Source organism: uncultured Eudoraea sp., assembly GCF_947258525.1.
Lineage (GTDB): Bacteria > Bacteroidota > Bacteroidia > Flavobacteriales > Flavobacteriaceae > Eudoraea.
In genome coordinates this window covers 1-57671 of record NZ_CAMYIP010000018.1, presented here as the reverse complement: position 1 = coordinate 57671, position 57671 = coordinate 1, and the positions used below count along the sequence as shown (strand labels likewise).

50 protein-coding genes and 2 pseudogenes (1 of these 52 running past the window's edge) are annotated in these 57671 nt (G+C 36.3%); 11 read left to right on the top strand and 41 right to left on the bottom strand.

The features are described 5' to 3' along the window. The 4 genes in view from Q0X89_RS01605 to Q0X89_RS01590 are tightly spaced (at most 38 nt apart) and all read right to left on the bottom strand, a layout consistent with a single transcriptional unit that may run on beyond the window. Positions 1-671 carry the start of a T9SS type B sorting domain-containing protein gene (locus Q0X89_RS01605; RefSeq protein WP_297690863.1) on the bottom strand. 781 nt of this gene lie to the left of the window's left edge, so only the first 671 of its 1452 coding nucleotides appear in the window; its start codon is at positions 669-671; its stop codon lies off the left edge, out of view. 38 nt (positions 672-709) lie between these two features. Then, positions 710-2539: a T9SS type B sorting domain-containing protein gene (locus tag Q0X89_RS01600; protein ID WP_297690862.1), complete on the bottom strand. Its 1830-nt coding sequence runs from the start codon at positions 2537-2539 to the stop codon at positions 710-712. A 26-nt stretch (positions 2540-2565) separates the two neighbouring features. Then, entirely contained in the window at positions 2566-3399 is an 834-nt protein-coding gene (locus Q0X89_RS01595; RefSeq protein ID WP_297690861.1) for an ABC transporter permease subunit, read from the bottom strand. A gap of 19 nt (positions 3400-3418) precedes the next feature. Further along, positions 3419-4321 (bottom strand): ABC transporter ATP-binding protein, encoded by a 903-nt coding sequence (locus Q0X89_RS01590; RefSeq protein ID WP_297690860.1) that lies wholly within the window; start codon positions 4319-4321, stop codon positions 3419-3421. 85 nt (positions 4322-4406) lie between these two features. Between Q0X89_RS01590 and Q0X89_RS01585 the strand changes: the two are divergent. Then, positions 4407-5240 (top strand): annotated as a pseudogene (locus Q0X89_RS01585) (hypothetical protein); the annotation flags it as partial. A gap of 6 nt (positions 5241-5246) precedes the next feature. Here the strand turns inward: Q0X89_RS01585 and Q0X89_RS01580 are convergent. The 9 genes and pseudogenes from Q0X89_RS01580 to Q0X89_RS01540 all read right to left on the bottom strand — a co-directional run bounded on the left by Q0X89_RS01580 (position 5247) and on the right by Q0X89_RS01540 (position 14944). Next, positions 5247-6305 carry a nucleoid-associated protein gene (locus tag Q0X89_RS01580; protein ID WP_297690859.1) on the bottom strand — a complete coding sequence of 353 codons (1059 nt, stop codon included), beginning with the start codon at positions 6303-6305 and terminating at the stop codon, positions 5247-5249. 108 nt (positions 6306-6413) lie between these two features. Then, positions 6414-6908, bottom strand: coding sequence for a hypothetical protein (locus Q0X89_RS01575; protein WP_297690858.1), 495 nt, complete (start codon positions 6906-6908; stop codon positions 6414-6416). Positions 6909-6936: 28 nt separating this feature from the next. Then, positions 6937-7916: pseudogene (locus Q0X89_RS01570) on the bottom strand (heme A synthase). Between the two features lie 156 nt (positions 7917-8072). Further along, entirely contained in the window at positions 8073-9497 is a 1425-nt protein-coding gene (locus Q0X89_RS01565; RefSeq protein WP_297690857.1) for an HD domain-containing protein, read from the bottom strand. 76 nt (positions 9498-9573) lie between these two features. Then, a complete protein-coding gene (locus Q0X89_RS01560; RefSeq protein ID WP_297690856.1) occupies positions 9574-10137 on the bottom strand; it encodes an L-threonylcarbamoyladenylate synthase in 564 nt (187 codons plus the stop codon). A 14-nt stretch (positions 10138-10151) separates the two neighbouring features. Beyond that, the gene (locus Q0X89_RS01555) at positions 10152-11090 is read right to left on the bottom strand and encodes a glycosyltransferase family 2 protein (protein ID WP_297690855.1); all 939 of its coding nucleotides are present in this window, start codon (positions 11088-11090) and stop codon (positions 10152-10154) included. Continuing rightward, positions 11077-12927: a glycosyltransferase gene (locus Q0X89_RS01550; RefSeq protein WP_297690854.1), complete on the bottom strand. Its 1851-nt coding sequence runs from the start codon at positions 12925-12927 to the stop codon at positions 11077-11079. Before Q0X89_RS01550 ends, Q0X89_RS01555 begins: the two co-directional genes overlap by 14 nt. Positions 12928-13234: 307 nt before the next feature. Then, entirely contained in the window at positions 13235-14032 is a 798-nt protein-coding gene (locus tag Q0X89_RS01545) for a glycosyltransferase family 2 protein (RefSeq protein WP_297690853.1), read from the bottom strand. A 96-nt stretch (positions 14033-14128) separates the two neighbouring features. Then, positions 14129-14944: a 2,3,4,5-tetrahydropyridine-2,6-dicarboxylate N-succinyltransferase gene (locus tag Q0X89_RS01540; protein ID WP_297690852.1), complete on the bottom strand. Its 816-nt coding sequence runs from the start codon at positions 14942-14944 to the stop codon at positions 14129-14131. Between the two features lie 101 nt (positions 14945-15045). Between Q0X89_RS01540 and ruvX the strand changes: the two genes are divergently transcribed. The 3 genes from ruvX to Q0X89_RS01525 are packed head-to-tail and all read left to right on the top strand — an operon-like array spanning position 15046 to position 16531. Next, positions 15046-15459: a Holliday junction resolvase RuvX gene (gene ruvX / locus Q0X89_RS01535; protein ID WP_297690851.1), complete on the top strand. Its 414-nt coding sequence runs from the start codon at positions 15046-15048 to the stop codon at positions 15457-15459. Position 15460: 1 nt separating this feature from the next. Continuing rightward, positions 15461-16051, top strand: a complete 591-nt coding sequence (gene def / locus Q0X89_RS01530) for a peptide deformylase (RefSeq protein ID WP_297690850.1) — start codon at positions 15461-15463, stop codon at positions 16049-16051. A 51-nt stretch (positions 16052-16102) separates the two neighbouring features. Further along, positions 16103-16531 carry a DUF5606 domain-containing protein gene (locus tag Q0X89_RS01525; protein WP_297690849.1) on the top strand — a complete coding sequence of 143 codons (429 nt, stop codon included), beginning with the start codon at positions 16103-16105 and terminating at the stop codon, positions 16529-16531. 14 nt (positions 16532-16545) lie between these two features. On the opposite strand, the gene Q0X89_RS01520 is transcribed toward Q0X89_RS01525, so the two are convergent. The 5 genes from Q0X89_RS01520 to Q0X89_RS01500 are packed head-to-tail and all read right to left on the bottom strand — an operon-like array spanning position 16546 to position 21514. After that, the gene (locus tag Q0X89_RS01520) at positions 16546-18162 is read right to left on the bottom strand and encodes a family 20 glycosylhydrolase (protein ID WP_297690848.1); all 1617 of its coding nucleotides are present in this window, start codon (positions 18160-18162) and stop codon (positions 16546-16548) included. Positions 18163-18173: 11 nt separating this feature from the next. After that, on the bottom strand, positions 18174-18821 hold the full coding sequence (locus Q0X89_RS01515) for a GDSL-type esterase/lipase family protein (RefSeq protein ID WP_297690847.1): 648 nt from the start codon (positions 18819-18821) through the stop codon (positions 18174-18176). A gap of 24 nt (positions 18822-18845) precedes the next feature. Then, positions 18846-19346 carry a hypothetical protein gene (locus tag Q0X89_RS01510; protein WP_297690846.1) on the bottom strand — a complete coding sequence of 167 codons (501 nt, stop codon included), beginning with the start codon at positions 19344-19346 and terminating at the stop codon, positions 18846-18848. Between the two features lie 22 nt (positions 19347-19368). After that, positions 19369-20244 carry an alpha/beta hydrolase gene (locus Q0X89_RS01505; protein WP_297690845.1) on the bottom strand — a complete coding sequence of 292 codons (876 nt, stop codon included), beginning with the start codon at positions 20242-20244 and terminating at the stop codon, positions 19369-19371. A gap of 31 nt (positions 20245-20275) precedes the next feature. After that, positions 20276-21514, bottom strand: a complete 1239-nt coding sequence (locus Q0X89_RS01500; protein WP_297690844.1) for a serine hydrolase — start codon at positions 21512-21514, stop codon at positions 20276-20278. Positions 21515-21684: 170 nt separating this feature from the next. On the opposite strand from Q0X89_RS01500, the gene Q0X89_RS01495 reads away from it, so the two are divergent. Together Q0X89_RS01495 and Q0X89_RS01490 are read left to right on the top strand one after the other, a co-directional pair. Beyond that, entirely contained in the window at positions 21685-23895 is a 2211-nt protein-coding gene (locus Q0X89_RS01495) for a DUF5916 domain-containing protein (RefSeq protein WP_297690843.1), read from the top strand. Between the two features lie 140 nt (positions 23896-24035). Beyond that, positions 24036-24617, top strand: a complete 582-nt coding sequence (locus Q0X89_RS01490) for a DUF1080 domain-containing protein (RefSeq protein WP_297690842.1) — start codon at positions 24036-24038, stop codon at positions 24615-24617. A gap of 110 nt (positions 24618-24727) precedes the next feature. Here Q0X89_RS01490 and Q0X89_RS01485 read toward each other — a convergent pair whose 3' ends face one another. The 17 genes from Q0X89_RS01485 to Q0X89_RS01405 all read right to left on the bottom strand — a co-directional run bounded on the left by Q0X89_RS01485 (position 24728) and on the right by Q0X89_RS01405 (position 48847). Then, positions 24728-26734: a DUF349 domain-containing protein gene (locus Q0X89_RS01485; RefSeq protein WP_297690841.1), complete on the bottom strand. Its 2007-nt coding sequence runs from the start codon at positions 26732-26734 to the stop codon at positions 24728-24730. A gap of 151 nt (positions 26735-26885) precedes the next feature. Next, a complete protein-coding gene (locus Q0X89_RS01480) occupies positions 26886-27638 on the bottom strand; it encodes a shikimate dehydrogenase (protein ID WP_297690840.1) in 753 nt (250 codons plus the stop codon). Next, positions 27616-28632, bottom strand: a complete 1017-nt coding sequence (locus tag Q0X89_RS01475; protein ID WP_297690839.1) for a DUF368 domain-containing protein — start codon at positions 28630-28632, stop codon at positions 27616-27618. The genes Q0X89_RS01480 and Q0X89_RS01475 overlap by 23 nt, the downstream gene beginning before the upstream one ends. A gap of 5 nt (positions 28633-28637) precedes the next feature. Continuing rightward, positions 28638-29561 carry a DUF368 domain-containing protein gene (locus Q0X89_RS01470; RefSeq protein ID WP_297690838.1) on the bottom strand — a complete coding sequence of 308 codons (924 nt, stop codon included), beginning with the start codon at positions 29559-29561 and terminating at the stop codon, positions 28638-28640. A 30-nt stretch (positions 29562-29591) separates the two neighbouring features. Then, positions 29592-30992 carry a hypothetical protein gene (locus Q0X89_RS01465; protein WP_297690837.1) on the bottom strand — a complete coding sequence of 467 codons (1401 nt, stop codon included), beginning with the start codon at positions 30990-30992 and terminating at the stop codon, positions 29592-29594. Between the two features lie 99 nt (positions 30993-31091). Further along, positions 31092-32273: an aspartate aminotransferase family protein gene (locus tag Q0X89_RS01460; RefSeq protein ID WP_297690836.1), complete on the bottom strand. Its 1182-nt coding sequence runs from the start codon at positions 32271-32273 to the stop codon at positions 31092-31094. Between the two features lie 5 nt (positions 32274-32278). Further along, on the bottom strand, positions 32279-33994 hold the full coding sequence (locus tag Q0X89_RS01455) for an OstA-like protein (protein ID WP_297690835.1): 1716 nt from the start codon (positions 33992-33994) through the stop codon (positions 32279-32281). Positions 33995-34064: 70 nt separating this feature from the next. Continuing rightward, on the bottom strand, positions 34065-35441 hold the full coding sequence (locus Q0X89_RS01450) for a DUF2231 domain-containing protein (protein WP_297690834.1): 1377 nt from the start codon (positions 35439-35441) through the stop codon (positions 34065-34067). A 26-nt stretch (positions 35442-35467) separates the two neighbouring features. Beyond that, positions 35468-36532, bottom strand: coding sequence for a twin-arginine translocation signal domain-containing protein (locus tag Q0X89_RS01445; RefSeq protein ID WP_297690833.1), 1065 nt, complete (start codon positions 36530-36532; stop codon positions 35468-35470). Between the two features lie 18 nt (positions 36533-36550). Next, positions 36551-37951: a DUF1501 domain-containing protein gene (locus tag Q0X89_RS01440; protein ID WP_367176836.1), complete on the bottom strand. Its 1401-nt coding sequence runs from the start codon at positions 37949-37951 to the stop codon at positions 36551-36553. Positions 37952-38026: 75 nt separating this feature from the next. Continuing rightward, positions 38027-41161 carry a DUF1553 domain-containing protein gene (locus Q0X89_RS01435; RefSeq protein ID WP_297690831.1) on the bottom strand — a complete coding sequence of 1045 codons (3135 nt, stop codon included), beginning with the start codon at positions 41159-41161 and terminating at the stop codon, positions 38027-38029. A 270-nt stretch (positions 41162-41431) separates the two neighbouring features. Next, the gene (locus Q0X89_RS01430) at positions 41432-42703 is read right to left on the bottom strand and encodes an adenylosuccinate synthase (protein WP_297690830.1); all 1272 of its coding nucleotides are present in this window, start codon (positions 42701-42703) and stop codon (positions 41432-41434) included. A 15-nt stretch (positions 42704-42718) separates the two neighbouring features. Continuing rightward, the gene (locus Q0X89_RS01425) at positions 42719-43174 is read right to left on the bottom strand and encodes a Fur family transcriptional regulator (RefSeq protein WP_297690829.1); all 456 of its coding nucleotides are present in this window, start codon (positions 43172-43174) and stop codon (positions 42719-42721) included. Between the two features lie 97 nt (positions 43175-43271). Continuing rightward, positions 43272-45479: a RelA/SpoT family protein gene (locus Q0X89_RS01420; RefSeq protein WP_297690828.1), complete on the bottom strand. Its 2208-nt coding sequence runs from the start codon at positions 45477-45479 to the stop codon at positions 43272-43274. A 41-nt stretch (positions 45480-45520) separates the two neighbouring features. Next, positions 45521-46753 (bottom strand): M48 family metallopeptidase, encoded by a 1233-nt coding sequence (locus Q0X89_RS01415; protein ID WP_297690827.1) that lies wholly within the window; start codon positions 46751-46753, stop codon positions 45521-45523. Between the two features lie 101 nt (positions 46754-46854). After that, positions 46855-47667, bottom strand: coding sequence for an RNA methyltransferase (locus Q0X89_RS01410; RefSeq protein WP_297690826.1), 813 nt, complete (start codon positions 47665-47667; stop codon positions 46855-46857). A gap of 109 nt (positions 47668-47776) precedes the next feature. Next, entirely contained in the window at positions 47777-48847 is a 1071-nt protein-coding gene (locus Q0X89_RS01405; protein ID WP_297690825.1) for a DUF3810 domain-containing protein, read from the bottom strand. A 71-nt stretch (positions 48848-48918) separates the two neighbouring features. Here Q0X89_RS01405 and Q0X89_RS01400 point away from each other — a divergent pair, with 71 nt between their 5' ends. Continuing rightward, a complete protein-coding gene (locus Q0X89_RS01400) occupies positions 48919-50373 on the top strand; it encodes an aminoacyl-histidine dipeptidase (protein ID WP_297690824.1) in 1455 nt (484 codons plus the stop codon). A gap of 38 nt (positions 50374-50411) precedes the next feature. On the opposite strand, the gene Q0X89_RS01395 is transcribed toward Q0X89_RS01400, so the two are convergent. From Q0X89_RS01395 to Q0X89_RS01385, 3 genes are read right to left on the bottom strand one after another with little or no spacing between them, the layout of a single operon-like run. After that, positions 50412-51533 carry a peptidylprolyl isomerase gene (locus Q0X89_RS01395; RefSeq protein WP_297690823.1) on the bottom strand — a complete coding sequence of 374 codons (1122 nt, stop codon included), beginning with the start codon at positions 51531-51533 and terminating at the stop codon, positions 50412-50414. A 10-nt stretch (positions 51534-51543) separates the two neighbouring features. Then, positions 51544-52095 carry a gliding motility-associated peptidyl-prolyl isomerase GldI gene (gldI, locus tag Q0X89_RS01390; RefSeq protein ID WP_297690822.1) on the bottom strand — a complete coding sequence of 184 codons (552 nt, stop codon included), beginning with the start codon at positions 52093-52095 and terminating at the stop codon, positions 51544-51546. Continuing rightward, the gene (locus Q0X89_RS01385; protein WP_297690821.1) at positions 52092-53108 is read right to left on the bottom strand and encodes a bifunctional oligoribonuclease/PAP phosphatase NrnA; all 1017 of its coding nucleotides are present in this window, start codon (positions 53106-53108) and stop codon (positions 52092-52094) included. The genes gldI and Q0X89_RS01385 overlap by 4 nt, the downstream gene beginning before the upstream one ends. Positions 53109-53277: 169 nt before the next feature. Between Q0X89_RS01385 and Q0X89_RS01380 the strand changes: the two genes are divergently transcribed. Beyond that, positions 53278-54306, top strand: a complete 1029-nt coding sequence (locus Q0X89_RS01380; RefSeq protein WP_297690820.1) for an alkaline phosphatase D family protein — start codon at positions 53278-53280, stop codon at positions 54304-54306. A 48-nt stretch (positions 54307-54354) separates the two neighbouring features. Further along, a complete protein-coding gene (locus tag Q0X89_RS01375) occupies positions 54355-54774 on the top strand; it encodes a nucleoside-diphosphate kinase (protein ID WP_297690819.1) in 420 nt (139 codons plus the stop codon). A gap of 40 nt (positions 54775-54814) precedes the next feature. On the opposite strand, the gene Q0X89_RS01370 is transcribed toward Q0X89_RS01375, so the two are convergent. Genes Q0X89_RS01370 through Q0X89_RS01360 form a run of 3 tightly spaced genes read right to left on the bottom strand, consistent with a single transcriptional unit; the run spans position 54815 to position 56608 of the window. After that, positions 54815-55108 carry a DUF721 domain-containing protein gene (locus Q0X89_RS01370; RefSeq protein ID WP_297690818.1) on the bottom strand — a complete coding sequence of 98 codons (294 nt, stop codon included), beginning with the start codon at positions 55106-55108 and terminating at the stop codon, positions 54815-54817. Continuing rightward, entirely contained in the window at positions 55108-55527 is a 420-nt protein-coding gene (locus tag Q0X89_RS01365) for a hypothetical protein (protein ID WP_297690817.1), read from the bottom strand. Before Q0X89_RS01365 ends, Q0X89_RS01370 begins: the two co-directional genes overlap by 1 nt. A 1-nt stretch (position 55528) precedes the next feature. Continuing rightward, positions 55529-56608: a DNA replication/repair protein RecF gene (locus Q0X89_RS01360; RefSeq protein ID WP_297690816.1), complete on the bottom strand. Its 1080-nt coding sequence runs from the start codon at positions 56606-56608 to the stop codon at positions 55529-55531. Positions 56609-56723: 115 nt separating this feature from the next. Between Q0X89_RS01360 and Q0X89_RS01355 the strand changes: the two genes are divergently transcribed. Further along, positions 56724-57488 carry a tetratricopeptide repeat protein gene (locus Q0X89_RS01355; RefSeq protein WP_297690815.1) on the top strand — a complete coding sequence of 255 codons (765 nt, stop codon included), beginning with the start codon at positions 56724-56726 and terminating at the stop codon, positions 57486-57488. A gap of 3 nt (positions 57489-57491) precedes the next feature. Further along, positions 57492-57671, top strand: a 180-nt coding sequence (locus Q0X89_RS01350) for a 6,7-dimethyl-8-ribityllumazine synthase (RefSeq protein ID WP_297690814.1), incomplete at its 3' end; no start/stop codon positions are given.

Here is a 57671-nt window from a genome sequence, read left to right as displayed (position 1 = left end):
GGATCAAAATAGGCATTACAATCAACAACGGCATTCCCTGTTGTAAAACTTTCCTCAGCGCAAGATCCGGCATCCCCGTTTTCATTATAAGGGGTAATTGTTACAAAAATGGGACTATCCTGTGGAAAATCACCCACCGGATTATAGGACAATACATTTCCTACATCCAGATTATTTTCTAAATCAGATGCTCCTGCAGATGTACCAATCGATATTGTATAGCCTGTAGCAGTAGGGGCATAGGCCCATATAATTTGGGTCTTAACAGATACATTTCCTTGGTTATCAGCTGGTTCAAGTAATGTGGTACAGGGTGGAGGTGTAGTAACATCCTCAGTAGTAAATGATTCACTCGGACATATTATAAGTTCTCCGTTAGCTAAAAATAATTCTATAGTTACATAAATTGTTGTGTTTTCCGGAAGTCCAACTTCGGGAGTATAGCTATTCCTTAAACCTGCTGAGCGTCTTCCCAGAATTTCTACTCCGCCCGGAGTGGTTCCAAGTGACACCAAATAGCCAATAATACCAGGGACGGGCGGCCATGAAATAGTTGTATTTACTGGGACAGCTAAAGAGCCATTAGCAGGACTGGTTAATTGGGGACAGGCCTGCCCTGTGACCAATGCCACATGACCTATAAATAGAATACTTAGTAGTAACTTTTTCATTTGTTAAAAACTATCACTCGGAACATTATTCATACAAATTATCTTTTTAATGCGAAATGCCCTTGAATTTGACCACTGCTGTCAGAAATTGCCCGGAACCAATAGTCACTGGATGGCAGCGGTATACCATTGAAATTTCCATCCCAACCATTAGAGGTAGGATCTATTTGAGCCAGAAGTCTTCCATATCTGTCAAAAATATGTATAATGTTTATATTTATTTCATCTGTTAATTCGGTCGGGATAAACTGCCAGAAGTCATTGACCCCATCCCCGTTTGGTGTAAAGAATTTTGGAAAACCTTCCAGTGTTAAATCCTGTTCTACTCGTTCTTCTGCAATTCCGCAACCGTTTTTATCCCTTACGTAAACGGTGTATGACCCGGCAGGAACATTATCAAAGACATTACTGTCCTGGTAAGGCCCGTTTATATCGTTTAATGCATATTCATAGTTACCAATGCCACTTGCATCTACTGTAATTCTTATATTATCTCCCTGGTCCGTTATATTTATAGAATTAATCGTTGCTATTTCCGAGGACACTACCTTAAAATGTTGGGATGAAGAACATTCTACAATACCACTTGCCTGTACTATACTATTATAAGCTTCATAGCGGTAGTCACCTGTTTCTTCAAGTGACACCTCTGATGTTTCCGAGATCAGGGTTTCATTTCCGAATTGATCAATTTGAAACCATCTGAATCCTTCAGCTGTATCGGTTGAGGAAACTACAAAAGGAAGTTCATTCTCGCAAAACGAAATAGTATCAGGAAACGATATTTCCGGATTTATAATGATAAGCTCTCCTGTTACCGAATCAAAATAGGGTCCGCACCCAACTATTGTAGAGAAGGATTCCTGTGTGCAACCAATAGCATCTCCGGCATCATTAAAAGGTATAATTGTAATAAAAAATGTACGATTGGGCTCAAAGTCTATTACAAAGGTGGAATTTGTAAAAAAAACCACATTATCAAGGACTTCCGCTGTAAAGGGAGAACTTCCAATTGTTACTTTGTACCCGACAGCTCCTGCCACTGCCGACCATTCTATTAAAGGTGTAAGTGGCACATTTATTTCACCATTTAATGGGTTAATAAGGCTTGTGCATCCGGGAAGAGTTGCCACTGCTCCTGTGGTAAAACTTTGTTCAGGACAAGGTGAAAGATCACCATTCTCATTATATGGGGTAATTTGAACAAATATCTCCGTACTCGGGGGCAAGTCCAGAATAGGATTATAAGAAAGGACATTGCCTACATCCTGATCATTTACAATATTTCCAGCACCGGGAACTGTACTAATGGAAATTCGATAGCCTGTAGCTGTCGCAGCATAATTCCATGAAATATTAGAGGCAATATTTATGTTTACAGCCCCATCTGCAGGGATTGAAACCATTGTACAAGACGGAGGACTGGTGACGTTCTCAGTTCTAAATGTTGAGCTTGGACATACCAAATCGGGGATTGCCGGGTCAAAAAAGAATAGTCTTAACGTAACATATATCTGTGTATTCTCCGGTAAACCTAAGGGTGGCGTATAGGAATCTGTGTTTCCAACATTCGTTTGATTTAAAATTTCCGTCCCACCAGGTGTTGTTCCTAAAGAAATAATATAACCGGGAACCCCTATTATCCGATCCCATGTAATGGTTGAATTGACTGGTATATTAACTGCACCGTTTGCAGGAAACGTCAATACTGGAGAATTACATTCCTGCCCTGATATATAAAACGAAGAGCATAGTAAAACAAGAAAGAAAAAATTCTTTTTAAATAATAAACCGGATGCTTCGCCCTGGCCTGCAGTAGAATAGGGGCAAAGAATCAGAAAGAGCAATAATGTCCCTATCTTTTTCATAGTGTTCTTCCAAACACCACAAGATACTACAAATCCCTCTTTTTTAGTAATGCATACGATAAATAGACAAAAATTGCAGTCCAACCAATGACAATGAGTATCTCATAGAACTGAACATGATAGTCCAGTTTTAATTCTTCACCAATCTGATCGGCTACGGTTTGTACCGCACCCAATCTTGAAAAAGGCTCTTTAATGAGATTAAACATAGAATTTAGTGGAAAAATGCCCATTATAGTATCTGTAGTTTCACCATCAAAGAACTTCCATCGGATTATACCGCGTACAAACCCCTCGAAAACCTGCCATAGAAATAGAAAACCCAGAGCAAATGCAGAACGTTTGACAAGAATTCCGAGGAAAAGGCAAAAAGAAAAGAATCCGACGAGTTTTATAAAAAAGGCCAACAGGAATTCCATATCAGAAAAAATGATGGAAAATTCATTGTAATCTGAATAGATTAGGCCAAGTATCATGGACACAACAAATACGAATACTGTCGAAACTAGTGCAAATGAAATAACCGTAAGAAATTTAGAAAGAATGAATTCCTTTTTGGAAAGCCCATCTATTAAATTCTGCTTGATAGTTTTATTGCTGTATTCATTTGCCATCATTGATACAATGACTATGGCCAAGAAAAGTTTAAAGAAAGCAGTAATAAATGTGTTGAAATGCCAGATATAAGGAAAATTAAAAATCCCCTGCTCCGCTAAATGAAATTTCACAGGTCCTATATCAAATTTAATAGCCGCCACCAAGGCTATCGATGTAAGAAGTAAAAAATAGGCCAGAATAAGTGCCCTGCTCGACTTATTGTTCCAAAGTTTTATAAATTCTATCTGCAATAGCCTTTTCATTGGTATTAGTTTGGAGATTTTAAATGGATTGATTTTCAGTTAGGGTCAGGAATTGTTCTTCCAGGCTTTCCCTTCTTTTGACCAAATGAGAAAGGATAATCCCTTTTTTAAAAAGAATACCGTTCAATTCAGCTGCATTCATTTCATTTTTTAAAAAGGCTGTAATAATTTCGTTTTCCGTTTTAATTTCACCAAAATTTGGATGTTCTTCCAGAAAATCAATCAATACCTCGTTATTATCCGATTTGAGTTCAAAGAATCCAAAACTCGCCAACATACCGTCCACGCTGCCAGAATAAAGCTTTTTACCTTTTCTTAGAATAACAACGTGACTGCAAACTTTTTCAACTTCGTCCAATAAATGAGAAGCTAATAGTATAGTCGTACCTTGTGTAGCTATTTTTTTAATGATTTCCCTAATTTGATGTATTCCCTGAGGATCTAATCCATTGGTCGGTTCATCTAATATGAGAATTTCAGGATCATTTAATAAGGCTGAAGCAATCGCCAAACGTTGCTTCATTCCGAGTGAGTATGTCCTGAACTTACTGTCCTTCCTTTCCCATAGTCCTACAAGTTCCAATTTGTCTTTAATTCTGTCTTCCGGAACTTCCTTAATTTTGCACACCAATTTTAAATTTTGAATGGCGGTCATATAAGGGTAGAAATTCGGCCTCTCTATAATTGCACCCACCTTTTTCAAGGCATCATGGGTTGAGGTATTTCCATCAAACCAGGAAAAACTCCCGTTTGTACTATTGACAACATTTAAAACAATTCCCAGTGTGGTTGATTTTCCACTGCCATTTGGGCCTAAAATCCCATATACGTTGCCTTTTTCAATTGAAAAAGACAAATCCTTTACTGCTGTAAGGTATCCGAATTTCTTAGTGAGATTGCTAACTGTTAGAATCGTTTCCAATTTTGATGGAGTTTTTATGTTGTATCTAGTATACTTGACGAAGAAATCGTTATTTTGTTACAGAAGTACAATAATTTAAATATTCTCTGATGGCAGTGACAGAATATTTCAATATCTAAATATTGATGCTGTAGATTATTGCACGTTTGGTAATTCGAAACCCTTTCGTATCAAAGTAAGGAATATTCTCAATGATAATTTTTTGTACTTCTATGTAAAAAAAACAGATGCATCGCGCATATATGGCCTGGAATTGGAACATATGTTATCGCCCTATAACTTGAATTTCCTTGTGCATAAGGATACTCTGATAGAAGAGCATATTGCAGGTATTCCCGGTGATGTATTTATTAAAGACATGCTGCCTAATTGTTCAGAATCTGAAAAAGCTCAGCTTGCAAAAGAGTTTGTAAAATTTAATGAACGTTGTATGATCAGGCTTTTAGGGGATATGCGATCTTATAATTATGTAATTGTTCCCATGCATGATTTTGATCACGTAGTTTATAAAATAAGGGCTATTGATTTTGACCAACAGAGCTTTGAAGGTAAACTTAAAGTATATCGACCTCAGTTTTTTAAGGAGAACTATGTAATGGTTCAAATGGTGCAAAACAAATTGCAACGCGACTCTGTAGATCAATACAAAATTGAGGAGCGTTCTATTGTAGCTAAAAGGATTATTAGTTCAGGAGATAGAATCAACAGACTGGTAAATATTTGTAAATCGGATAACATATCACTACCCGAAAACATTGAATTATTAAAAAAGCAGATCTATGACCTTACATTAGACATTAACTTTAAGAAATGTAAAACAATGGGACAATTATTGGATCTTGCACTCGATTTTGTTAAACGTAATTACCAGGATGTGAGTATGAATCAAATTATAGACAAGAGAATCAAACTTCCATAGTGATTATTATGACTTCTGTTCCTTATTAAAGTATAAAAGATAATAATACATTTGTCGTTCTTCATCCCATCCCTTTTCCACAAATTTTTCTGCTGATTCAGGGTTGATAAAATCCATTTTAATCTGGACATTAGTATCCAGCTGTATGATGTTTTTTATTTTTTTACGAGTGTCGGATACCGCCTTATTTGCAATATCAAAACTGGAAACATCTTCTATACTATATTTAGGTCCTTTCTCTGTTTTATAGTGTTTAAATTCGGGGATTAATTCCGGATTCTCCATTACTTCATTCAGGAAGTTAGTTTCTTCAAAAGCATCATTTTTTGCAAAATGGTTTACAGCCCTGTTCATAAACATAACTTCTTGCTTTTTGTCTTCTGCAGGCAGTACTACATCTTTTGCAAAGTTTTGACAAAATTTAAGGTAATTTTTGGTGTAAAAATTATCATCTTCCAGTGCATTTAATCCTAGAAAATGCTCTACCCAATATTTAGCATCATACCTGTTGCTATCAACCGATAATACCTTATAACCATCAGACTTATTTACGTTAAATATCAAACAGCCTTTGTCCAGTTTATTGATATTGATTCCTTTTTGAAGGAGCAAATCCAAATTGGCTCCACTTTCTGCAAACTGTAAAAAATCCTGTTTTAGTTCGCTTTTAAAGATACCTATCGCATCTGTTTTTTCATTATCCAACAGTATATCTGTCAGATAAGTAATATAAATCTCACCACTTTTTATATGGGGATGGTTGGATTGATCATATAAATGTTTGGTAAGATTTAAAGATAGTTCATGAGACTTTTCCGGCTTTTCAAACATTTCAGAAACAAGTTTATAAACTTCATTAAATTCCACATCTACCTCATGGGTTAGCCGATAGTAGTTTTCCTCTTTTTCTCGAAAAGGTTTTAAGAAGAATTCCTTTAATAGGCCACTGGTTTCGCCGTCCGGATTAAAATGTTCTTTGGAAAGAAATATTGGTTCTGCTTTACTTTTATTTCCTATACGGTGAAGTGATATACTTTGAATTTGGGTAGCATAAAGATTGATCATAGTAATTGTTTGGGATTAGACTTAAAGTTTGTTAAGTGTTTTTAGGATAGTACTAATTATGCGGAGATCAAAAAAGCGTGTGCTTTGTTTGATTTAAGTATGAATAACTTAATTCCAATTTTCATCAAAATCCATATCATCATAGTTTTCCAAAGGTTCATCAAAATCAAAGGATGGATCTGATTCAAATTTCTTTTCCGGTGGTGAGTCCGGTAATTCACCAAAACTGAATAAAACATTAGGATAGTGTTTGCCATCTTCTTTTTCAACAATATCTGCCAATTCAATGAAGAATGTCCACATACTAAAAAAATCATAAACATAAATTAGCTTGGGTGTTTCTTCAGTAAGGATATCCTTTAATGAAATTTCGTTCATTAAGCGAACACTGGTGCCACTTTCACTGGTGTCAAAAAGAGGAATTTCTTCATCCTGGTTCCACAACTCGTCACAAGTGTAAAAAGAAGCCATCTCATTACCTAAAAAACCAAAGGCCTGAGTTATCGTATTGTGAAAATCTTCGAGCGTGGAATGATGATCTATTTCTATATCCCTAAAGATGTCTTCCTGAGTATCCAGAATTATCCTGATTTTATAAATCATATACCCTAATTTATGAGTGGGGGCAAAGTTACAAAGTTTTCCGACTTAATTTTCCTTTTGTGGCTTCCAAAACTAAATAGAATTGAATGCCAAAAAGAAATGCTGCCAATATTAAATGAAGTGGTTGGCTTGCAAAGGGGAAATGGAAATAATACATAACAATCCCGGTAATTACCTCCGCAAAAAGAAGACCTAAAACCCAATTTATTTTTGAATACCCAAGTTTTTTCTGATAAATAGAATATACCAGGTAGAGATTGATCAATACGACCAAAATTGAAAAAGATCGATGGAAATAAAATTGTAAGGAGGGATTTAGGAGCCAAATATCTTTAGCATTTTGCCCAAGGAAATCTATTTGAAGGTCCACAAACTGTCTTACCTGTGTGCCTAAAATTATTTGAACCAATGTGAGACCTAATGCGAGCCACAAGGTTAGCGATACTTTATTATCAAATTTTCCATTTGCAGAAATGGAATTCGAACTATAAATCAGATAGACCAATAGAGCTACAATAATTAGGGCCATGACCATGTGCATTGTAATTTTCACAGGTTCAAGAACAGAATACACAACTGTTGCGCCCAACCATGCTTGAAAGCCCATTCCAAATACAATTAACCAGGAAATTAAGGTAACTTTTTTATCTTTTCGCCAAAATGAAATCGATGCAATGGCAAGGAAAAGAGTGGCCATACCAGCCAGAGCTCCTAATAACCTATTAATAAATTCAATCCACGTATGAAGGGCATTAAAAACGGCATAGTCATGTTTTTGATACGGCTCCCAATTTCTTCGCGAATAATGACCTGACCACCATTATAATTAAATTCTGGTTGCCATTGTAATTGGGATACATCTGTGGGAGGGATATAATAGCCAAAACACTTTGGCCAATCTGGACAACCCATTCCGCTACCTGTCATGCGAACCACTGCTCCTGCTATGATTACCAGGTAAACCAGCACCAAAGTTAGTTTGGCAGCATTTCTAAAATTCCATTTCATAGCAGCTTAAAATTTAAAGCAAAATTACCATTCTTTTGGTCAACAACCTTAAGAATTGTTTTTGTAAGTAATAATAAATTTTGAGATCGAATCCTCTATAATAAAACAATGGTACTTATTTACAGGCTAATGATTATTGTCAAAATTTTGACTTTTTTACCTTTGCTCCAGGCCTAATTCCCGTCCTTTCTTGATCATAAAGTCAAATGCCTTCTCGTATTCATTTGGAATCTCACCTTCCAGAATGGCCTCTTTTATTGCATCCTTAATAATACCAATTTCTTTAGAGGGTTTAAGATTAAAAGTTTTCATTATTTCCTCGCCACTTATTGGAGGTTGAAAATTCCTTAAATGATCGCGTTCTTCTACCTCAATGATTTTTTGTCTGACAATCTCAAAATTGTTTTTATACTTTTTCTGTTTTCTAGGATTTTTTGTAGTAATATCCGCTTCACAAAGTGTCATAAGATCGTCTACATTTTCTCCGGCATCAAATACTAATCGTCTGACCGCTGAATCTGTTACATTATCCTGTGAAAGAATTATGGGCCTTGAACTCATTCGTACCATTTTCTGTACAAATTTCATTTTGTCGTTTAACGGCATATGCAATCTCTTAAATAAAGTATAGACCATTTTGGAACCTACAAACTCATGAGCGTGAAAGATCCAACCTATTTTTTTATCAAACTTCTTGGTAGGAGCCTTACCTATATCATGCAATAGCGCTGCCCATCGCAGCCATAAATTGTCTGTAGTTTTAGCAATATTGTCAACAACTTCCAGAGTATGCCAAAAATTGTCCTTGTGGCGTTGTCCCTCAAATTCTTCAATACCTTCCAGAGCAGTTAATTCAGGAAGTAAAATAGGTAATAATTCTGTATCATATAAAAGTTTCAGCCCAATCGAAGGCAGATCACATTCTAAAATTTTGTGTAATTCATCAACAATTCGTTCCTGAGATATTATTTTTATTCGATCTTTATTTTCTTTAATAGCCTGAAGCGATTTTAATTCGATATTAAAACCAAGCTGGGTAGCAAAACGAATAGCTCTCATCATTCTTAAAGGATCATCAGAATAAGTAATGGAGGGATCCAATGGGGTCCGAATTAGTTTGTTTTTCAGATCTGTAACCCCATTAAAAGGATCAATTAATTGGCCGAAATCAGTTTCATTGATTGAAATAGCCATTGTATTAATTGTAAAATCACGTCTTTTCTGGTCATCCAAAAGTGTTCCGTCTTCTACAACAGGCTTTCTGCTATCTCTTGTATAACTTTCTGTTCTGGCACCTACAAATTCAATTTCCCAAGAATGATGCTTTATCATAGCTGTTCCAAAATTCTTAAAAACAGATACTTTAGGCTTTCCCTCAAGTTTTGCTGCTACTTTTTTGGCGAGTTCTATTCCACTACCGACAGCAACAATATCTATATCCTTAGATTTGCCTCTTTTCAGCAAAAGATCCCTAACATATCCGCCTATTACAAAACTGTCAATTGAGAGTTCCTTTGCAGAGCCAGCAATAGTTTTAAAAATTGGGTCTTCTAAGCTTTTTTTGTAATTAGTCAGTGTCATATTTTAGATCACTTCTGAGTTGATTTCCCCGGACGGGAGGTAATCTGGAATAATAGCGTTATGATTTATCTACGTGCTACTTTCGGATAATTTTTACAGTACCATCATTACCCAATTTAATTATAGAAGAAGGTGATGTGTTAGTTTTTTTCCGTTCCAAATTTACCACATAGTCAACACCTTTTAAAATCAATTCACTTATTTCTGAAAAATTTCCCGGTGTCGGTTCGCCTGCAATATTTGCAGAAGTTGAAACAATGGGTTTTTTGAATTTTCTAATTAACTGCTGGCAGAACTGATCAGATGCTACTCTTATAGCCAGTGTGTTGTCCTCAGCAATAAGATTAGCAGCAACATCTTTTGGGTTGTCATAAATGATAGTAACAGGCCGTTCAGAAAGGTCTATGATATCATAGGCAGGCTCGGGAACTTTTTCTACATATTGTTCCAGCATAAACTGATTGGCTACCAGACAAATCATAGTCTTTTTATCAGACCTCCTTTTTAATTTAAATATTTTCTCGACAGCATCCCTGTTTGTTGCATCACAGCCAATACCCCAAACCGTATCTGTTGGATAAAGAATAAGGCCACCTTCATTCAGAATTGTTATTGCGTTATCAATTTCTTTTTTGAACATTGAATTTTATTCTATCAGATAATGCGTTGCTCATGTTTTAAAGACTTACCTAATGGAAGCCCAATTAATATGCGATGGAATAATTTAAAATATTTGGGTTTAATTATTGATACCAGGCCATAGCGAAAAATAAAAAACAATCGCAATATTTGATAATGCAGATACCCATAATTCTTTCTTATAACATAAAACATAGACGTTTTAAGCTCAATTTTAGTTTTGATATTCCAGGAAGTATTATCAATGCTAATGCCCTGATAATGAACATAAGATGCCGAGGGAATAAAATAGGTTTTTTTATTTTTCTTCTTTAACCTACAGCATATATCACTTTCTTCAAAATACAGGAAAATATTAGTGTCAAATCCGCCTACTGAATCAAAATCCTTAGCCCTGAAAAACATAAAGCTACCGTTTACATAATCAACTGACAATGGTTCTGTATACTGCTTTCGTCTATTTGGCTTGGTCCCGGGAAAAACAAATTCTAACATTTTTTTTCCAAAAATTTCTCTTCCGAGAGAAGTGAAATGATCAAAACTAACCTCTTTTACCTGATGCTCATTAAAGATCTGTGGTCCGCATAAAGCCGCATCCTCAGTCTTTTCCATAAAATCAAAACATATTTTTATGGGATCGTTTATGAGTAAAGTATCGTTATTTAAAAATAAGTAGTAATTCGCATTGGCAAATTGAACAGCATACATGTTGCCACCGCCAAAACCTGTATTAATCCTGCTTCTGTAAAGCCTCACGTTGGAATAATTCAGTTCCTTAATATAATTCTTTAATGCTACATAATCGTCCCTTTCGGAGGCATTATCTACAATAATGATTTCGTAAGAAATTGTACTTGTTGTATTGTCTAAAACACTTTGAATACACTTTTGTGTAAACTCAAAAGAATTGTAGTTTATAATGACTATCGATAAATCAAGTTTAGTACTTTTCATTCAACGAATTATCTAGGATAGTATTACTGCAGTACTTATTTAGAAAAAGTAATAATTGGTCTTCAAAAAGAATCGGTTTAAAATAATTGTAAAGCGAACCTATTACTTTTTTGATTTTATTCTTGTCCATATTAACAAATAATTCAGGATGATAATCATTTAGATGAATAGCTGTATTCAATCCGGTTGAACTATCATGCCAAGCCGCTTTAACAATGTAGGGACTAAAAATACAAAATGTAGGTATCCTGAGTGCTTTAGCCATGTTGGCCGCACCTCCTTCGTTACCAATAAGGGCATCACACTGAGAAAGTATAAGAATAAATTCCCTTAAAGAAGTTGCGTAAAAATCAAAATTTATTTTTGATTTAGAGACTTCGTTACACTGATCATAAATTGCCTTAGCTTCATCTTTTTGATTTGGTAAATAGTTAAAAAGTAAGATGCCATCTGTATTGGAACAGATTGTATCAACAACTTCAGACATATATTCCGAGGGGTAAGTTTTTAAGGCACTACTACCCAAAATACTTATCATGATTAGTTTTTGGTCGGAATTTCTTTTTAAAGTGCTAACTTTTTGTTTGGCCAGAGCAATTTCTTTCTGGCTGAGGTATAATTTAGGAGAGATAGAATAGTCATCGAATTCAGGTGCTATTGGATTAAGCAATTGCAATCTTATTTTGTTGGCAAGTGAATTCTTGCTATCGGCTTCCTGGCTTTCCACAACTGTATCACTGTATACCCAGGAGGTATACCACCTGTAATGAGCAATTTTGCGCGGTGCTTGTGCAAAAATTGAAATAAGGTTGCTTTCCAATTTACCGTATGCATCTATTACAACATCATAAGAATGTTTTCTAATAGATCTTAAAAATAGATAAAAGGCCCTCTTATTTTCGCTATACTCCTTTTTAAACACAATGATTTGGTCTATATGAGGGTTGTTATATAAAACCGGCAGCGTATTTTCATTAACTACGAAATGCACGGTGCATTCAGGGAACAAATATTTTAGAGTACGGCAAATAATGGTACTTGCCAATACATCCCCTATCATTTTCTGCTGAATAACAAGAAACTTCCTGTTTTCCGAACTCTTCTTACTTACTTCAGTTGTTTGAGAAATTCTTTTATAGTCCAAGTGCACACAGACTGCACTATACCTCAGCTGCCTGAACTTTATTCCATGATTTTGTAAATCTTCTCCGGGCAGATTGCCTTCACCTTCTTTATCTTCCTTAAAACCAACAACTTTAAGGATATCTTTTTTCCACCCCGAAGAATTATATCTGTTCCAACTGTGCTTTGCAGAAGTGAAGGTATTATGAAATTTTGATTTAAATCCTCTTGAATTATGTCTGGTGCCTTTGGACAATTTTTTAATTCCTTTACTCTTAAGCCAGTCGATTTTGAAGCAATTCTGTTCTTCTATATCCTTTTGAGTTAAAGTCTTGGATATATTCAAAGGCAACAAATAAGAGACTCCTGATATAACTGTTTTAGGTTCCTTATTCATGTAATGGACCTGTACTAAATCCTCCCTGGGTATACAGTCACCCTGGGTTAAGATAATATAATCTGATTTGGATGATAAAATGGCCTTACGTAATATTTCCCCTTTCTGAAAACTATTATTTTCTTGCCAAATATGACTTATATTAAAGGGTAAACCAGTCTTTATTTTTTCGACCAATTCTTTAGTTGGTTCTGGTGATCCTTCATCGGCAATAATCAATTCAAAATCCTTGTAAGTCTGGTAATTGAATCCCCAAAGAACCTTTTCCAACATTTCTGTTTGGTCGTGGGTACTGACTATTATACTTACCGTACTCATTTAAGATTATTTGTTTTTACTGGTTTTACAAATGTAGTTTTTTGCTAAGCATATCCTAATATGCATTCCAAAATAATGAAGGGCTAAAACAAAAAAAAAGGTATAAAGTTCAATTTATCAAAGATGCGCGCCAGCTCATAAATAAGTAAATATGGTGTTATAAAATTGAAGGAACTTAAAGGAGAATTTAGCCATAAGGAATAATAAAAATAGCGGCAATTGATAATAATTTAATGCAACAATTGGTTAGTGTTGGAAGCTAACCTACTATATACAATGATGTAAGATAAAATATGATTATAAAGACTTATTCCGGGATAGCCAAATAATAAGCAAGTTGATTTTTTGTCTCCAATCTCTTCAATTCTCTATAACGCTCTAGAACGCCGAGTGCATCGAGGTAACAGATAATAATCCCTTTTTTGCCGTCGAGTATACCTAAGCGAAGGAAATAACGATGTATAAATTTCCAGCTGGGTTTAAGGATCATATAAGCATAATTGAATTTCTTCTCTTTGAAAAATGATTCTTTGGCCTTTAATCTGCCATAACTTATAATTTTATCTCTATATTCCTGGAAATTCTTATAGCAATAATGAATAAGTTTTTCACTCAGAATTCCTGAAGACCCATTAACATCTAAAGTCTCATGAACTAATTTTTCTTCAGAAAATTTAACTTTACTTTTCCTAAACAGGCGATAGTTCTTATCTGTTTGCCAACCACTAAATCGCAAGGATTTATTCTGGAACATAAACTTCCTGTAAAACCAGTATGCAGCATGTTCTGGGCTTGATTTCAGGGTTTCAACAATCTCATTTTTAAGATTTTCGGGTACAACTTCATCTGCATCCAGAAATAGAACCCAATCATTAGAAGCCTGTTTTAAGGCAAATGATTTTTGTAGGGTAAAGTTGTCAAAAGGATGTTGAATTACCTTTACATTTTGCAAATTGACCAAGTATTCGTATGTTCCATCTGTACTAAATGAATCAACCACAATTATTTCATCTGCAAAATCTATAGATTGAATGCACTTTTCTATGTATCCGATTTCATTATAGGTAATAATAACGGCTGATATTTTCTCTTTGGAACTATTCATTTCTTCAATGATATATAAGTAGTCTTCCTAAACAATTAACAAAGTTATAACTATAAATAAGAGAAAATATTATCTCAAACAATATTTTTAGAAAATTTAAACTGCTACATTATATTCCCTTAGAGCATCATTTAGTGAAGTTTTTTTGTTTGTACTTGCTTTGCGAATACCGATGATTAGGGCACAGGGAACCTGAAATTCTCCTGCAGGAAATTTCTTTGTGTAGCTGCCGGGGATTACAACGGATCTTGCAGGTACTATACCTTTTCGTTCTTTTGGCGACTCGCCGGTAACATCAATAATTTTTGTGGAAGCAGTTAATACAACATTCGCTCCTAAAACAGCTTCTTGTTCAACTCTTACACCTTCCACTACTATACAGCGACTACCAATGAAGGCATTGTCTTCAATTATTACAGGAGCGGCCTGCAGAGGTTCTAATACTCCGCCAATACCAACACCACCGCTTAAGTGAACATTTTTTCCAATTTGTGCACAGCTCCCAACAGTAGCCCAGGTATCAACCATAGTTCCTTCATCTACATAGGCACCAATATTTACGTAACTGGGCATTAGGATTGTTCCTTTAGAAATGTATGCGCCATGTCTGGCTACTGCATGAGGAACCACCCGAATACCTTTCTTCTGGTAACCTCTCTTTAGTGGAATCTTATCATGGTATTCAAAAATCCCCGCTTCCAGAGTCTCCATTTTTTGAATTGGGAAGTAAAGTACAACTGCCTTTTTAACCCATTCATTAATTTGCCATTCTCCCTTTACAGGTTCTGCACATCGCAATTTCCCATCATCAATTAACTGAATTACCTCTCTTATAGCATCCTGTGTTTTTGCTTCTTTTAAGAGCTCTCTGTTTTCCCAGGCTTTTTCAATAGTATTTTGGAGTACATTCATAATGTCTGAATAATTTGCGCAAAGATAGGCGGTAACTATTAATAAATCTTTAATTTTTATAGGCGTAACAATTTATCCCTTATTTTTGCAAAAAAATTGATTTGGCGAGAATTATTGCACTGGATTATGGCAAACAACGCACTGGGATAGCGGTTACAGACGAGTTACAGCTAATTGCTTCAGGTTTAGCTACTGTCAAGACCGAAGATCTATTGCAGTTTTTGAAAGATTATATAGCAAAGGAAAATATTGCTCGTATAGTTGTAGGTGAGCCCAAGCAACGTGATAATACGCCATCTGAAATAGAGACATCTATTCAGGTATTTTTGAAAAGTTTAAAAACATCTTTTCCTTTAATTCCTATTGATCGACAGGATGAGCGATTTACATCAAAAGTTGCAGTTCAAACCATGGTCGAAGCAGGGCTTAAGAAAAAGCAGCGTCGGAAGAAGGAATTAATAGATGAAATTAGTGCAACCCTTATTTTACAGTCCTATTTAAACAGAATACAGTAGAATGACATTATCTATATTAGCATATGGGGATCCTGTTTTAAGAAAAATCGGGAAAACAATAAACAAAGACTACCCCCAACTTAAAGAATTAATTGCCAATATGTGGGAAACCATGTATAATGCAAATGGTGTGGGCTTGGCTGCTCCACAAATTGGACTTCCAATTCGATTATTTGTGGTAGATACCGGACCCTTTGCAGATGATGAGGAATTAACTCCCAAAGAGCAAGAAGCCCTTAAAAATTTTAAAAAAGTATTTATCAATGCAAAGATTGAACAGCAATCGGGTAATAATTGGACTTTTAACGAAGGCTGCCTCAGTATTCCCGATATTCGCGAGGATGTAACTCGCATGGATACTATTGAAATTACCTATTTGGATGAAGATTTTAAGCCACATAAAGAAACTTATGATGGTCTTTTAGCGAGGGTTATACAACATGAATATGATCATATTGAGGGTATCCTGTTCACAGATAAACTATCCAGCCTCAAAAAAAGGTTGCTAAAAGGGAAGCTCGCGAATATCTCAAAGGGTAAAATTAATGTGGATTATAAAATGCGTTTCCCTGGATTAAAAAAGGTACGTTAAAAACAACTGATTAACTTCATAGGGTTTATTACTTTATGTTATATAATATTTATGAGTTTAGATAAGATACTATCAATAGGGGGAAGGCCGGGTCTTTACAAATTGCTTACCCAAACCAGAACCGGACTTGTCGCCGAGTCTCTTCTGGATAATAAAAAAGTTACTGTGGGTATGAGTAGTAATGTAAGCGTACTTTCTGAAATCGCTATTTATACTTTAGAGGAAGAACTTCCGCTAAGAGCGGTATTTGAAAAAATTCAAGTCAAGGAAAAGGGTGGCAAAACCTCTGTAAAGCACAAAGATGACAAATTAAGTCTTGAAGAATATTTTTTTGAAGTACTTCCAAATTATGATGAAGATAAGGTCTATGTAAGTGATATAAAGAAAGTTATACAGTGGTATAATATTTTACATGATCATGGAATAACAGATTTCGCTGAACCTGAAGAAGAATCCGGTACAGCAGATGAAAAGGAGTAAATACCCTAAATAGACTAGTCTTTCTCGATCGTCTTATATGTAAATTTACTTTTCTTCCAATCGATTAGTTTGGAAGGATAATACTTTACATTCATTCGGTCTAAATAAGGTGCCTGGTTTGCGAGTCGCACCTTAAAGTCATCCCAGTTTCGGTTTTCTTCAGTGCTCCAACTCAATTCAGAATATCCAATAATCCTTGGAAATGCAAGATATTCCAATTCATTAATATTGCTAATTGTTTCGGACCAGAGGGGTGCTTCAACACCTAAAATACTTTCTCTCGGAATACCTGCGTAACCCTCCGGAGTCCAGACATAAGCCGTATCTACCGGGATATAGGCAGCCCAATGTAGACCATATTCAGAAAGAGTGTCATATTGCATATCTAAATAAGCCTTTGTGGCAGGAGAAAGAATTACTTTCATTCCTTTTTTAACAGCTTCTTCAGCATTTTCCTGGCTGGCCCAAAACTGAGCAATGGAAGTACTATCAAGATCGGCGGTCGCCACTTCGTCCCAGCCTATCATTCGCTTACCATATTTCTGTACAATCTTTTCAACTTTATTGACAAAGTAGATATAATCATTCTTTTTAGTAACATGGCTTTCATCCCCACCAATATGGATATATGGGCCAGGTGTAATCTCCGAAATCTCGCGTATTACATCATCAACAAAAGAATAAACGGTATCCTTTCTGGTATCAAAGGTGCTAAACCCAACAGCTGTACCCTCATACAATTCTGGCGTTTTTCCATTGCCATTTAGAATAGGATAAGAAACCGAAGCCGCATTAGTATGTCCTGGCATATCAATTTCAGGAATTATCATCATGTATCTTTCTTGTGCATAAGCCACAATATCTTTGTAATCTTCCTGCGTAAAAAAACCGCCGGCTTCTCCACCAACTTCTGTGCTACCACCAACTTCAGTTAACTTAGGCCATGATTTGATTTCTATCCGCCAGCCCTGGTCATCTGTAAGATGGAGGTGCAATACATTAATCTTGTAGTATGCAAGAACATCAATATATTTTTTAATATCATCAACACTGAAGAAATGACGTGCAACATCTATCATGGAACCTCGGTACTCAAAACCAGGTTTATCTATGATTTTTCCCGTGGGAATAGGCCATAATGGCATTTCTGTAAGTGTATCATTACTGGTTTCGGGTATAAGCTGTCTAAGTGTCTGTATTCCTCGAAATGCGCCTTCAGATGTTTTTGCATTAACTATTATTGAATCTTTGGAAATATATAATTGGTATGCTTCCGGGCCCTCAATTTCGTCACTATCAGATTGGTTTATAAAGATCATTCTGTTTACCTTCCCGGCATCTGCCGCATTTACTGCCAGCCTTAAATTTGTTTTTGATTTTATTTTATCTGCAAGAAATGAACCTACCTCCTCAAAACTTTTATCGGATTGAGATGTATAAATCGCCGTTGTGTGATCCAATCCAAACGCATTATTAGTAGGAATAATTTTAAGTGGTTTTGGGATTAAATTTTCTGAACTCAGATCTGTTGGAGGAAAATTTATTTCTTTCATTTTATTCTCCTGGCATGCAAAAAAGGAAATCATTAAAAGAAGTAAAACGAACGATTTAAAGAGAGTTGATTTTATCATTATTCTAATTTTTATTGAATATAATTACTTATTATTTGATCCCATAATTCATAACCTTTCGAATTTAGGTGCAGACCATCCTCAATGAAAATATCTTGCCTTAATTTCTTTTTATCGAGCATGATATTCCAAATATTGGCGTAGTCCAGGTACGGCTCTTTTTTACATAATCGATTAAACCTGCGATTAATGCTTTTGTATTTTCTTTTTAGATGCCAGCGTGCCAAACTAGGCTTAGCCGAAATAATTACAATCAGGGTTTCGGGCTTTGCATCTTTAATTTTTGATATAATTTCTTTAAATACGGAAATAACTTCCTTAGGTCTTTTATTATCATTTATATCATTATCACCCTCATATATAAATACTTTCCCTGGATTATATTGCAGTATCAATTCATTTGTATATGCCAGTAAATCAGAGGCCTGAGAGCCGCCAAAACCTGAATTTACTATTTGGTGTTTAGGAAAAGATTCATGAAGATCTTTCCATAATCTAATGCTAGAGCTACCTGTAAAGACAATGGTCTCTTTAGAATTGTCCCACAACGTATCATATTTTTTTTGAATTTCCAAAATTTCTTCCTGAAAACGAGAAGCGTCCTGTCCTGCAGCAGTAATGCTCAGCAGTATAAAGAAAAGGATTAGGAAAAGTTGCATATTGTAAAAAAAAGCAAGATACTTTTAATTAGGGGAAAGTTCAACAATTTTCGAATAATAGAAAGTAGCTCTTTCTTCAGAAAAATGGTCCAGTACAAATACATAAACTGATAAAAGCATTAATGCAATTCCAATTGCCCTAATATTAGGGGCATTTGACAACAGCATACACAGCATGCCCAGGATCATAATAGTAAAAAATAATTTTTGTGTAATCGGATACCATTTTATAAACGCCGCTGTTCGCTTTTTCTCACTTTTTATGAACTGTTGTGGATTTTCCTTAAACTGAATTTCATATCTGGGCATACGTTTTTGGTTTGTATTCACGAGATAGATTCCCGCACCAATAGCAAGCAGGGCAATTGTCAGTAATGGTATGAACATTGCCCTTGCGCCTGGTGTACTTGCCCATTTAAAATAGGCCATGCTTATTAACAAGATACACACTCCAAATATTAGACTCATTTTGCCCTCAAAAATTTCACCTTTACACCAGTTAAGTGTATGACTAATGATATCCATTTCCTAAATATTTTAGTTGCAATTATTCCGAAATTTTAGTGTCGATAATTCCCTCTGCTAAAGCCCAATCGTAGAATCTTGAAATCCAGGTATCCGAGGGTAAGCCTTGTTTTCTCATCCCAAAGCCATGTCCTCCTTTAGAGTACATATGTAGGGCGATATTCTTTTCTGCTTTATGATAAGAAGAATAAAGTTCAATACTACCACTTGCTAAACCCAATGGGTCATCTGTTGAACAGATAATAAGCATTGGCGGTGCATCGCTGCGACATTCCTTTACTGGCATAGCCGAAGTCCATGGGTATACAGGTATGAGAAAATCCGGACGGCTATCCTGAGAATAGTTATAACCTACGCCCATTGTTACTGCTCCACCTGCTGAAAATCCCATAAAACCAATCTTTTGAGGATTTATACCCAGGGATTCTGCATTCTTTCTTACAAAGCTAACCGCAGCCATACCATCCTGTACGGACAAAGGCAAAACCGGAGCTACATTTTCCATAATTTTATCCCCAATTTGCATTACTTCCTGTACACCGTCCTCTCCTGTAGGTACCAGCCTGTACTTTAATACAAAGGCGGTTATTCCTTTTTCGTTAAGCCATTTGGCAACATCATTACCTTCGCTATTAATGCTTAATGCATAAAGGGCTCCACCAGGAGCAATTATTACAGATGTACCATTTGATTTAGTGGCATCAGGTTTGAAAACTTGCATAGTTGGAATGGATACATTGGTTACAACTTGTGTCTGCCAGATCTCTGAAAAATATTCCTTTTCATCTCCAATCCATTTAATTTGTCCGTCTTCATTGTAGGGCAACTCAATAATTTCTTGAGAAAAGGCAACTCCAATATGTAAAAAACAAAACAGTACTATGAGCAAATTTTTCATAAATCTATTATTTAATGTTATAGAACTTAGCTTAGTTTTTATCTACCAGGGCCTGATAAACAAATTGCGGAAATTTTCTGCCATAGTAGTTACTATATGGCTGTACCTGGGTCATTAAGATGGCTATTAAATCTTCTGTTGGATCTATAAAAAAGTAAGTGCTATAGGCACCACTCCAGTAAAAAGCTCCTTTGGAACCAAGCGCTTTACTATTAGCCACATCTGTGGTTACTCCAAAACCAAGACCGAACCCTTGTCCATAATATAAGTCTCCTACCTGGTTCATGGTCATTATTTCTATTGTCTTGGGGCTTAATAATTGTTTGCCATTAGCCTTTCCACCGTTGAGCATCATCAGACAAAATTTCATGTAGTCATCTGCGGTAGAAAAAAGTCCGTGAGTTCCCCCATATACCATATTTCCCTCAATAGGGAGTTGTTCTTCAGAATTTACTAATATTCCTTCTTCGTTAATATTATGAACAGGAACCCATCGGTACTGGTCATCAATAGGAATATTATATCCTGTATCGTTCATTTTCAGAGGGTCAAAAATTCTAATTTGCAGAAATTCGGCCGTAGTCATTCCGGAAAAGTGTTCAATTAGCAGGGACAGAACATCAGGGGAAGCGCTATAATGCCATTGCTCTCCAGGATGTCCTATTAGGGGTAAACTTATGAGAGTGTTAACCCTGCTTTCAATAGAGCTTTGTGGCTCAAAATAAATAGCCTGTGCAATTTCATTATCCAAAGTTGTACCCTCAATACCATGAGTAAATCCTGCTGTGTGTGTAAGCAATTGATGAATAGTTATTTCCGATTTTGCAGGTTCAGTATCGCCATCTAATCCTCTATTTACATCAAGGGCCACCTTAAAATCTTTAAACTGAGGCAAATATTTGGAAACAGGGTCTGAGAGGAAAAAATGTCCTTCCTCATATAACATTAAAAAGGCGGCAGAGATTATCGGTTTGGTCATAGACATAATATGAAATATATTGTCTTGTTGCATGGGTTCTTTCGCTTCCAAACTGCTATATCCATAAGCCTGTTTGTGCACTGGCTGCCCATTCCGATATATATAGGAAACAGCGCCTGGTATTCGTCCTTCCTCTATTTCAGTATTTAAGAATTTTGAATATCTATCAAGGCGTATTTCTGAGAATCCTGAGATAACTTCATCGGAGACTGTTGAACTCTGAGCGTTAGTAATTACAAATGAAAATAAAAGAAGCAGTAAAGGAAACCGAGAATAAAGTAGTTTTTTCATGATCAATATTATATACTCTTTAAATATAGATATTTTAAGTTGGTTTGCTTTGGAATTACTGCGTTTATATGCTTTAATAGAAACTTCTGAAGAACAAATTTTTCTTAACAACAGGGACCTTTTAATTACTAAAATATAGTACTTTTAAGTTACCAGCTAACCACCGACTCATGTGGGCAAGATACATTTTATTCATTGTCATATATATTTTTTGCAATACAACATTCCTACATTGCCAGGTTACCGAGTCTACATATGATACTAAAGATCGTCCCAAAACCAGAGCTATTCCAATTAATGTGAATCCAATTATAGATGGTGAGGTAATGGATGATGAGATATGGAAACAAATACCTCCCTTTGGCGACTTTTATCAAGTTCAACCCAATTTTGGAAAGCCCGCATCTGAGAAAACGGAGATTCGAATAGCGTATACCGCAGAAACATTCTTCCTATCTGTAATTTGTTATGATTCGCAACCTGATAAGCTGGTAGTCTCCGATCCGAGAAGAGATGCAAATTTGGATAATACGGATGCTTTTATTTTTGTTTTAGACACCTATAAAGATGGACAGAATGGTTTTGTATTCGGAACAAATTCCCTCGGAATTGAATATGACGCCCAGGTAGATAATGAAGGACAGGGCAATCGAAATGTAAATAGGCAACAGTCAGGAACTATTGGTGGTTTTAACCTTAATTGGGATGCCTCTTTTACGGTAAAGGCACAAGTTAAAGAATATGGCTGGAGTGCAGAATTTGCCATTCCTTTGAGAACAATTCGGTTTCAGGCCGGGAAAGACTGGGGAATAAACTTTCGAAGAAATATTCGCAAGACAAATGAAATTGTCTATTGGGCACAGATGCCAATCGGATTTACATTGTACAGACTTTCAATGGCAGGGACGCTAACCGGATTGGAATTAAGGAGTCCGGGAAATCTTAAATTAATACCCTATGTTTTAGGCAGGTTAGATAACGACTATGCTTCCGGCGAGCTAGAATCTGAAGTTACACCCGAAGTAGGTGGAGATATAAAATACAGTATTACCCCAAGCCTCACACTTGATCTTACTTATAATACAGATTTTGCCCAGGTTGAGGTGGATGATCAGCAGGTAAACCTGGATAGGTTTAATCTATTTTTTCCGGAAAAACGACCATTCTTTTTAGAAAATGCCGGGTTATTCACGGTTGGAAGCCCGGGTGAGGTGGACTTGTTTTTTAGTCGGCGAATAGGGATTGGAGACGATGGAAGTATTGTTCCAATTATAGGTGGGGCAAGACTTTCGGGTAAATTAAACAGAACCAATGTTGGTTTGCTTACTATGTTTACTGATGCAGTTAACGAGGAAGGAATAGAAAAAAATAATTTTAGTGTTGCCAGGGTTAACCATGAATTTAAAGGAAGAACGGCTTTAGGTGGAATTTTTGTTAATCGTTCAGGTCTGGAATCCAAAGATGACTACAACCGAACCTATTCTTTAGATGGAAAACTGGGACTAGGCAAAAAAGCAAGATTATCGGGTTTTTATGCTCAGACTTCAGGGTCATATGACACCATCAATGAACACGCTTTTAAACTCCAGGCAGACTATAATTGGGATAATTGGGAAATGAGAGCCGCTTATACAGAAGTGGGGCAGGGGTTTAATCCGGAAGTAGGGTTTCTTTTGCGTTCAGCATTCCGAAAACCGGAGGGCCTAGTGCTCTATCATCTGAGGCCTAAAAATGAAAATTCAAAAATCTTAGAATATAGACCACATGTTTCTTATAGGGGATATTGGAATTTTAATGGATTTCAGGAAACCGGATTTTTGCATATGGATAATCACTGGGAGTTTAAAAGCGGCACTGAAATACATACAGGTATTAACCTTACCACAGAGGGTCTTCTAGAACCCTTTGAGATTTCTGAAGGGGTTATTGTGGAGCCTGGAACTTATAAACATGCGGAAGGGCAGCTGATATTTTTTACAAATGCTTCCAAACCAGTTTCTGTAAATATAAGGTCTGTATTTGGAGGTTCTTTTGGTGGTACGCGATACCTAAATACCGCTACTCTACAATTTAGAGCTGGTGAAAAATTTAATGCAGGTCTTTCTTATCAGTATAACAAATTTGAACTTCCCGGAGGAGATTTTACGGCAAATGTTTTTCAATCAAGAATAACTTATGCCTTTAAATCAAATGTATTGCTACAGGGACTTGTACAAAATAATACAGTAAACAGACTTTGGGCATTTAATTTTAGGTTTGGCTGGTTGCAACGAGCAAACACAGGTTTATTTGTAGTGTATAATTATAATATACAGGACAATGATCCATTAAATAATAGTTTAATTATTAAATATACCCGGATGTTTGATTTGGTGAAATAGGTTATCTTTTATTGGGAATTATTATATTTTTTAAGTGAGAATTGTTTAAAGGATACCATTTTCGATACTAAGATTAAACCTGTATGATTTGAAGATTAATTCCAATATTTTATAATTTTGTCAACTTAATACTATTGACTATGATTAAAAAGTTTACAAGTTTAGGTTTGTTTTGTTTATTCCTGATGTTTAATTCTTGCGGCTCAGGGGAGAGTTCCGAAAAAGCAATTTTCCAGGAAGATTCTAAAGAATGGTTTCAGGAAGGAAGGGCTGGCTGGAAATTTGATGACGATCAGTTCATTGGAACTTCTTTAGGTGGATCGGGATTTGTAATGACAAATAAGAAATATCAAAATTTTACTCTATCCCTCGAATTTTATCCGGATGCCGGTATTAATTCCGGAGTATTTGTGAGATGTAAAAATAAAGATATCTCAAACACAGATTGTTACGAGATGAATATTTGGGATTACCACCCGGACCAGGAATCAAGAACAGGATCTATAGTTACCAGAGCAAAACCTTTGGCAAATGTTGAAACTATAGGAAGGTGGAATAGCTATAAAATAAGCTGCGAAGGCAATCATTTTCGAACGTGGATAAACGGGAAACTAACAGCAGATATTTACGACGATGATTTATCTGAAGGTTATATAGGGCTCCAGGCTGCCGGACCTGGTAGAATTAAATTTAGAAATATAAAAATAAAGGAGCTTCTTTAAGGAGTAGTTTATCCAATAAGCAGGATAATGCATTTCATTTAATTAATTTTCTATCAATTTTTTGCTAATAATTAAGTCAATTAACGAACTAGATGTTTTGTATAAATTTCCTAGTCGTCTTCTGAACTGTCGGTTTCTTCTTCTGTTTGAATTTCTTCTTTGTTAAGATTGTGTTGCAAAATGTTCAGATTTTTCAACTTTGCTTTCCATGTAACCAAAGTTTCTTTATGACGATCTATGTTCTTTACAACATCTTTAACCAGAGGATTGTCACCGGAAGTGTCTGAGAAGAATTGTAAATTATTTTCTAATTGGCGAATTTCGCTTAAGCTTTCATCTATCTTTCTGCGGATAAAAGTTCGCTCATTGAGCAAAGCCCTATCATTATCGGCATTAGCAAGTTTTTTAAGCTTGTCTCCATATTTCATAAGCTCCGATTCTTGCTTGCTAACCCCAAGTTTTTTAAGTATGGCATCAAGAATAGTATTAAACTTAACATTTATATTCTTTTTGTTAAATGGAACCCGGCCGTAGTTTTTCCATTCATCAATAAAGGATTTCAGGGTAGCCAAGTCTTTCTCTTTATCACCGCTTATTTGAAATGCTTTTAGTTTTTCCAGGCAGGCTAGTTTCTTATCAAAATTGGCAGATTCTTCAGTGTGAGCTTTATTTTTTAAGGCGTGTAATCTGTCAAAATAATGATTACATGCATTTTTAAAATCATTCCATATCTTATCAGAATACTTTCGGGGAACATGCCCAATTGCTTTCCATTCTCTTTGTATTCTTTTCAGTTCGGAAGTCGTTGTATCCCACTCTTCACTATCTTTTAAAGATTCTGCTATACGAAGTAGCTCTCTTTTCTTATCAAGATTTTCCTGCTGATCTTTTTTAAGTTTTTTGTAGTAGGCGTTTTTATTTCTGTTAAATACTCTGACGGCTTCTTTAAATTCCGCCCAGGTTTGTTCATTTACATTTTGAGGTACTTTCCCTGCCTTAAAGAAAGCATCTCGCTGCGCCTCTAAGTCTCTTATTTGCTTTTGAAGGTCTTTATGATTGCTGGCAACATGCGCACCTATTTCAACAATCTTTTGAATAATACTTTTTTTCTTTTCTAAGTTTTGCTCATATACCTTGTCAAGATCCTTAAAATAATCCTGCCTCCTTTGGTGCATTGCTTTGGTAGCATTACTAAAGCGTTTCCAAATTTCTTCCCTATGTTCCCTGTCAACAGGCCCTATATCTTCTTTCCAAACCTTATGTAGCGTTTGTAATTCCCTAAATGCTTTATTGAGGTCCTCTTCCTCCAGCAAGGCTTCTGCAGATTCAACTAGTTTCAACTTCTCCTCCAAATTATGTTTAAAATCCAGATCCCGTAGTTCCCTGTTAAGGTGTAAAAAGTCATAAAAAATTTCAACATGATGATGGTATGTCCTCCATACATCATTGTATTTATTCCTTGGAATTGGTCCTGCATTTCGCCATCTTTCCAGAATGTCTTTGAAATTTTTATAAGTGGTATTTATATCTTCTTCAACATTGACGAGCCCTTTAAGTTCCTCAATAATTTCCAGTCTTTTTGCAAGGTTTTCGTTTAGATTCTGTTCAAGATTCTTGTAGTATGCATTTCTTTTTTCCCGATATTCAGAATATACCTCATTGAATTGCCGTTTGGTTACAGAATTATATCTGAAGTCAATTTCATTGCCACCTTTACTTATGAAATCTTCCTTTTTAAGTTCTAAAAAATCTTGAAATTTTAAGTCAAATTCATGTTTTATGCCGTCGACATGTTTTTTAATGGCCTGTACTTTCTCATTTCTAACCAACTTTTGCAATTCTCCAACCAAATTCTCCATAGACATGGAATGGTAGTCCAGCATGGGTATATGGTGCCTCCGATTATTGTCCTTATCTTCTGCATCTTCTGCGTTAGATTCATTTATTTCTTCATGAATGTCCTCTTCAACCTTTTCCGACTTATCGCCTGCAACTAATTCCTGAGATTTTTTTTCTACTTCAGTGCTTTTCTCTGATTCCTGTTTAGATTCAGTAGTTTCTGAATTATTTTCTCCCTCTACAGACTCCTGTAGTTTATGATCATTATTTTCCAACATTTTATTTAATGTTTCTGCGGATTTGTTAGCATCTTCATTGTAAGATACTGCTAGTATGTATAACAACAAAGGTAATCAAACTAGTTTGATGCATCAATACTTGCCATAATTGTTCTGAGAATACCTTTTTTAAAAATTCCGGTAAGGAATGCTAGGAGTTCCAAATTTGCCAGGCTTTTTCAGCTTGCAACTCCAGCATTTCTGCCCCATTACAAATAATCGCGCCTTTATCTTCTCCCGATAATAAAAATGCGGTTTTTTCAGGGTTATAGATAAGATCAAAAAGTAAATGGTTTGAAGTCAGAAATTCGTAGGGAATACCTGGTTTGGCTGAAGTATCAGGGAAAGTGCCCAGGGGAGTACAATTAATGAGTACAGTATGGGTGCTAATGATCTTATTATTTAATTCTGAATAACCAATCTGATCTCCAATTGGATTACGTGAAACATATTTAAATGAAATACCTAATTCATTTAATACAAATGCAACAGCTTTAGAAGCCCCTCCAGTACCAAGGATTAATGCTTTTTTATGCGACTTTTTTAACAAGGGTTCGATAGATTTTTTAAAACCGTAAACATCGGTGTTATATCCTTTTAGACCTTCCTTGGTAAATTTAATGGTGTTGACAGCTCCGATACGCTTCGCTCTTCTATCTAAACTATCCAAATAGGGAATTATCTCTTCTTTATATGGGATAGTGACATTTAGACCTTTAAGTGCCTTATTCCTTTTTATTAGAGAAGGAAATTCTTCTAAACTGGGTATGTCAAAATTTTCATAGCTATAGCCTTGCAGATTCAAAGAAGCGAACTTGTTGTTAAAATAAGTTTTGGAGAAAGAGTAAGATATGTTCTTTCCTATTAACCCAAAACTAGCTTTATCTTTTTCTGTTTTTGCCATACCTTTCTAATCCAATTAACAATGCAACCCCTAGCAAAACAAATAAGATTGCCAACCAGGTTTCACCTTCACTAAAATCTGGAAAATATCTTTCATAATTCATGATTACCTCATCACCATTTGAATCAATAGTAATGTTTCCGGCTTCATCCCTTACATAAATTGGGCTTTTCCAAGGCCAAACCACGCCTAGCGAACCGGTAATAAATCCTATTATAACAGCAGAGGTAATATATTTGAAGTGCTTCAGTACATATCCAAGCAAATGGGATAGTGTAACAAGCCCAGTGGCGGATCCAGCTGTGAATACAGCAAGAATTTTCAAAGTTCTCAGGCGCATCTGGTTTTCCACGAAACTGAAATCTCCTTTTATTATTTCAGCCATAGTATCGTACAGGGAATTCACAGAATCAACCAATAGCAAAACGTAATTACCCAAAAGTATAAGAATAAATGATCCTGATAAACCTGGAAGAGTCATTCCAGAAACACTTATAATTCCACAAAGAAAGATAAAGTATAAATTATCATTTTCCTTGGCCGGACTTAAAAAACTGATTGAAATTCCAACAATAAGGCCAAAAAGACCAGAGGTTATAGTTCCTCTATTCCAATGTTTGAAATCACTTGCAATGAAATATATGGAACCTATTATCATTCCAAAAAAAGTAGCCCAAACTAATAATTCCTGACGTTCCAGGAAGTAGTCCAGTAATTTTGAGACACTAAAATAGCTCACTAGCATTCCAAAAATGAGCAACGATAAAAATTGGCCGTTTACATACTGATAAAAACTTTTGAATCTTCCATTAAATAGTAATTTAACGGCTTTTATATTAATCTTTTGGAGTGAATAAATAAATTCTACATAGAAGCCGGCAACAAATGCAACAATACCACCGGAGACACCAGGTACTTTGTTGGCGGCACCCATTCCCAATCCTTTTATGATCAGGAATAATTTATCAAGAACGGTTCTTGGCTTCCTCGGCATTCTAATTATTTTTTACTTGTTGCTGCTAGTCTTTCAAGTATAAAAATAACGCAAAATCCAAGTAATGCTAAAAGAATGGCAAAGAGTAATTGATTATCCCCCTCAAAATTAAATGGGGAAATATTTTCTTCATTAATAGGAATAACTTTCTTACCAAAAATTTTTGTTTCCAAAACTCTTTTCCAGGGCCATATTTTATTCAGAGAGCCTAAAATAAATCCTGTTAAAAGTGCCAGTGTACTATTCTTATAATTTTGGAACATCCATTTTAATAGCCGGGCAAAGCTTAAAAGACCAAATACTGCTCCAAAACCTACCGTTGCAATAGTATATAATTCTCTCTCATGCACAGCATCCAAAATAGTCTTATAGGAACCGAGAAGTACCAGGATAAACGCTCCGGAAATCCCTGGTAAGATCATTGCACATACTGCAAGAGCTCCTGAAAGGAATAGGTAAAGCAAACTGTGAGTATTTTCTGAAGGAGGGAGAGTTGTAATATAATAGGCTATAGAAGTTCCCAAAACAAATGCGGTAACGATACCCAAATTCCAGCGTTCAATATCCCTTGCAATAAAAAATATACTGGCAAATACCAATCCAAAAAAGAAAGACCACAGTAAAATGGGTTGGTTAACTAATAACCAACTAATCATTTTTGCCAATGAAAAAACACTTAAGAAAATTCCTGAAAAAAGTGCAAGTAAAAAATTCCCATTAATGGCTCTCCAAAAACTCTTAAATCCCTCTTCTCTTAAGACTTTATACTTGGAAAAACTTATACCGTTTATGGAAGTTATTAGTTCCTCATAAATCCCTGAAATAAAGGCTATAGTGCCACCAGAAACACCAGGAACTACGTCTGCAGCTCCCATTGCGACCCCTTTCAGAGAAATAGTGATATAACTTAATAAATTGCGATTACTCATTAAAAAAATAAAAAAACAAAAATAGTCCTTTTATTCGGAAGCCTTTTTAATATTGCTAATTATGTTTTGAGTCCAGATGGAGTTGAAATATTGCGGGAACGCATTCTCAAAAATTGTGAGTTTAGAAATGTCCAATTTCAATGCATTAGTAAATCTGAATCTTGCCTGTTCAGAATCACTTAACATAAGATACAGACCGGCCATTCTATATTCTATTTCAGCCTCTTCAGGGTAAAACTGCAGACCCTGAATCAAAATTTGTATAGCTGAATCAATATCACTATTAGTTTTAACGACCTCTGCCCAGTTCAACCAGGTATCTAACTCATAATTTCCAAGATCCACAGCTTGTTTATATGAATAATCCGCTTCGTCTAAATTTTGAAGGACATAATGAATTTTAGCGGATTTTTTCCAATATAAAGCATTTTCACCATCAATATTAATCGCCTTATTTACATAATATAGGGCTCTTTCGTAATTTTTCTTACGAATATAAAAATCGGTTATTGCCAACCAGCCCTTGTCCAGCAACGGGTCCTCATGTACAGTCTGGTAGAAATAGAATTTTGCCAGTTCGTCGTTATCAAGCTTTTCATGACATTTACCAATTCTTAAGTAAGCATGTGAGGTAGGATCTTCAATTTTTATTGTTGTTTCATAATTTTCAATTGCCTCGTTGTGTTTTCCCATTTTTTCAAGAACCTTGCCTTTCTCAAAATAGGCACCTATAAAGGAATCGTCCGCAATTATTGCAAAGTCGAATGCTGCTAAAGCCTCGGGTAACATTTCTTTAGTGTAATACTGTTTTCCCAGTTGATGCCAAGCCACCTGGCAATATGGATTTCGCTCCAGAAAATCATTCAAAAAAGTAATAGCACCTTCATAGTCCTCCATAAATTCAAAACAGTAGACTACATTATAAAGTGAGGAATAATCCTGTTCATCAAAGGATACACATTTTATAAAATTGACTTTAGCCTTTTCAAAATTATCCATAAACAGGTATTCCATACCCAATAATGAATAAATATCAAAACTATCATTAGACAGGCCTAAAGCTTTTTCCAACATATCTACAGCTGCCTCGTGATTGTCTTGTTTTGAGTAGATATTTGCGCGCTGAATATATATCTCTTCATTAGTGCTATCCATCAATTGAAGTTCATCCAAAAGCTTTTCAGCAACTTCCAGATTATTTTCAAATACAAGGACTTCTATGTCCAAAAGCCTTAGATTCATTGCTCCCGGATGTTGTTTGAGTCCAATTTTAATGGCTTTCTTAGCTAAAGAAATTTTGCCATTGTTTAAATAGTGGTGAATTATGTCTTCAAAATCTTCCGCGTCAAAAAAGTATATGTCATCCGTCTTCAACATGGATTCAAACTTCGCGATTGGTTGATTTTGACTTTCGTTATGATCTAACGCCATAGGAACGTGCTTGGTTTATCTATGGACTTAAAAATAGTCTTTTTGATACTACGCTTAAATCCACTTCAGGGCTATATTATTAACAAAATAGTTAACAAATTATTGCTCTAATTCATTCAAAGTTTCCATTATTATGTTGCAACCCTGGTCAATTTCCTCAATGTTTATAGTTAGTGGAGGAGAAATGCGAACGGCTCTTGATTCAAAAAGAAGCCAAAAAAGAATCAGATTTTTTCTTGCGCAGGAAAGGATTAGTTTATTGGCAATTGCTGCATCTTCCATAATAAGAGACAGCATAAGTCCCTTCCCTCTAATCTCTTTTATGTATGGGTGTTTTAACCTGGATCTGATATGTTTTTCCTTTTCAAGAGTATCTTGAATAAGAGTTCCACTGTTTAATTCCTTAAGCGTAGCCATAGCTGCTGCAGCTATCACAGGGTTCCCTCCAAAGGTTGTTATATGTCCCAATTTAGGAGAATCACTTAAAGCATTCATCATTTCATGCGAAGCGGTAAATCCGCCTATTGGTAAACCGGAAGCCATACCTTTACCCATAACCAAAATATCCGGAACGCACTGGAAGTGCTCAAAAGCAAATAATTTGCCGGTTCGCCCAAATCCCGGTTGAATCTCATCAAGAATTAACAAAGCGCCCACTTCTTGACAGCGATCCTTTACCTTTCTTAAATAGCCTTCTTTTGGCATTATAAACCCTGCACCACCCTGAATAGTTTCTAAAATAACTGCGGCCGTATCACTTGTTATTTTAAAAAGATCTTGCTCAGAATTAAATTCCACATAAGAAATATCCGGTATTAATGGCCTGAAAGGAGCTTTTCTCTCTTCATAATTCATTAGGCTCAGACTTCCAAGCGTATTTCCGTGATAGGCATTTTTAGCTGCTATGAGTTTAGACCGACCCGTAAATCGTCTTGCTAGTTTTATTGCACCTTCTATTGCCTCGGTACCCGAATTTACGAGATATGTTGTTTCTAGTTCATCTGGTAATAGTGAAGCTAAATATTTAGTAAATTCAACAGCTGGTGCCTGTATGAATTCACCATACACCATAACATGCATGTATCTGCCGGTTTGTTCAACCACAGCTTCTACAACTTTGGGATGACAATGGCCAAGACTGCAAACCGATACTCCTGCAACAAAATCTAAGTGGCTATTTCCCTGTTGATCATAAATATAGCTACCCTTGGCGTGGGAGACCTCTACTGCTAATGGATGTGGCGTTGTTTGGGTCTGATATCTGAAAAAATCCTCCTGCATGGCAACTACTCTTTTTTTGGAAGTGGGGGTCCTTTTTTTGTGGTCAGACCGTTAATGGGATTGGAATTTTGTATGGGGTCCTCTTCATTTTCATTTTTTTCTTGTTCTTCTTCAAGATCAAGACGATTATCTACACCTTTAATCTTCACTAATTCAATATTGTTATCGTCTTCGTCAAAAATATCATCTTTGGAAAGTATTCTTTCATCACCCCGCCATATAAAACCTTTGAGTTTTCTACTGCTCTCCGGTAGGTCCTTTTCGGGAAAAATATCTCCATCCGGATTAGTAAAAAAAGTAATATCCTCAATTTCATTTTTGGCTAGTAGTAGTCTAATTTCACTGCAAATAGTTTTGTTTATCCCTATTAGCTCATCATCATCATTGTACATATAATATATTACTTCAGTATTCTTAACCAGGTCGACTATTTTTAAAGAATTATCTATAAATTTCCCAAAGAGATCTTTGCCCTTAGCCTGATTATAACCTTTCATACTTATACTGTCGAGCGAGATTATAAATGCATTGTTTATTACCTTTAATGAATCCAATTTTTCAGTTTCCATATCTGATATGATATAGATACTATCACCGGTCATTTGGTTATCTACATTCCACAGAATTGGTTCTCTTATCAATTGAGTTATTCCGGAAGATTGATCAAAATGAATAGAATCGCATTTTCCGCTTAAATCAGTCTTATAGAATTTAGCATTTCTGAAAGCCCTTAAAATGCGATGATCCGGTTTCCCGGTAAGAAGCAAGGTGTCTCCATGCATATAAAGTGAATCCTGCTCAACCAAACTTATGGACACTGCCCGCTTTGTGGCAAATACAGAGTCTTTGGCTTTAAATACCTCCGCATAGTGCGCCCTTATTACGCCATTATTTACAGTGTCTGTAACAACAATATTATTAGTGGCAGACGCAAATTCTGTTGCTTTATCAAAATAAACACTATCTCCTTCAATGATTCTGTTATTGTAATCTATTCTTGTATTTTTTATGCCATAACCACTTTCTATTTTAGTATCGTAATATCCCCGTTCACAGTATATTTTATAGGTCTCTCCTGTTATAGTAGAAGGCCCGTACATATATGCGTTCTTGGAATTTTGATAATAATCCAATTGTTTAGAATCTATTGTGTAATCAGGGTTTAATATATGGACATTGTCTACGAACTGAAATTTTTCCGGTACCATAAAGTACCTTCCAATTTCACTTGTAAGGGTATTGGCAGAATCAATAATGGTACCTGAGCTTGTATAATAAGATTCCTGTTTTTCACGGTCAAAGTAGAGCGTGTCTGTCATAAGGGTCATGCCTGTGCCTGTGCCGGTACCGCTGCCTGTGTTCTTTAAGACTACTTTTTCCCAGGCCTTTGCAAGTCGCGTATTTCCATCATAATTAATTTTTCCGCTGGTCATCTGAATGGAATCACCCTGTTTCATCCGGATGTTACCAATTGCCCTTAATTTATTCTCTTTTTGATAGAATATGGCTATGTCGCACCAAAGATCGGCCCCCTGGTGTTCAAACTGAACCTGTCTCTCATCTTTACTAAAAATAGATGCACCGGGAAATCGCTCTTCGTCTTTCGTGAAGTTTGCACCATATACAATATTAATCTGCTTAACGTCTTCTTCTGGCTCTTCCTGGGCTGAAGCCAAACAAAGGAAAAAAAGAAATATATTAAGTAAGAGCAATCTGATCAAGACCCAAATTTTTGTTCAAAAATAGGATAAATTAAAAGAGAAGCATAAGGTTTAGCATGGTTTTAGGAAATCATTTGGACGGAACTCCAATTTCGACTTCCAGGTCTAATTTATCATTATCCAAGGCCCTAGCCTTTTCAAAGGTAACATTGGAATCCCACAAATACACTCTTCTTAATTGCGTCATATTTTTAAGGATAGACAAACAAGAATCTGTAACATTAGTTCCATAAAGGTTCAAAGACTCAAGATGTTCCAGGCCTTTGAGAAATTCTACAGATTTATCGGATACTACTGTTTTTTGTAGTTCTAGTCTGGTAAGATTAGGAAATTTCGATATTATTGAAACCCATTCATCCTGTATATCGGTACCGGCAAGAGATAACCAGGTAATATTTTCACTTACATCCGAAAGTTTAGTAAGCTTTTCCGGAGAAAGTTCCTCTCCGAAGTATTTAATATCCAATAAAGGATTTTCATATCCTAAAGTTTTAACCGAGAAGCCGGCATCTGCCAGAGTTTTTAGACGTAAGCTGTCTACTGCTGCTATTTTTACAGATTCATACCATGGTTTTGGTTCAGTATCTAAACCGTATAATCGTTGGATCACCTTTTGCATTGGTTCAGGAATCTCGTGCCGGGTAAGATCTTGCTCAAAATCTGCCCCATTGATTATCCACCATTCCAATGTTTTTATTTCATCATAGGAAAGAGGCTCACCACTTGGGGGCATATATTTTTCACTCTCCTGAGGTAGTGTTACCCTGCGGAAAATTTCACTTTCCAAGGTATTCCCCGCAGCAATTACAGGTCCGTTTTCACCACCTTTAGTAAATAAGTCTATCTGCTGCATATTAAGTTCCCCCCTTTGCTCTTCATTGTTATGACAACTTATGCATTTGGCAGCCAGTACAGGGTAGATCATATCTCTGTAAACTACTACTGAATCTATATTTTCCAGTTGAGGTAATGCGTTTTTCTTTTTCTCTTCCCCAAAAAGTTTTTGTATAGGATCTGGTGCATAGACCAGCAAATAATTTGCTCCATGAGTAAGGTTTCCTCCCAAATGACCTTCAACTAATATTAGGCCTATAATAAGATAGGTGACGCTGTTATTAACCATTTTCGGAAATTGTTTTGGATTTAGTTTTGTCCACCATCCGAAACCGGCAATTACTGCCAAGCCAACACCCAACCATCTGTGCCAAAAAATAGTATCTTCTGCATACTGTCCACTTTCTGCCAGGAACCAACCAAATAGAGCTGCTATAATTGCACTTACTGCTCCCAACAACCAGGCATAGATAATAATCTGATTGTTTTTTTTCTTTACTTTTTTACCCTGATATAATTCAATAAGAATAGCCAGAAACAAAAAGCCAATTGGCAGGTGTACTAGAAGAGGATGAAATCTGCCGAAAAATGTAACAATATCCAATGAAAACATGAGTTTGGTTGATGCTTGTGAAGGTTTTAAATTCTATTGAGTTTGATTGGATAAGTTCTTCCTGAGGCCCATTGCGGTACATATATATTACTGTCATTGTCTATTAAGACATCGTGTGGATTGCGAAAGGTTTGTCCATCGTATTTGGGCGGAACCAAGATCCCATCATTATATTCTGGTTCATTCCCGCCGGGAAAAGAAACAATTTTATTATTCTCATCCAAGACCGCCAGCATGCCATCATAGCTGTCCCAGGTTTTTGTAACGATGACTGCAAAATAGATATTGCTGCCGTGTATAACAGGTCTGCAAATAGAACAACCCGGAAGGGGTATGGTTTCCAGATGATTGCCATCTAATGTAAAACGTTTAAATTCATTAGCCGCTCTGGAAGTTATTAATAGGGTAGGATTCTTCGGATCTCTATAATCTACGGTTATACCGTGACAACAATTAAATGTATCCGTTGTTTCCCCTTTGCCACCAAAATGCCTGATATATTGGCCTTTAGCATTATATTGAACTATATAATTCTCGCCGTAACCATCGGCAATATAAAGATCTCCATTGGGTCCTACAGCAGTCTCTGTTGGTTTAAATTGCTCATCCTTAGAATAACCTTTAACTTCTTTTGGCCTATCAAAGGTCATTAGAATTTTTCCATCCAAAGTAGTTTTAAATACTTTATTGATATTGGGATCTGTAATGAAGAGAAATTGCTCATTTCCCTCTCCTGTAATGGTTAAACCATGGGCCCCTGGAAAATCTCTTCCCCAGGAATCTAAAACTTTTCCAGACCTGTCGTAGATCAGTATGTTATTATTGCTTTCGCCTGTTGTGGTCATAAAAATCCTGCCTTTACTGTCCAAAACCATTTCATGACAATCGTTCACAGGAACCCTGGAGGGGTCTTGTACCCCCCATTCTTTGTCAACTTCATACCGAAAATTGCCATGACCTACAGTATCTGTTTTCGCGATTTGATCAAAGGCTTTTGCACTGTAAATAAACTGAGGTGCCACAGCACCTGCAGCTACTGCCAGGGCAGATTTTTTAATAAAACTTCTTCTCCTATTCTTTGGGGTTTCCATGATTACTTATTTTAAGGTTTAAGCCAGTATTTCTTTAACTACCTCACCATGTACATCTGTTAATCTAAAGCGTCTTCCCTGAAATTTAAATGTTAGTCGTTCATGATCCACTCCCAGCAAATGCATAAGTGTTGCCTGAAAATCATGTACATGAACCGGCCGTTGTACTACATTATAGCCGAAATCATCTGTGGCGCCAAGAGTAATTCCTTTTTTAATTCCTGCTCCCGCCATAAAAATTGTAAAACACTTAGGATGATGGTCTCTCCCAAAATTATCCGGAGTCAGTTGTCCCTGGGAATAATTCGTGCGCCCAAATTCTCCACCCCATATAACAAGAGTATCCTCTAGCATACCTCTTTGTTTAAGGTCTGTTATAAGCGCAGCTGTGGCCTGGTCAGTATCTTTGCATTGAACTTTAATGGCACTAGGAAGGTTTCCATGTTGGTCCCAACCCTGGTGATAAAGCTGAATAAATTTTACATCTTTTTCGGCCATTCTTCTCGCCAAGAGGCAGTTGGCAGCAAAGGTGCCGGGCTTTTTACTGTCTTCACCGTACATATCATAAATGTAGTCCGGTTCATTTGAAGTATCCATAATCTCCGGTACGGAGGTTTGCATTCTATAGGCCATTTCATATTGAGCCATTCGGGCAATTATCTCGGGATCTCCAATATCCTGATGATTCAATTTTTCAAGTTTTTGTAAATGATCTAATTGATCTCTTCTGTTAATTCCGTCAACACCCGGAGGATTGGTTAAATACAACACCGGGTCCTTACCCGACCTAAATTGCACACCCTGATGTTGTGAAGGCAGAAACCCATTCCCCCATAACCTGGAATACAAAGGTTGCCCTCCCGTTTTACCTTTGGTAACCAACACCACAAATTCTGGTAAGTTCTTGTTGTCGGTCCCCAAACCATAACTTACCCAGGACCCAATAGATGGTCTTCCGGGAATTTGTGAACCCGTTTGGAGAAAAGTTATAGCAGGATCATGATTAATGGCTTCTGTATACATAGACTTTATAAAGCACAAGTCGTCAACAATTTTCGAGGTATATGGCATTAGGTCACTCATCCAGGCTCCGCTAGCGCCGTGTTGTTTGAAATTAAAAAGTGTACCTGCCAATGGAAAAGAAGCCTGTCCGGAGGTCATGCCCGTAAGTCGTTGTCCTCCACGCACGCTCTCCGGTAAATCCTGACCATTCATTTTATTTAAAAGAGGTTTATAGTCAAACAAATCTAATTGAGATGGTGCTCCACTTTGAAAAAGATAAATAACACGTTTGACCCTCGGTGGGAAATGAGGAATACCGCTTAAACCTCCACTGGAAGCTTGTATTGGATGTAAAATATTGTTTTGTGCGAACAATCCCATAGGATCCAGCATTGATGCCATAGAAAGTGCTCCCATTCCCAATGACGTTTTTGTAAGAAAATCGCGTCGAGAATAGTTTTTATTATGTTGATGTGTGCACATAGTTATTTCTTATCTCTTTATATTGCTTTCATCATGATTTAATAGTGTATTTGCAACCATGGTAAGTGCCGCAGTTTTACTATTTAAATATTCTTCTTCCACATTTTTATTTCCGACTTTTAAAAATTTTAAGGCTTCACTTTTATTAGAGGTAAACCACTTCGATTGTGAATTATATAAGTCTTTTAAAATTTCGGTTTCTTCTTCTTTTGGATATCTGCTTGTAGATAACCTAAAACCATATTTTATTTGTTGATCCAAAGAATTACCACCTTCTTTTTGCATTCTTACAGCAAGCATTTTAGAAGCTTCGACAAATTGCACGTCATTCATTAAAACAAGAGCCTGTAAGGGTGTATTTGTATTTTCCCGCTTAACTATACACACTTCCCTATTAGGAGCATCAAAAGCAGTCATAGCCGGGTGTGGTGAAGTCCGCCTTATAAAAGTATATAATCCCCGTCTGTACAGACTGTCACCGCCTGATTCTTTGTAATTTAATAATTTATAGGAAAAGCTTGATTTTTCTATCCATAAACCCTCCGGCTGATATGGTTTTACGCTTTGACCTCCAATATCCCTTACTAACAGACCGCTAGTCGCCAATGCGTTATCACGGATCATTTCTGCAGGCAGCCTGTAACTATTGCTTCTCGCCAAATAGTGATTATAAGGATCTTGCTCAAGCATTTCTTTGGTAAGTTGAGAAGATTGTCTGTAGGTATGGGAAAGCACTATTGTCTTAAGTAATTTCTTAATATTCCATTTACTTTCTACAAAGTTCGTTGCAAGCCAATCCAGCAGCATAGGGTGGGAGGGGAGGGTGCCTTGAACACCAAAATCCTGAGGCGTATTTACCAGGCCATTACCAAGAAGCATTTGCCAGTATCTATTAACGGTAACCCTTGCTGTTAAAGGGTTTTCGGGAGAGAATATCCATTTTGCCAGACCTAAACGATTTTTTGGATATTTTTCAGAAAACTCTGGCAGTATCGCGGGTGTGTTGGCTTGCACCTGATAAATTGGTTGTTCATAGTCACCTCGGTTATAAGCATATGCCTGCCGTGCCTCCGGCATTTCTTCCATAACCATAACTTCCATAACAGGAATCATCTTTTTAAGCCATTCATTTCTTAGTTCTTTGAGCTCTTTTTCCAATGATTTTACCTCTGGTGCTTGTGCTACCCAATATTCCGGAGCTCTGGCAGCTTCCTTATTTTTGTCGTAAAGCTTTGCTATTTCATTTGGGGTTAGAACCCTTGAAAATAGATGAATATCATCGATTCTTCCCAGGAATAAACCATTTTCTCCCGTGAAAGCCCTATAGCTTTTTGCTACCATCACCGGCCTATTTGTGAGTACCTGAGCGCCACCGGTAATGGTTTTTATAGATTTATACAGATTATCAAACTGTATGCCTTGTTCTGTTTTAATTCCGTTGATAAAAAGGATCAGATCTTTCGCTTTTCCGGAACCGTTATAACTAAAAGCTACATTATACCATGAATTTCTTTTAAGGGAATCTTTAGACCGGACATGAATATAATTATGCGGCAGGGAATGTATTAATCTTGCATTCAGATAATTGAGACTATCCAAATAAAATTCCCAACCTCGCCAATAATTATTTTTATCACCTGCTGTACCCAATAATGTTTGGGTTCTTCCGGCTTCTCTTTTGGTCGTATTCATCCATAGACTGGCAGAAAATGCATTTGTCCATTCAAAGTTTGGGATATTTTTGAGATAAATTTCGTCGTATTCTCCTGTAAATTCCATGGCGTTACCCTTCACACCTTTCTTAACAGCCGGTGCTTCGGTTGAGGTGACCATTTTATTCCCATCAATTATATGCTCTCGTTTATCCTTAATTTTTTGAACTGAATTCATTGGATAATGACCCAATAGACCTCTTTTGTTGAAATCGCCGGGTAATTGACGCATATATGTATCCAGGGCCATCAATTCTTCTTTAGTTAGTTTCAACTTTTTTTCTTTCTCCTGAATTTTACTATCCAGTGATTTTAATTTGCCCTCTGTTTCCTTATCCGGGAGTGCCAACATTGGCCCGTAATTGCCATCATCTCCGGTCATCCCTAATTCCCTGACATTGTTAAAAAAGGCTGTTAATTCATAATAATCTTTTTGGGTAATTGGATCAAATTTATGATCATGGCAACGTGCGCAATTTATAGTCAGGCCCAATAAAGCAGTCCCTACTGTTTCAGTTCTATCCCAGACATAATTCAGTCTAAACTCCTCTTCAATAGCACCACCCTCGGCAGTCATAGGATGGTTGCGGTTAAAAGCAGTAGCCAATTTTTGGTCCTTGGTGGCATTTGGCATTAGATCACCTGCTAATTGCCAGCTTATAAACTGATCATAAGGCATATTTTCTTTGAAAGCTTTTATGACCCAATCCCGCCATGGCCACATCAAACGCCATCCATCAGCATGAAGGCCGTGTGAATCTGCATATCTCGAAACATCCATCCAATCTACTGCCATCCTTTCTGCATGGGCATCGGTATCCAATAATCTGTCCACAACTTTTTCGTAAGCAGTATCAGAAGTATCCGAGAGAAAGGCATCTATTTCGGATAATGTAGGAGGGAGTCCCGTAAGGTCCATGGTTACCCTTCTTATAAGTCTTTCTTTGTTTGCTTCCGGAGCAGGTTCAAAACCTTTTAGGGCTAATTTTTTTTGAACAAATTTATCTATGGCATTGTTTGAAGGCCATTTTTTGTTATCTAAGTTGGGGATATCCGGTTTTTTAGGACTTAAAAAAGCCCAATGATCCTTCCATTTGGCTCCTTGCTGTATCCATTTGATTATGATCGCTTTTTCTTCTGCATTTAAAGATAAATGAGAATCAGGGGGAGGCATCTGAATTTCAGGATCCGAATTTAATATGCGGTATACACTTTCACTTTTTCGGGCATTTCCTGATACAAAGGCATAATTACCACTGCTTAATTTGGCAAAAGCATTTTCCTCAATATCCAGTCGCAACCCGGCTTTTCTGGTATTCTCATCAGGACCGTGGCAAGAATAACACCTATCAGACAGAATTGGTTTGACATGAAAATTAAAATCAACAGACTCCGGAAGATTATTATAGGCTATTTCCACCTCTTCCGGCATGTCTAATGCACAAGAGGATAAAAAATTAACTAAAAGAATTAAGCGGAAAGAATATCTAAGCATTTTAGGCAACAAATATTCTTAAAGATAGGATTTTTTACTTTAGCCTTAAGCTGATTGGGTGGATTGATAAAATTATATCTATCTATGAAGATATGTTGTAATTATTTGAGATTAATGACAAAATCGTAGCAAACAATTCTAGTTTTAGCTTCGTTTTGTTTTTAAGAATGGTAAAAAATATTAAAACTTGATTTCAGTGTCAGCTAGCTATCTGTGAATAGTCTGCTTTCGATCAGGACCTACAGAAACAATTTTAATCGGAATTTCTAATTCTGCTTCAAGGTAATCAATGTATTCGTTTAGTGTTTCCGGGAGCTGCTCAGCCTTGACCATTTTAGTAAGATCCTCTTCCCACCCCTTCATTTCTTTATATATTGGAGTAACATTCTCGGCTTCAATATTGTAAGGCAGGTGGCTTACCTTTTCACCTTTGTATTTGTATGCAGTACAGATTTTTACTGTTTTAAATCCGCTAAGGACATCTGCTTTCATCATCATTAATTCTGAAACTCCATTAATCCTGACTGCGTATTTTAAGGCTACAAGATCCAGCCATCCACAACGTCTTGGTCTGCCTGTAGTGGCCCCAAATTCGTTGCCAACCCGTCCCATAGTTTCACCAACTTTGTCATTGAGTTCTGTTGGAAATGGGCCGCTTCCTACACGTGTAGTATATGCTTTAAATATTCCAAAAACACCTCCTATATTTCCCGGAGGTACACCAAGACCAGTACAGGCGCCTGCAGCCGTGGTATTTGAAGAAGTGACATAGGGATATGTGCCAAAATCTATATCGAGTAAAGAGCCCTGGGCACCTTCCGCCAGGATTTTTTTTCCACTTTTTTGTGCCTGATAAAGATATTCTTCACTATCTATAAAAGTCAGCTCTTTTAATTCTTTTATGGCATTAAAGAATTCAGTTTCCAATTCCAGAAGATCATATTGGATATCTACGTTATGAAAGTCTATCATAGTCTCATGCTTATTAGCCAAAGCACGATATTTATCCTTCCAGTTATCTAATTCAAGATCTCCAATCCTCATCCCGTTTCTTCCTGTCTTGTCCATATAAGTAGGTCCTATGCCCTTCAGTGTTGAACCTATTTTTGCTTTACCCTTTGAAGCTTCCGAGGCTGCATCGAGTAACCTATGTGTAGGTAAAATTAGATGTGCTTTCCTGGAAATTAAGAGCTTTGATTTTATGTCCAGATCAAACTTCTTAAGGTTATCAAGTTCTTTCTTAAAAATAACAGGGTCTATTACAACTCCATTACCAACAACATTGATCGCATTGTTGTGAAAAATACCCGAAGGAATAGTATGCAAAACGTGTTTTATTCCATCAAATTCTAATGTATGACCTGCGTTTGGGCCACCCTGAAATCTGGCAATAATATCATAGTTTTTGGTAAGTACATCAACGATTTTTCCTTTCCCTTCGTCTCCCCATTGAAGACCTAGTAGCAAATCTACGGCCATGCAGTATGTTATTGGTTAGTTATTAGTTTTTTCTTTATGGTTTCTTGTACCGTAGAAGTACAACGAATGATTATTAATTTTAATGTCGAAAACTTCTTCAATAGTCTTTTTTATTGATTGTATTCGCGGGTCACAAAATTCAACCACTTCTCCTGTATCCGTAAGAATTACATGATCGTGCTGCCTGTCAAAATAAGACTTCTCATATTGAGCCTGATTCTTTCCGAATTGGTGCTTGCGCACTAATTTACATTCCAGTAAAAGTTCTATTGTATTGTATAGCGTTGCTCTGCTTACCCGATAGTTTTTATTCTTCATATTGATATATAGAGACTCTATATCAAAATGTTCATCACTTTCGTAGATCTCTTGCAGGATTGCATAACGCTCGGGTGTCTTTCTATGCCCATTTTCCTCCAAAAAGGCAGTAAATACTTTTTTAACAATTTCTTGATCCTTATTGGTCCCCATAATTACGACATCATCTTAATGACAAATGTACATTTAAAAATGAGAATATTAATATTTTATGACTGCAAGATTACGCCTTTAAGGATAAAGAAAACATCTATACTCTGCTAACCTTTTCAATGCCGTTTATCTGCTTCAAATTTTTGATAAGTTTTTTTAGAATAGCATTATTTTTGACCACAACGGTAATTTTACCACTAAAGGTGCCCCCATCTGTACTGAAATTCAGATTTCGCATATTAACGTGCATATTATCTGAAATAATTTCTGTAATCTCATTCATCAGGCCAAGATTATCAATCCCTGTAAGTTTAATTTCAGATGTGAATTCCTCCTGAGTTGAATCAATCCATTTGGCACCAATAATCCTATAGGCATAGTTGGATTGCAAGGAAATGGCATTCGGACAGTTTTTTTTATGCACTTTAATACCTTCTGCCACACTAACAAACCCAAAGACCTCATCTCCAGGAATGGGGTTACAGCATTTGGAAAGTGTATAATTTAATTTTTCTTCCTCCTTGCCAAATACAAGCATGTCATATTTGGAAGTTATTTCTGCTTTGTCAATATCTTCAGGGATTGGTTTACGCCTAATCTTATTCTTGAAGAAGCTTATAAATGCATTGTTATATGATGATGCAAAATCCTTGATCATCTGATTATCAATAGCTCCGGTACCGATTCGATAGAACAGATCCAAACTTGTCTTGAGCTTAAAATGCACTACCATTTTATTGATAGAATCCTCGTTCAGATTAATTTTCTGGGACTTAAGTTTACGTCTTAACGTTTCCTTACCTTCCTGTGCAATTTGCTTTTGTTCTTCGCGCAAAGAGGAGCGGATTTTTGCCCTGGCACGTGCAGTGGTTGCATAATCTAGCCAATTCTGATTGGGTTTTGCTTTATCTGATGTAATGATTTCAACCTGGTCACCACTTTTTAAAGTTGTGTTCAGAGGCACTAACTTTCCATTTACTTTGGCTCCCCTGGTTCTCATTCCTACTTCTGTATGTATGCTAAAAGCGAAATCCAAAGGGGTAGCGTCTTTTGGCAGTGATTTTAGTTCACCTTTTGGAGTAAAAACAAAGATTTCTTTGGAGTAAAGATTTAATTTGAATTCCTCAACAAAATCAACCGCATTTCCATTTGAGGATTCAAGGGCTTCATGTAACCTATTGAGCCATATTTCTATTCCCTGTTCTTTTTGTTCTCCGTGTTTATATTTAAAGTGAGCAGCATATCCTTTTTCTGCTATTTCGTGCATTCTCTCGCTGCGTATCTGAACTTCTACCCATTTACCTTCAGGGCCCATAACGGTAATGTGCAAAGCCTCATATCCCGTAGATTTTGGTGAAGATATCCAGTCGCGAAGTCTAATGGGATTGGGTGTAAAATGATCTGTGACAATAGAGTAAATTTTCCAGGCAATAAATTTCTCATTCTGCTTGTCAGATCTATAGATGATACGAATTGCAAACTTGTCATATATTTCATCAAAAGTGACATTCTGAGATACCATTTTCTTTCTGATGGAATAGATAGACTTCATCCTTCCTTTTATATAATAATCAAGACCTTCTTTGTCTAAAGAATCTCGAATAATCTTGGAGAATTCATCAATATAATGCTGCTGTTCTTCTTTAGTTTTTTCTATTTTTTCCTGTATGTCCCTGTATACTTCCGGTTCGGTGTATTTGAGACTTAGATTCTCCAGTTCTGTTTTTATGTTATATAGGCCTATTCTATGGGCCAGGGGAGCATATATATAAAGTGTTTCCGAGGCCATTTGTACCTGCTTGTGCTCAGGCATAGCATCCATTGTAAGCATATTATGATACCTGTCTGCTATCTTAATGATAATTACGCGAACATCGTCGTGCAGAGTAAGTAACATTTTTCTAAAATTCTCGGCCTGTTGGGATATGTTCATATCCTTTTTGAGGTGAGCAATTTTGGTAAGGCCATCTACAATACGAGCAATGGTCTCACCAAACATTCTTTCAATATCGTCTAAGGTATAATTGGTGTCTTCTACAACATCATGCAGCAATGCTGCGGCAATTGATACGGCATCGAGACCAATCTCTGAAGCTACTATCTTGGCTACGGCAATAGGGTGAAAAATATAGGCCTCCCCAGATTTTCTCCGTTGATTCTTATGGGCATCAACAGCGATATCAAAGGCAGAGCGTACAAGCTTCTTATCTTCCTTAGTTAATGCCTGATAACTAATACGAAGTAATTCCTTGTATTCATTTGCGATTTTCTTATTTTCCTCCTCTATGGCGGTTTCCACACTCATAAATTAAAATTACCACAATCTTTTCTAGTTACCAACAAAAATCATGCCTTAAGGTTCTGAATTCTCTGAATTAAAGGGGGATGCGAATAGTGCAAAAACACATATGCCGAATGCGGAGTTAGATTGCTCAGACTGTTTTTTGACAGCTTTTTTAACGATTTAATTAAGGGTAATGGTTCGTAGGTTTTTTTGGCAAAATCATCTGCTTCAAATTCAAATTTTCTAGACAGAATGTTCATAACCAAGCCTGTTATTTCCGAGATTGGTGTGTAGAGAATTCCAAAACATATTAAGGCGGCATGAAAGCTAGGTTCGGTAACACCTATAGCAAATGAAAATTCGGGATTATTGATAAAAAGCGAAAGTAAGAACAATGTTACCCCGGTTAGAAGTATTGAAATTATCAGATTAATTATTATGTGGTTGCGTTTATAATGACCTACTTCATGTGCAAGTACAGCCACAATTTCTTCCTCCTCCAATTCCTGTATTAAGGTATCATAAAGTGTTACCCTTTTTTCTTTTCCAAAACCGGCAAAATAGGCATTAGCCTTGGTAGTTCTCTTGGATCCGTCTATCACGAATATATTTTGAAGTTTAAATCCAACTTTACTGGCATAATTTTCAATTTTGCTCTTAAGTGATCCATCCTCAAGGGGAGTTTGTTTATTAAATAATGGCACTATCAACCTGCTATAAAAAAGGTTCATAAAAACCGTGAAGATTGCTATTAGAATAAGGGCATATATCCAAAAATTATGGCCGGCAATTTGGACAAACCAAATCACCATAGCGAGTATACCACCTCCTAAAATTACCATCATGAGCCAACCTTTTATTTTATCAATAAAAAACAACTTTACGGAAGACTTATTAAATCCATATTTTTCTTCTATGACAAATGTCTGATAATAGGCAAAAGGCGTGGTAACTATGTCGCTGCCTAGCATTATGATCCCAAAAAATATAAGAGCCATTAATATTGGGTTATCTGTATAGTTTCGAGCAATTTGATCAACCCATTCAAACCCGCCAAATATGAGGAAACCCAGAGTCAGAATAATTGAAAAGGAAGACGACAGAACACCAAATCTGTAATTATCTTTTTTGTACGCCTGAGACCTTAAATATTCTTCGCTATCATAGACATCCTGTAATTCTTCAGGAATGGGATCCTGAAATTTTCTCGAATTCAGATAATCAACCAGTGCTTCCATAAGGAATTGAAGAACTATGATAACTATTATTGCATAAAACAGAAATGTACTATTCATAAGGGGCTTTTATCAATTAATTTGTAAGGAGATAAATTTTAAAAATCAGACCGATATAGGATTGAATTCTTTTTGATTAATCGCGTATTTGCCGATTCATCTTAACGAAATTCTCTTTGTCGTTTAGCTTCAAAGATAAGAATTGCAGCCGATACCGAAACATTCATGGAATCTATTACACCTTGCATTGGTATTATAATATTCTGATCAGATTTTTCCAACCATTCAGGGGTAAGCCCAGTTGCTTCAGTACCTACCGCAATGGCACAGCCCTTTTTATAATCTACTTCCGTATAGATACATGGAGCCGATAAGTCAGCAGAATAAATGGTTATTTCATTTTCTTTTAAAAATCTGATCACTTCTGCAGTCGTTCCCGTTGCGATATTTACGGTAAATAAACACCCAACACTAGACCTGATTATATTCGGATTATAAAGATCCCCGTTATTGTTTACAATGATTACAGCATCCAGGTTTGCCGCGTCTGCTGTTCTTAATAAGGCACCAATATTCCCTGGTTTTTCAGGTGCTTCAGCTACTAATATCAGTGGACTTTGATCCCTAAATGAAATATCGGATAAACTATGTTTTTTTGAAGTGGCAATCGCAACTATTCCCTCGGTACCTTCTCTGTAGGCTATTTTTTGGTATATTTCATGAGTAACTTCTATTAATTCGGGAATCTTATCCAATGGGCTTATTATCTGCCTCACTTTTTCTTCAGAAATAATTTTAGAGCAAAAAAGGACGCTCTGAATAGCATAACCGCCTTTGCAGGCTAACTCAAATTCTCGTTGTCCCTCTAAAACAAATGAGCCAGAATTTCTACGTTCACGTGATTTTTCTTTTAATGCGTATACTTTCTTAACCAAAGGATTTTGTAAACTACTAATCTGCTTTACCTTGTTCATAGGACAAAAATAGATGAATTGATAAACTTTCGCCTTCCTGTCTAAAAAGAGTACAATTTGAGGCAAGACTAATAGCTGTGGTTATTTTTCCTTAAGTGATGTACTCAGTTTATTCAATTGGATATTTCATATGATAGGTTACCAAAAGTGCGACTATTTGCCCATAACTTTTTATTCCCTGTTCCTGGTTATTTGCTTTCAGAAATGAATTAAAAATTGCTTTGAATATGGGCTCCAAAGGATTTTGATAGGCCATCCAGAATTTATTGAGCTCTTCGTAGTTTTTTTGTACCCCCCTGTTTAAACGGGAATATAATTCATGAAATTTAGTTTCATCTTTTAATTTTATTTCACTTAGGGAATAGCTTAGCGCATAGGCCGATGCAGAATAGTTGAAATAAAGATCCTTATTATTGGCTGTAACTATGTAGCCAATAAAATTTACCTCATTTTCTGCAGAATATCCAATTTGATGACCAATTTCATGACCGGTAACCACAGGGAATCTGAAATTAGGTATTTTAGCATTGACCTGGGCTTCATTTGTAAACGGATTAAGATAACCTCCATATCCCATATAGGTTAATGCAGTACTAAAAGTAGATTTCTTTAAACTTGGATTTTTGTAACTAAAAAGTGGAAATTTGGTTTCAAGCTCTGAATATCCCTTCAGGGTCTTTTGCATTATTTCCTTCTGACTATAAGGAATCTCAACAATTTGAGAAGTATCTGAAGTAATTTTATACTGCAACTCATTGGTTCTTTCAATGAGTTTTTCTGTGAACATTATCAATTCATTATTGGTATAACTATCTTTTAATCCAAGCTGTTGAGACAATGGTACACGGTAATAGTTGAAACCCCACATAATATGAAAGGTAAAATAGGCTACAGAAAGTATCATAGCGATATCTCTGAAGAAAAGTTTTAAATTTTTAATGATCCGGTTTCTATTGACAATAATATACCGGATTGCAAAAATTATTAGGATTGCATAAATTAAGTCGCCCATGGAAAATGGGAGCCATCCAAACACCAGGCGATAAAGCTTTGAAATAAAGGGGTATAGTCCATTACTGTAATAATTTTCAATTAGCTCCGGGTAACTGCCAAGCCATTTTACGATTATTATTTGCGGGATGATTGATAGAGCAATCCCATTTTTCAAACTCTTATTCATGAATTCAAAAATACCAATTATCTCGCTAGGTTAATTTGCAATATGTACTTTTGATCTTTTAAAAAAAATATATGAGCAAAGAGATAATACAATTAGAACCACAATGCATCTGGAAAAATTTCTCAAAACTTAATGCTGTACCACGACCTTCCAAGAAAGAGGAGCGAGTTATTAAGTTCATTATGGATTTCGGCAGATCTTTACAATTAGAAACATTTAAGGATGAAGTAGGTAATGTTATAATTAGGAAAGATGCATCAATAGGAATGGAAGATCGTAAACCCATTACTCTTCAATCTCACTTGGATATGGTACATCAAAAAAATTCTACCACGGATTTTGATTTCGATACTCAGGGTATTGAAATGTATATTGATGGCGATTGGGTTAAGGCGAGAGGCACAACTCTGGGAGCAGATAACGGTATGGGAGTAGCTGCAATCATGAGTCTTTTAGAAAGTAATGATATTCCACACCCCCCCCTTGAGGCCTTATTTACGATTGATGAAGAAACCGGAATGACCGGGGCTAAAGGATTAAAAGGGGGTATACTCAAAGGTCAGATTTTATTGAATTTGGATACTGAAGAAGATGACGAGATAGACATTGGATGTGCCGGAGGAATAGATGTTACGGCTACAAGATCCTATGAAGCAGAAAGTGTTTCCAAAGAGTCTATCGCTTATGCTATAAGTGTTAGAGGATTGCATGGCGGCCATAGTGGTATCGATATTCACCGTGGTTTTGGAAATGCCAATAAAATAATGAATCGACTTTTGTATGAGGGCACAGAAGAATTTGGAGTTAGAGTATCGCATATTGATGGAGGAAGTCTCAGAAATGCCATTCCCCGTGAAAGTTTTGCAACTATTGTTGTAAAATCAGACCTGAAAAAAGAATTTGAAAATAAAATATCTAAATGGATACATGAGATTAAACAGGAGAATTCTATTATTGAAACGAAGCTTGAAGTTAGCCTGAATGAAGTTGAAGTTCCTGATGAAGTCATGGAGAAATCGGCACAGGAGAAAATTTTGAAAGCGGTATACGCAGCACATAACGGGGTTTATGCAATGAGCACTGCAATCCCCGATTTGGTGGAAACTTCCAATAATATTGCCAGAGTTGAAGTAAAATCTGGTAAAATTCGGATTGGTTGCCTTACGAGATCTTCGGTGGACTCTGCTAAAATGGATTTAGCAAATTCTCTTAAATGCGCTTTTGGGCTTGCAGATTGTACTGTTACACTAAGCGGTGAATACCCCGGCTGGACTCCAAATCCAAATTCTGAGATTTTGGAAGTACTTAAAGTTCAGTACGAATCCCTTTTTAACCAAAAACCAGAGGTCGTTGCCTGTCATGCTGGTTTGGAATGCGGTATTCTTGGAACTAATTATCCAGAAATGGATATGATTAGTTTTGGTCCAACTATTAAAGGAGCCCACTCCCCGGATGAAAGAGTGAGTATTTCATCTGTGAAGAAGTTTTGGACTTTTCTTTTACATATTTTGAAGAATACACCTTAGCTCAAATAAAAAGGACCGAAGTTATTCGGCCCTTTTTTTTACTCTGCTATACCCAGAATCTCCAGGTCAAAAATGAGATCTGCATTAGGAGGGATAGGACCTCCTCCTTGTTCACCATATCCCAGATGGGGCGGAATAAATATCCTGATTTTATCACCAATTTTCATTCCTAGTAAACCCTCTTTAAAACCGGCCACAAGTCTTGAATCGGGACTGTAATCCATGGGGAAAGGCTCATAACCTCCTCCTTGTTTTCTTCGTTCGTCGAATTTGTCAAACTTGATGGCAACATCTTCATAATTACTGTCGAATAGAGTACCATCTGTTAACCAGCCGGCATAGTAAACTAATACCTTATCACCAATTTTTGGTTTATCACCTGTTCCTTCTTCCAGGGTAAGAATTTTTAAACCGGAAGGGAGTTCTTCAGCAAGATTTTGCTCCTGATCCTTTATTTCTTCTGCAAAATCGGTTTTAACCTTCGCCATAGCTGCTATAAGAGCTTCTTCTTCTGCAAAATAATCTGTCATTACTTTAACTGCATCAAAATTTCTGGCATCCTTTCCATTTCGAACAATGGTCATAGAATTCATTACTACATCTACAACAGGTTTGTCTTTTCTATTGGGTTCAGCATAAGTTTTTACATTGGCAATTGAATCAACCACCTCCAGACCTGATACAACTTCTCCAAAAACAGTGTGTTTGCCATTCAGAAAAGGTGTCTCTTTATGTGTTATGAAAAACTGGCTGCCATTGGTTTTTGGCCCTGAATTGGCCATAGAAAGAATACCTGCCTTATCATGTACCAAGGAGTCATTAAATTCATCTTTAAACCTATAACCCGGGTTTCCACGACCTGTTCCGGTAGGATCACCCCCCTGGATCATAAAGTCTTTTATAACTCTGTGAAAAATAATTCCATCATAGTACTTTCTGTCTTTATACTCTTCACTAACAAAGGGATTATTGCCCTCTGCAAGGGATACAAAATTCGCAACCGTTACAGGAGTTTTTTCCATTTCGAGCTTTATAATAATATCTCCCTGGCTCGTATTTATATCAGCAAATAAACCATCTCCCAGATCTCTGTATTTACTGGATGTACAGCTGGTTAATGCGGTGAGGCCAATTAAAGCAATTACAATTATTCTTTTCATATTTTAGAATTTAATTATCAGGATTTTCTTTTTGTTTATCAATTTTTAGAATGCTAATGGTGGACTTAAGTGCCACGTTTGGTCCAATTTTGTTGTTATCCCCATGATATCCGTATGCCATTGCAGAAGGGAAAAAGAATGTGGCTGTCTCATTTTCTTTAAGTAGCTTGACGCTATTGCGCAGGCCCGGAAATAATTCCTGTTTATCTACTTTATAATTTATCGTTCCAATTTCCTCCATCGTATAGATGGTATCATTTTCGAGACTAACCACATTATAATTAAGCGTCACCAGATCATCGGTAATGGGAGTATAATCGCTTTCCTCATTCATAGTATTGTAGTAGTACCAAGATCCTGAGGCTGATGTCAGATAATCATTAAGGGTATCATTTGCTATGATTTGTTGAATAATTTGCTCTTCCTGTTTTAAAAGTTCAATATTCCTCTGAACAGATGCCTTAATAAGACTTCCGGACTGTGTTTTAACAGGTCGCCTCGGTTCAGGTTCACCACAGGCGAAAACGAATATGAACGGTAATAAATAAATGAATTTTTTCATCTGGTAAGCTGTTCTTTATAGTTTTCCAATAAGGCTTCAAATTGCTTTATTGTACCCTCCATATTGTTATCGCTTCTTCCTCCCGCGGCGTTCATATGCCCACCTCCATGAAAGTGGTTTCTTGCAAATTCATTCACCGAAAAATTTCCTTCCGAACGAAAAGAAATTTTAATAATTCCTTCTTCCTTATTTTCAATAAAAATAACCGCAAATCTAATATTTTGTATCGTCAGACCGTAATTTACAAAACCTTCGGTATCTCCTTTTCTATAATTATGGGCATCTAATTCTTCCTGGCTCAAAGTAGTATATGCCGTGTTATAATTCTTCAGAATCACCATATTTTTTAATGCACAACTCAAGAGTTTTAACCTATCGGGAGTATTGGTATCAAATATTTTATTTTGAATTTCAAAGCTATTAGCTCCTTTATTAATAAGATGAGCTACAACCTGATGTGTTTTACTTGTCGTTGAGGAATACTTAAAAGAACCTGTATCGGTTACAATTCCGGAATATAAACAATCAGCAATTTCACTTGAAATCTTATTAGCATCGCCCAGAGAACTAATGAAATTATATACCATTTCAGATGTAGAACTCATTTTTGAATCTGAATAGGTTATTTGTGCGTAGTTATCAGGGGCTTGATGATGGTCTATCATGATAAAAGGGGCATCTAAACCTTCCAGTATAGGTGTCATCTGTCCAACTCTGCCAAGATGATTAAAATCAAGGGTAAAACAAAGGTCAGCGGCTTTAAGGTATTCGACTGCTGCAGTATTATCTTTTTCGAAGTTAATAACTTCGTTAGTGCCAGGCATCCACTTTAGGAACCTGGGATAATCATTGGGTACAATTACCCTGACTTCCTGTCCAATCGATTTGAGATAATGCCATAAACCCAGCGAAGAGCCAATAGCGTCGCCATCGGGGTTTTTATGGGGCACAATTACTATCTTTTGCGGCTTTGAGAGCAGTGCTTTTATGGCCTGTACATCCTCAGAATTCATGCGCGCAAAGATACAATTAAATTAGAGATTCCCTATGCAGGTAAATTAAAAGTAAGTCAGAGAAGAATACTTCACATATTCGACTCTATAATACTTCCAAAAAGTATTTTGGGGTAGTACAAATATTCCTTTTATAAAAGTTTATTTTAGCGTACAAAACCTGAGCTTAATGTATAAATACTTGTTTGTTTTAATCGCCTTTGCTTTCCTGGCAGCTTGTACTGCCAAAAAAAAATCGTTAAAGACCACTGTTCCTGAGTCCGAAATTACGATTGCTTTCGGTTCCTGTAATAAGCAAAATTTAGAAAATTTATTATGGGATGATATAAAAGAAGCAAGTCCGTTATTATGGATCTGGGGTGGTGATATAGTCTACGCAGACACAGATGATGTATCGAAAATAAGAGAATTATATGACGCTCAAAATAAGGTATCAGGCTATAGAAAGTTAAAGAAGAATACTCAGGTAATTGGGACCTGGGATGATCACGACTATGGCTTAAATGATGGAGGCACTGAATTTGTATCTAAAAGACAAAGCCAGCAGGCTTTCTTAGATTTTATTGACGTACCGCCAGATCATCCCAGGCGAATGCAGGAGGGGGTATATTTTGCATATAATTATACTGGAAATCTTGGCAAGATAAAAATACTAGTTTTAGACACACGATATTTTAGAACAGCTTTAACCACGGATACGGAAACTGACAGACGCTATAAACCCAATCCTTATGGTGAGGGTACACTTCTGGGAGAAGCACAATGGAAATGGCTAGCCAATGAGTTGAACAATTCGGATGCGGATTTTAATCTTGTAGTTAGCAGCATTCAATTCTTGTCTAATGAACACGGTTTCGAGTGCTGGGGGAATTTCCCCCATGAAGTAGATAGATTTAAAAAATTATTAGTGGATTCACAGGCAAAAGGAGTAATTATTCTTTCGGGCGACCGCCATATTTCAGAATTTTCTAAATTAGATATTCCCGGACTTTCCTACCCATTGATTGATTTTACAAGTAGTGGACTTACTCATGCATACTCGGATTTTTCCGGGGAACCCAATCCATATCGGATAGGAGGTGTTATATCTAAAGAGAGTTTTGGACTGGTAAAGTTCAATTTGATTACCAGGGAAGTGATTTTGCAAATTGTAGAAAATGACGGTATTGTGCCTCTGGAAATAAGGCAGAATTATTAATGTTGTGGTTTGCTGCAAGAAAATGTATTTTTGCCCAAAATTTTATAAATGACAACGAACAGAACCTTTACAATGATAAAACCAGATGCGGTAGAAAATGGACATATCGGTGCCATTTTAGAAAAAATCACCTCTGCAGGTTTCAAGATCATTGCTATGAAATATACTCAATTGAGCAAGCGTGATGCACAGCAGTTTTATGCTATTCACAATGAGCGCCCTTTCTTTGGTGAATTGATACAGTTTATGACAAGGGGACCAATTGTTTCCGCTATTTTAGAAAAAGATAATGCAGTGGATGACTTTAGAGCCTTAATAGGGGCTACCAATCCCGCTGAAGCTGCTGAAGGAACCATAAGAAAATTATTTGCCAAAGACATTGGCGAAAACGCAATACATGGTTCCGATAGCGATGAAAATGCCGCAATAGAAGGAAGTTTCCATTTTTCAGGCAGGGAAATCTACTAAAGAACAAAGAAGAAAAAATCGCTTATATAAGCGGGGCCATTTACCTCAACACAATATTTTTAACCAAATCCTTTTTCAATTCTTCATTGAGCATATCAATGATCTTGGATTTTCCATGACTTAGTTCTTCCCTTAATACGGAGGATGAAAGTGAGACAAAAAGAGTATTGTTACGCAACTCCACTGAAGTCGTATAATTATTAACTCCATTGTCCATTATCTTTTCCCATGCTTCCCTTACCATAACCTTGTCCATTCCCTTCTGCAATTTATTTTCTTTAATAAATGCATTTAAAGCCTCACTAAGGGAATGAAGATTTTTTTCTTTAGCCATTACGGTTTAGCATTGATAGGTTGAAAACGCCTGTAATGATAAGACAGACCTTCTTTATTTTTAACAACCATTTTGGTTTTAGTAATCTCAATTAATTGCTCATCCCAAGTACTTAAATCATTCTTGTAAATCATCCAAAATAAGCCTTCTTTTTGAATTATTTGGAATGACTCTGCGTCACTGGAAGTGCTAAAAGTCCCATCAAATTTGGGCTGCATTTTCTTACGAAAACCTTTCATTTGCTCACATTCGAAATAATCAATACTTAAATTGACGTCATATTCTTTGGTCTTTCCATCCGGAAATTTAACCTCTTGGATCTCCCAATATCCATTGATATAGTTTAAATCTGATACGGATATTTTTTCAGAACAAGCCAGAGCGCATAAAAACAGTATTAATGATACAAATTTGCGCATACTACAATTTAAAAATTTTATAGGATTGATGAATAGATTTCACAACATTTTCTGTTCGCTCCGGATGAGTGTCACTTATAAATATTTGACCAAAATTTTCATTGTCTACTAAAGTGATAATATGTTTCACCCTATTTTCATCCAATTTGTCAAAGATATCATCTAAAAGCATAATCGGGGTTGTTCCGGCATGTGCTTTTAAAAATTGAAACTGAGCAAATTTTAAAGCAATTAAAAATGATTTTTGCTGACCCTGGCTACCAAATTTCTTAATGGGATAGTTTTCTATTTCAAAGCGAAGGTCATCTTTATGTATTCCTACTGAAGTGTACTGCAGGGCCCTGTCTTTTTCAATATTGCTTTGAAGCAGCGGCAATAGATCTTGTGTGAATAATTTGCTTTCATAATTAATATTGACTAATTCCTCTCCGCCGGAAATTGCCAAGTATTGCTCTTTGAAAATAGGAATAAAATCTTCAACGAAGGCCGCTCTTTTATTGAAAATGCTGGTTCCATAATCAGTCAGTTGTTCATTATAAACGGAAATGGTCTCCTGATCGAAAGAATGGTTAATTGCAAAATATTTCAGCAGGGTATTGCGCTGTTGAAGAATTTTATTGTATTTAATGAGTGTTTGCAGGTACTCCTTATCGGACTGTGATATAACACCGTCCATAAATTTTCTTCTAATATCACTTCCCTCGAGGATTAGATCCCTGTCTGCTGGTGAGATAATAACTAAAGGCAATAGACCAATATGATCAGATAAGCGATCATAAACTTTATTGTTGCGCTTAATGATTTTTTTCATCCCTTTTTTGAGGCTGCAAACAATTTTTTCGTTCCTGTCTCTGAGTTTGAAGGTTCCTTCTATGATAAAAAAATCCTCTCCGTGTTTTATATTCTGACCGGCTTGTGGATTAAAATAGCTTTTGCCAAATGCAAGGTGGTAAATAGCATCAAGGACATTGGTTTTCCCTTTTCCATTATCGCCAACAAAACAATTCGTTTTAGAGTCGAATTCAAATTGCTGTTCTTCAAAATTTTTGTAGTTAACCAGTGATAAATTCTTCAGAAACATTGGGAAAGTAATTTGGCAATAAATATGGATGGTGCAAATTATCGAAAAATAACGAATAATTTGGCTTTACGTTTTGGATAAAAACTTTATTTTTGCGCGACCAATAAATTTTAAGATGGCAACATATAAGAAAAGGGGATACAAGCCTAAAAATAAAGCCGAAGAGAGAGAACTTGCTTCTCAGAAAAGCGCAACGGCGGAAGTTTTTAGCAGCTTAGATGAGAGTGCTTCAAGATCAGAACAATGGGTGGCCAAAAATCAAAATTATATTCTTGGCCTAATAGGTGTGATTGCCATTGGGGTCTTAGGTTATCTTGCTTATAATCAGTTTATTCAGGTGCCAAAGGAGGCTAATGCTGCTAATGAACTTTTTTACCCTCAACAGTATTTTGATCAGGCTTTAAACAATACAACTGAAAAGGATTCATTGTTTACTTTAGCTTTAAATGGAGCCGAAGGGAAATATGGATTTTTGGATATTATAGACGAGTACAAAGGAACGAAAGCAGCTAACCTGGCAAATTATTCTGCAGGCATGGCTTATTTGAATATGCAACAATACGAAGATGCTATAAGGCATTTGGAAAGTTTTTCTTCTGATGATGCAATCCTTGGTTCCCTGGCTAAAGGAGGAATTGGAGATGCCTTTATGCAATTAGGACAGGCTTCAGATGCCCTGGGATATTACGAATTGGCATTTGCACACAGTACAAATGATTACACTACCCCAAGATTTCTATATAAAGCAGGAGTAACAGCAATGGAGCTGAATCAGAATGATAAGGCACTTCAGTATTTCCAAAGAATTAAAGATGAATTTTCAAATTCCGAAGAAGCCAAAACTATAGATGCTTTTATAGGAATGGCTAAAAGCAAGTAATAAATGGCTACGTCCAACAAAAATTTGTCAGTTTATGACAAGAAAACAATCCCAAACGCGAATGCCCTTCGGTTTGGGATTGTTGTTTCAGAATGGAATACTGAGATTACAGAAGGTCTATATAAAGGAGCCGAAACCGCTTTACTGGATTGTGGTGCTAAACAAGGCAACATTATAAGGTGG

Excerpts from the sequence above, each read along its gene's own strand:
- Q0X89_RS01515 (WP_297690847.1), bottom strand. The coding sequence starts at position 18,821 with ATGCAACTTTTCCTAATCCTTTTCTTTATACTGCTGAGCATTACTGCT.
- Q0X89_RS01540 (WP_297690852.1), bottom strand. The coding sequence starts at position 14,944 with ATGAATGTACTCCAAAATACTATTGAAAAAGCCTGGGAAAACAGAGAG.
- Q0X89_RS01550 (WP_297690854.1), bottom strand. The coding sequence starts at position 12,927 with ATGAGTACGGTAAGTATAATAGTCAGTACCCACGACCAAACAGAAATG.
- Q0X89_RS01490 (WP_297690842.1), top strand. The coding sequence starts at position 24,036 with ATGATTAAAAAGTTTACAAGTTTAGGTTTGTTTTGTTTATTCCTGATG.
- Q0X89_RS01475 (WP_297690839.1), bottom strand. The coding sequence starts at position 28,632 with ATGCCGAGGAAGCCAAGAACCGTTCTTGATAAATTATTCCTGATCATA.
- Q0X89_RS01395 (WP_297690823.1), bottom strand. The coding sequence starts at position 51,533 with ATGAAAAGAATAATTGTAATTGCTTTAATTGGCCTCACCGCATTAACC.
- Q0X89_RS01405 (WP_297690825.1), bottom strand. The coding sequence starts at position 48,847 with ATGAATAAGAGTTTGAAAAATGGGATTGCTCTATCAATCATCCCGCAA.
- Q0X89_RS01420 (WP_297690828.1), bottom strand. The coding sequence starts at position 45,479 with ATGAGTGTGGAAACCGCCATAGAGGAGGAAAATAAGAAAATCGCAAAT.
- Q0X89_RS01440 (WP_367176836.1), bottom strand. The coding sequence starts at position 37,951 with ATGGGAGCACTTTCTATGGCATCAATGCTGGATCCTATGGGATTGTTC.
- Q0X89_RS01355 (WP_297690815.1), top strand. The coding sequence starts at position 56,724 with ATGGCAACATATAAGAAAAGGGGATACAAGCCTAAAAATAAAGCCGAA.
- Q0X89_RS01470 (WP_297690838.1), bottom strand. The coding sequence starts at position 29,561 with ATGAGTAATCGCAATTTATTAAGTTATATCACTATTTCTCTGAAAGGG.
- Q0X89_RS01375 (WP_297690819.1), top strand. The coding sequence starts at position 54,355 with ATGACAACGAACAGAACCTTTACAATGATAAAACCAGATGCGGTAGAA.
- Q0X89_RS01445 (WP_297690833.1), bottom strand. The coding sequence starts at position 36,532 with ATGGAAACCCCAAAGAATAGGAGAAGAAGTTTTATTAAAAAATCTGCC.
- Q0X89_RS01520 (WP_297690848.1), bottom strand. The coding sequence starts at position 18,162 with ATGATAAAATCAACTCTCTTTAAATCGTTCGTTTTACTTCTTTTAATG.
- Q0X89_RS01595 (WP_297690861.1), bottom strand. The coding sequence starts at position 3,399 with ATGAAAAGGCTATTGCAGATAGAATTTATAAAACTTTGGAACAATAAG.
- Q0X89_RS01410 (WP_297690826.1), bottom strand. The coding sequence starts at position 47,667 with ATGAACAAGGTAAAGCAGATTAGTAGTTTACAAAATCCTTTGGTTAAG.
- Q0X89_RS01450 (WP_297690834.1), bottom strand. The coding sequence starts at position 35,441 with ATGTTTTCATTGGATATTGTTACATTTTTCGGCAGATTTCATCCTCTT.
- Q0X89_RS01365 (WP_297690817.1), bottom strand. The coding sequence starts at position 55,527 with ATGCGCAAATTTGTATCATTAATACTGTTTTTATGCGCTCTGGCTTGT.
- Q0X89_RS01600 (WP_297690862.1), bottom strand. The coding sequence starts at position 2,539 with ATGAAAAAGATAGGGACATTATTGCTCTTTCTGATTCTTTGCCCCTAT.
- Q0X89_RS01425 (WP_297690829.1), bottom strand. The coding sequence starts at position 43,174 with ATGGGGACCAATAAGGATCAAGAAATTGTTAAAAAAGTATTTACTGCC.
- Q0X89_RS01555 (WP_297690855.1), bottom strand. The coding sequence starts at position 11,090 with ATGAAAAGTACTAAACTTGATTTATCGATAGTCATTATAAACTACAAT.
- def (WP_297690850.1), top strand. The coding sequence starts at position 15,461 with ATGACATTATCTATATTAGCATATGGGGATCCTGTTTTAAGAAAAATC.
- Q0X89_RS01495 (WP_297690843.1), top strand. The coding sequence starts at position 21,685 with ATGTGGGCAAGATACATTTTATTCATTGTCATATATATTTTTTGCAAT.
- Q0X89_RS01480 (WP_297690840.1), bottom strand. The coding sequence starts at position 27,638 with ATGGCAAAAACAGAAAAAGATAAAGCTAGTTTTGGGTTAATAGGAAAG.
- Q0X89_RS01560 (WP_297690856.1), bottom strand. The coding sequence starts at position 10,137 with ATGTTCAAAAAAGAAATTGATAACGCAATAACAATTCTGAATGAAGGT.
- Q0X89_RS01525 (WP_297690849.1), top strand. The coding sequence starts at position 16,103 with ATGAGTTTAGATAAGATACTATCAATAGGGGGAAGGCCGGGTCTTTAC.
- gldI (WP_297690822.1), bottom strand. The coding sequence starts at position 52,095 with ATGAAAAAATTCATTTATTTATTACCGTTCATATTCGTTTTCGCCTGT.
- Q0X89_RS01485 (WP_297690841.1), bottom strand. The coding sequence starts at position 26,734 with ATGTTGGAAAATAATGATCATAAACTACAGGAGTCTGTAGAGGGAGAA.
- Q0X89_RS01380 (WP_297690820.1), top strand. The coding sequence starts at position 53,278 with ATGTATAAATACTTGTTTGTTTTAATCGCCTTTGCTTTCCTGGCAGCT.
- Q0X89_RS01460 (WP_297690836.1), bottom strand. The coding sequence starts at position 32,273 with ATGCAGGAGGATTTTTTCAGATATCAGACCCAAACAACGCCACATCCA.
- Q0X89_RS01575 (WP_297690858.1), bottom strand. The coding sequence starts at position 6,908 with ATGATTTATAAAATCAGGATAATTCTGGATACTCAGGAAGACATCTTT.
- Q0X89_RS01370 (WP_297690818.1), bottom strand. The coding sequence starts at position 55,108 with ATGGCTAAAGAAAAAAATCTTCATTCCCTTAGTGAGGCTTTAAATGCA.
- Q0X89_RS01360 (WP_297690816.1), bottom strand. The coding sequence starts at position 56,608 with ATGTTTCTGAAGAATTTATCACTGGTTAACTACAAAAATTTTGAAGAA.
- Q0X89_RS01510 (WP_297690846.1), bottom strand. The coding sequence starts at position 19,346 with ATGGATATCATTAGTCATACACTTAACTGGTGTAAAGGTGAAATTTTT.
- Q0X89_RS01565 (WP_297690857.1), bottom strand. The coding sequence starts at position 9,497 with ATGACACTGACTAATTACAAAAAAAGCTTAGAAGACCCAATTTTTAAA.
- Q0X89_RS01505 (WP_297690845.1), bottom strand. The coding sequence starts at position 20,244 with ATGAAAAATTTGCTCATAGTACTGTTTTGTTTTTTACATATTGGAGTT.
- Q0X89_RS01415 (WP_297690827.1), bottom strand. The coding sequence starts at position 46,753 with ATGAATAGTACATTTCTGTTTTATGCAATAATAGTTATCATAGTTCTT.
- Q0X89_RS01435 (WP_297690831.1), bottom strand. The coding sequence starts at position 41,161 with ATGCCGGAAGAGGTGGAAATAGCCTATAATAATCTTCCGGAGTCTGTT.
- Q0X89_RS01580 (WP_297690859.1), bottom strand. The coding sequence starts at position 6,305 with ATGATCAATCTTTATGCTACCCAAATTCAAAGTATATCACTTCACCGT.
- Q0X89_RS01385 (WP_297690821.1), bottom strand. The coding sequence starts at position 53,108 with ATGAATTCTGAGGATGTACAGGCCATAAAAGCACTGCTCTCAAAGCCG.
- Q0X89_RS01500 (WP_297690844.1), bottom strand. The coding sequence starts at position 21,514 with ATGAAAAAACTACTTTATTCTCGGTTTCCTTTACTGCTTCTTTTATTT.
- Q0X89_RS01545 (WP_297690853.1), bottom strand. The coding sequence starts at position 14,032 with ATGAATAGTTCCAAAGAGAAAATATCAGCCGTTATTATTACCTATAAT.
- Q0X89_RS01430 (WP_297690830.1), bottom strand. The coding sequence starts at position 42,703 with ATGGCCGTAGATTTGCTACTAGGTCTTCAATGGGGAGACGAAGGGAAA.
- Q0X89_RS01465 (WP_297690837.1), bottom strand. The coding sequence starts at position 30,992 with ATGGCGTTAGATCATAACGAAAGTCAAAATCAACCAATCGCGAAGTTT.
- Q0X89_RS01400 (WP_297690824.1), top strand. The coding sequence starts at position 48,919 with ATGAGCAAAGAGATAATACAATTAGAACCACAATGCATCTGGAAAAAT.